General features: G+C 71.7%; 53 protein-coding genes and 1 other RNA gene (2 of these 54 only partly in view). 27 read left to right on the top strand and 27 right to left on the bottom strand.

Annotated elements, in window-relative coordinates:
* From G7063_RS09000 to G7063_RS08975, 6 genes are all read left to right on the top strand, one after another.
* Positions 1–1,113, top strand: partial view of an NTP transferase domain-containing protein gene (locus tag G7063_RS09000; protein WP_166414100.1) — the 3' portion only. Its footprint begins 1,080 nt before the window's first position; the window shows 1,113 of its 2,193 coding nt (coding positions 1,081–2,193); its start codon lies beyond the left edge, outside the window; it ends in the stop codon at positions 1,111–1,113.
* Between the two features lie 57 nt (positions 1,114–1,170).
* The gene (locus G7063_RS08995) at positions 1,171–3,585 is read left to right on the top strand and encodes a GH36-type glycosyl hydrolase domain-containing protein (RefSeq protein ID WP_166414099.1); all 2,415 of its coding nucleotides are present in this window, start codon (positions 1,171–1,173) and stop codon (positions 3,583–3,585) included.
* 130 nt (positions 3,586–3,715) lie between these two features.
* Positions 3,716–4,567, top strand: coding sequence for an SDR family oxidoreductase (locus G7063_RS08990; protein WP_166414098.1), 852 nt, complete (start codon positions 3,716–3,718; stop codon positions 4,565–4,567).
* A gap of 2 nt (positions 4,568–4,569) precedes the next feature.
* Positions 4,570–5,418 carry a Nif3-like dinuclear metal center hexameric protein gene (locus tag G7063_RS08985; protein ID WP_166414097.1) on the top strand — a complete coding sequence of 283 codons (849 nt, stop codon included), beginning with the start codon at positions 4,570–4,572 and terminating at the stop codon, positions 5,416–5,418.
* 187 nt (positions 5,419–5,605) lie between these two features.
* The gene (locus G7063_RS08980; RefSeq protein WP_166414096.1) at positions 5,606–6,346 is read left to right on the top strand and encodes a zinc ribbon domain-containing protein; all 741 of its coding nucleotides are present in this window, start codon (positions 5,606–5,608) and stop codon (positions 6,344–6,346) included.
* 2 nt (positions 6,347–6,348) lie between these two features.
* Entirely contained in the window at positions 6,349–7,056 is a 708-nt protein-coding gene (locus G7063_RS08975) for a histidine phosphatase family protein (RefSeq protein ID WP_240916016.1), read from the top strand.
* Between the two features lie 23 nt (positions 7,057–7,079).
* Here the strand turns inward: G7063_RS08975 and G7063_RS08970 are convergent, their stop codons facing one another.
* Entirely contained in the window at positions 7,080–7,850 is a 771-nt protein-coding gene (locus G7063_RS08970) for a YaaA family protein (RefSeq protein WP_166414095.1), read from the bottom strand.
* A gap of 91 nt (positions 7,851–7,941) precedes the next feature.
* On the opposite strand from G7063_RS08970, the gene rnpB reads away from it, so the two are divergent.
* Both rnpB and G7063_RS08960 read left to right on the top strand, forming a co-directional pair.
* Positions 7,942–8,313, top strand: an RNA gene (rnpB, locus tag G7063_RS08965) — RNase P RNA component class A.
* Positions 8,314–8,576: 263 nt separating this feature from the next.
* Positions 8,577–8,951 (top strand): STAS domain-containing protein, encoded by a 375-nt coding sequence (locus G7063_RS08960; protein ID WP_166414094.1) that lies wholly within the window; start codon positions 8,577–8,579, stop codon positions 8,949–8,951.
* A 127-nt stretch (positions 8,952–9,078) separates the two neighbouring features.
* Here the strand turns inward: G7063_RS08960 and ppgK are convergent, their stop codons facing one another.
* Both ppgK and map read right to left on the bottom strand, forming a co-directional pair.
* The gene (ppgK, locus tag G7063_RS08955; protein WP_166414093.1) at positions 9,079–9,849 is read right to left on the bottom strand and encodes a polyphosphate--glucose phosphotransferase; all 771 of its coding nucleotides are present in this window, start codon (positions 9,847–9,849) and stop codon (positions 9,079–9,081) included.
* Positions 9,846–10,718 carry a type I methionyl aminopeptidase gene (gene map / locus G7063_RS08950; protein WP_166414092.1) on the bottom strand — a complete coding sequence of 291 codons (873 nt, stop codon included), beginning with the start codon at positions 10,716–10,718 and terminating at the stop codon, positions 9,846–9,848. Before map ends, ppgK begins: the two co-directional genes overlap by 4 nt.
* A 166-nt stretch (positions 10,719–10,884) precedes the next feature.
* On the opposite strand from map, the gene G7063_RS08945 reads away from it, so the two are divergent.
* Entirely contained in the window at positions 10,885–11,103 is a 219-nt protein-coding gene (locus tag G7063_RS08945; RefSeq protein ID WP_166414091.1) for an SPOR domain-containing protein, read from the top strand.
* A complete protein-coding gene (locus tag G7063_RS08940; protein ID WP_166414090.1) occupies positions 11,096–12,046 on the top strand; it encodes a hypothetical protein in 951 nt (316 codons plus the stop codon). The genes G7063_RS08945 and G7063_RS08940 overlap by 8 nt, the downstream gene beginning before the upstream one ends.
* Positions 12,047–12,103: 57 nt before the next feature.
* On the opposite strand, the gene panB is transcribed toward G7063_RS08940, so the two are convergent.
* Positions 12,104–12,937, bottom strand: coding sequence for a 3-methyl-2-oxobutanoate hydroxymethyltransferase (gene panB / locus G7063_RS08935; protein WP_166414089.1), 834 nt, complete (start codon positions 12,935–12,937; stop codon positions 12,104–12,106).
* A complete protein-coding gene (locus G7063_RS08930; RefSeq protein WP_166414088.1) occupies positions 12,934–14,619 on the bottom strand; it encodes an NAD+ synthase in 1,686 nt (561 codons plus the stop codon). Before G7063_RS08930 ends, panB begins: the two co-directional genes overlap by 4 nt.
* A gap of 91 nt (positions 14,620–14,710) precedes the next feature.
* Between G7063_RS08930 and G7063_RS08925 the strand changes: the two genes are divergently transcribed.
* Positions 14,711–16,048, top strand: a complete 1,338-nt coding sequence (locus G7063_RS08925; protein ID WP_166414087.1) for a glutamine synthetase family protein — start codon at positions 14,711–14,713, stop codon at positions 16,046–16,048.
* Between the two features lie 16 nt (positions 16,049–16,064).
* A complete protein-coding gene (locus G7063_RS08920) occupies positions 16,065–19,157 on the top strand; it encodes a bifunctional [glutamine synthetase] adenylyltransferase/[glutamine synthetase]-adenylyl-L-tyrosine phosphorylase (protein WP_166414086.1) in 3,093 nt (1,030 codons plus the stop codon).
* 43 nt (positions 19,158–19,200) lie between these two features.
* Here the strand turns inward: G7063_RS08920 and G7063_RS08915 are convergent, their stop codons facing one another.
* Positions 19,201–20,421, bottom strand: a complete 1,221-nt coding sequence (locus G7063_RS08915; protein WP_240916015.1) for an AI-2E family transporter — start codon at positions 20,419–20,421, stop codon at positions 19,201–19,203.
* 108 nt (positions 20,422–20,529) lie between these two features.
* The gene (gene glnA, locus G7063_RS08910) at positions 20,530–21,954 is read right to left on the bottom strand and encodes a type I glutamate--ammonia ligase (protein WP_166414085.1); all 1,425 of its coding nucleotides are present in this window, start codon (positions 21,952–21,954) and stop codon (positions 20,530–20,532) included.
* 166 nt (positions 21,955–22,120) lie between these two features.
* Between glnA and G7063_RS08905 the strand changes: the two genes are divergently transcribed.
* Complete coding sequence (locus G7063_RS08905) at positions 22,121–22,555, top strand: RDD family protein (protein WP_166414084.1); 435 nt, start codon at positions 22,121–22,123, stop codon at positions 22,553–22,555.
* Positions 22,556–22,635: 80 nt separating this feature from the next.
* Here G7063_RS08905 and G7063_RS08900 read toward each other — a convergent pair whose 3' ends face one another.
* The 3 genes from G7063_RS08900 to lipB all read right to left on the bottom strand — a co-directional run bounded on the left by G7063_RS08900 (position 22,636) and on the right by lipB (position 25,194).
* Complete coding sequence (locus tag G7063_RS08900) at positions 22,636–23,370, bottom strand: DUF4191 domain-containing protein (RefSeq protein WP_166414083.1); 735 nt, start codon at positions 23,368–23,370, stop codon at positions 22,636–22,638.
* 35 nt (positions 23,371–23,405) lie between these two features.
* Entirely contained in the window at positions 23,406–24,419 is a 1,014-nt protein-coding gene (locus G7063_RS08895; protein ID WP_166414082.1) for a lipoyl synthase, read from the bottom strand.
* A gap of 94 nt (positions 24,420–24,513) precedes the next feature.
* Positions 24,514–25,194 carry a lipoyl(octanoyl) transferase LipB gene (gene lipB, locus G7063_RS08890; RefSeq protein ID WP_166414081.1) on the bottom strand — a complete coding sequence of 227 codons (681 nt, stop codon included), beginning with the start codon at positions 25,192–25,194 and terminating at the stop codon, positions 24,514–24,516.
* Positions 25,195–25,313: 119 nt separating this feature from the next.
* On the opposite strand from lipB, the gene G7063_RS08885 reads away from it, so the two are divergent.
* Positions 25,314–27,041, top strand: coding sequence for a hypothetical protein (locus G7063_RS08885; RefSeq protein ID WP_166414080.1), 1,728 nt, complete (start codon positions 25,314–25,316; stop codon positions 27,039–27,041).
* Between the two features lie 75 nt (positions 27,042–27,116).
* Here G7063_RS08885 and sucB read toward each other — a convergent pair whose 3' ends face one another.
* Together sucB and lpdA are read right to left on the bottom strand one after the other, a co-directional pair.
* The gene (sucB, locus tag G7063_RS08880) at positions 27,117–28,889 is read right to left on the bottom strand and encodes a 2-oxoglutarate dehydrogenase, E2 component, dihydrolipoamide succinyltransferase (protein WP_166414079.1); all 1,773 of its coding nucleotides are present in this window, start codon (positions 28,887–28,889) and stop codon (positions 27,117–27,119) included.
* Between the two features lie 32 nt (positions 28,890–28,921).
* Positions 28,922–30,304: a dihydrolipoyl dehydrogenase gene (gene lpdA, locus G7063_RS08875; RefSeq protein ID WP_166414078.1), complete on the bottom strand. Its 1,383-nt coding sequence runs from the start codon at positions 30,302–30,304 to the stop codon at positions 28,922–28,924.
* A gap of 151 nt (positions 30,305–30,455) precedes the next feature.
* Here lpdA and G7063_RS08870 point away from each other — a divergent pair, with 151 nt between their 5' ends.
* On the top strand, positions 30,456–30,800 hold the full coding sequence (locus G7063_RS08870; RefSeq protein ID WP_166414077.1) for an oxidoreductase: 345 nt from the start codon (positions 30,456–30,458) through the stop codon (positions 30,798–30,800).
* Between the two features lie 204 nt (positions 30,801–31,004).
* On the opposite strand, the gene G7063_RS08865 is transcribed toward G7063_RS08870, so the two are convergent.
* Positions 31,005–32,468, bottom strand: a complete 1,464-nt coding sequence (locus tag G7063_RS08865) for a leucyl aminopeptidase (RefSeq protein WP_166414076.1) — start codon at positions 32,466–32,468, stop codon at positions 31,005–31,007.
* 110 nt (positions 32,469–32,578) lie between these two features.
* Between G7063_RS08865 and G7063_RS08860 the strand changes: the two genes are divergently transcribed.
* From G7063_RS08860 to G7063_RS08845, 4 genes are read left to right on the top strand one after another with little or no spacing between them, the layout of a single operon-like run.
* Positions 32,579–32,938 (top strand): hypothetical protein, encoded by a 360-nt coding sequence (locus G7063_RS08860; RefSeq protein WP_166414075.1) that lies wholly within the window; start codon positions 32,579–32,581, stop codon positions 32,936–32,938.
* Positions 32,935–33,402, top strand: a complete 468-nt coding sequence (locus G7063_RS08855) for a hypothetical protein (RefSeq protein WP_166414074.1) — start codon at positions 32,935–32,937, stop codon at positions 33,400–33,402. Before G7063_RS08860 ends, G7063_RS08855 begins: the two co-directional genes overlap by 4 nt.
* A 30-nt stretch (positions 33,403–33,432) precedes the next feature.
* On the top strand, positions 33,433–34,449 hold the full coding sequence (locus tag G7063_RS08850) for a quinone-dependent dihydroorotate dehydrogenase (RefSeq protein WP_166414073.1): 1,017 nt from the start codon (positions 33,433–33,435) through the stop codon (positions 34,447–34,449).
* A complete protein-coding gene (locus G7063_RS08845) occupies positions 34,446–34,736 on the top strand; it encodes a hypothetical protein (RefSeq protein WP_166414072.1) in 291 nt (96 codons plus the stop codon). Before G7063_RS08850 ends, G7063_RS08845 begins: the two co-directional genes overlap by 4 nt.
* Before the next feature lie 77 nt (positions 34,737–34,813).
* On the opposite strand, the gene G7063_RS08840 is transcribed toward G7063_RS08845, so the two are convergent.
* The 3 genes from G7063_RS08840 to nadA form a co-directional block, all read right to left on the bottom strand.
* On the bottom strand, positions 34,814–35,428 hold the full coding sequence (locus G7063_RS08840; RefSeq protein ID WP_166414071.1) for a DUF3043 domain-containing protein: 615 nt from the start codon (positions 35,426–35,428) through the stop codon (positions 34,814–34,816).
* A gap of 83 nt (positions 35,429–35,511) precedes the next feature.
* Entirely contained in the window at positions 35,512–36,042 is a 531-nt protein-coding gene (locus tag G7063_RS08835) for an acyl-CoA thioesterase (RefSeq protein WP_166414070.1), read from the bottom strand.
* A 73-nt stretch (positions 36,043–36,115) separates the two neighbouring features.
* Positions 36,116–37,318, bottom strand: coding sequence for a quinolinate synthase NadA (gene nadA, locus G7063_RS08830; protein ID WP_240916269.1), 1,203 nt, complete (start codon positions 37,316–37,318; stop codon positions 36,116–36,118).
* 174 nt (positions 37,319–37,492) lie between these two features.
* On the opposite strand from nadA, the gene G7063_RS08825 reads away from it, so the two are divergent.
* Positions 37,493–38,539, top strand: a complete 1,047-nt coding sequence (locus G7063_RS08825; RefSeq protein ID WP_166414068.1) for a glycerate kinase — start codon at positions 37,493–37,495, stop codon at positions 38,537–38,539.
* A 141-nt stretch (positions 38,540–38,680) separates the two neighbouring features.
* Complete coding sequence (gene erpA, locus G7063_RS08820; protein WP_166414067.1) at positions 38,681–39,037, top strand: iron-sulfur cluster insertion protein ErpA; 357 nt, start codon at positions 38,681–38,683, stop codon at positions 39,035–39,037.
* An 85-nt stretch (positions 39,038–39,122) separates the two neighbouring features.
* Here erpA and G7063_RS08815 read toward each other — a convergent pair whose 3' ends face one another.
* Positions 39,123–40,286, bottom strand: coding sequence for a cysteine desulfurase family protein (locus tag G7063_RS08815; RefSeq protein ID WP_166414066.1), 1,164 nt, complete (start codon positions 40,284–40,286; stop codon positions 39,123–39,125).
* Positions 40,287–40,462: 176 nt separating this feature from the next.
* Between G7063_RS08815 and coxB the strand changes: the two genes are divergently transcribed.
* Genes coxB through G7063_RS08800 form a run of 3 tightly spaced genes read left to right on the top strand, consistent with a single transcriptional unit; the run spans position 40,463 to position 43,502 of the window.
* Positions 40,463–41,374, top strand: coding sequence for a cytochrome c oxidase subunit II (gene coxB, locus G7063_RS08810; RefSeq protein WP_240916014.1), 912 nt, complete (start codon positions 40,463–40,465; stop codon positions 41,372–41,374).
* A complete protein-coding gene (gene ctaD / locus G7063_RS08805) occupies positions 41,374–43,107 on the top strand; it encodes a cytochrome c oxidase subunit I (protein WP_240916013.1) in 1,734 nt (577 codons plus the stop codon). Before coxB ends, ctaD begins: the two co-directional genes overlap by 1 nt.
* A complete protein-coding gene (locus G7063_RS08800; RefSeq protein ID WP_166414064.1) occupies positions 43,104–43,502 on the top strand; it encodes a cytochrome c oxidase subunit 4 in 399 nt (132 codons plus the stop codon). The genes ctaD and G7063_RS08800 overlap by 4 nt, the downstream gene beginning before the upstream one ends.
* Positions 43,503–43,907: 405 nt before the next feature.
* On the opposite strand, the gene G7063_RS08795 is transcribed toward G7063_RS08800, so the two are convergent.
* The 6 genes from G7063_RS08795 to G7063_RS08770 form a co-directional block, all read right to left on the bottom strand.
* Complete coding sequence (locus G7063_RS08795) at positions 43,908–44,120, bottom strand: hypothetical protein (protein ID WP_166414063.1); 213 nt, start codon at positions 44,118–44,120, stop codon at positions 43,908–43,910.
* A 176-nt stretch (positions 44,121–44,296) separates the two neighbouring features.
* Positions 44,297–44,923, bottom strand: a complete 627-nt coding sequence (locus G7063_RS08790) for a superoxide dismutase (RefSeq protein WP_166414062.1) — start codon at positions 44,921–44,923, stop codon at positions 44,297–44,299.
* Positions 44,924–45,092: 169 nt separating this feature from the next.
* Complete coding sequence (locus G7063_RS08785) at positions 45,093–46,742, bottom strand: cytochrome bc complex cytochrome b subunit (RefSeq protein ID WP_166414061.1); 1,650 nt, start codon at positions 46,740–46,742, stop codon at positions 45,093–45,095.
* Complete coding sequence (locus G7063_RS08780) at positions 46,739–47,761, bottom strand: ubiquinol-cytochrome c reductase iron-sulfur subunit (protein WP_240916012.1); 1,023 nt, start codon at positions 47,759–47,761, stop codon at positions 46,739–46,741. The genes G7063_RS08785 and G7063_RS08780 overlap by 4 nt, the downstream gene beginning before the upstream one ends.
* Entirely contained in the window at positions 47,758–48,540 is a 783-nt protein-coding gene (locus tag G7063_RS08775) for a cytochrome c (protein WP_166414060.1), read from the bottom strand. The genes G7063_RS08780 and G7063_RS08775 overlap by 4 nt, the downstream gene beginning before the upstream one ends.
* A 70-nt stretch (positions 48,541–48,610) precedes the next feature.
* On the bottom strand, positions 48,611–49,258 hold the full coding sequence (locus G7063_RS08770) for a cytochrome c oxidase subunit 3 (protein ID WP_166414059.1): 648 nt from the start codon (positions 49,256–49,258) through the stop codon (positions 48,611–48,613).
* A gap of 246 nt (positions 49,259–49,504) precedes the next feature.
* Between G7063_RS08770 and G7063_RS08765 the strand changes: the two genes are divergently transcribed.
* Both G7063_RS08765 and trpD read left to right on the top strand, forming a co-directional pair.
* Entirely contained in the window at positions 49,505–49,936 is a 432-nt protein-coding gene (locus G7063_RS08765) for a response regulator transcription factor (RefSeq protein ID WP_166414058.1), read from the top strand.
* A 10-nt stretch (positions 49,937–49,946) separates the two neighbouring features.
* The gene (trpD, locus tag G7063_RS08760; protein WP_166414057.1) at positions 49,947–50,996 is read left to right on the top strand and encodes an anthranilate phosphoribosyltransferase; all 1,050 of its coding nucleotides are present in this window, start codon (positions 49,947–49,949) and stop codon (positions 50,994–50,996) included.
* A gap of 207 nt (positions 50,997–51,203) precedes the next feature.
* On the opposite strand, the gene G7063_RS08755 is transcribed toward trpD, so the two are convergent.
* The 3 genes from G7063_RS08755 to G7063_RS08745 form a co-directional block, all read right to left on the bottom strand.
* On the bottom strand, positions 51,204–51,485 hold the full coding sequence (locus G7063_RS08755; RefSeq protein WP_166414056.1) for an Lrp/AsnC family transcriptional regulator: 282 nt from the start codon (positions 51,483–51,485) through the stop codon (positions 51,204–51,206).
* A 74-nt stretch (positions 51,486–51,559) separates the two neighbouring features.
* On the bottom strand, positions 51,560–53,458 hold the full coding sequence (locus G7063_RS08750) for a DEDD exonuclease domain-containing protein (RefSeq protein ID WP_240916010.1): 1,899 nt from the start codon (positions 53,456–53,458) through the stop codon (positions 51,560–51,562).
* A 122-nt stretch (positions 53,459–53,580) separates the two neighbouring features.
* On the bottom strand, positions 53,581–55,398 hold the full coding sequence (locus tag G7063_RS08745; protein ID WP_166414054.1) for a long-chain fatty acid--CoA ligase: 1,818 nt from the start codon (positions 55,396–55,398) through the stop codon (positions 53,581–53,583).
* A gap of 275 nt (positions 55,399–55,673) precedes the next feature.
* Here G7063_RS08745 and G7063_RS08740 point away from each other — a divergent pair, with 275 nt between their 5' ends.
* Positions 55,674–56,618, top strand: a complete 945-nt coding sequence (locus G7063_RS08740; RefSeq protein WP_166414053.1) for an ROK family glucokinase — start codon at positions 55,674–55,676, stop codon at positions 56,616–56,618.
* Positions 56,619–56,682: 64 nt separating this feature from the next.
* Here the strand turns inward: G7063_RS08740 and G7063_RS08735 are convergent, their stop codons facing one another.
* A protein-coding gene (locus G7063_RS08735; RefSeq protein ID WP_166414052.1) for a hypothetical protein crosses the window boundary here: on the bottom strand, positions 56,683–56,967 show its 3' end. Its footprint extends 330 nt past the window's final position; the window shows 285 of its 615 coding nt (coding positions 331–615); its start codon lies beyond the right edge, outside the window; the stop codon is at positions 56,683–56,685.

Raw genomic sequence — 56,967 nt, 5'->3', positions numbered from 1 at the left:
AACCCGCCCGAGTGGAACGGCATGAAGGTCTTCCGCGCCGACGGCTCGCTGCCGCTCGACGACGAGACCGACCGCTTCCAGGACGAGGCCAACGAGCTGCGCGCAGCCGACGTCATCACCCTCGACCTCGCGCTCGCCCGCCGGACCGGCGTCGTCGTCGACCGGACGCTCACCGAGCCCTACGTCGACGCGATCGAGAAGATCATCGACGTCGACGCGGTGCGGGGCTCGGGCCTGCGCGTCGTCGTCGACCCCATGTACGGGACGTCGCAGCTGACGCTCGGCACGATCCTCACCGACATGCGCGTGCGCGCCGAGTTCATCCACGCGTCGCACAACCCGCTCTTCGGCGGCGTGGCCCCGGCCCCGGACCTCGAGCGGCTCTCGGCGCTCATCCAGATGATCAGGAACGGCGACGGTCGCTACGACCTCGGCATGGCGACCGACGGCGACTCCGACCGCATCGGTATCGTCGACGAGACCGGCGAGTACATCTCGACGAACGACCTCCTGCTGCTCCTCTACTGGTACCTCCACGAGGTCCGCGGGGAGAAGGGCGGCGTCGTGCGCAACATCGCGACGACGCACCTGCTCGACCGCCTCGCCGCGCACTTCGGCGAGGAGTCCGCCGAGTGCAAGGTCGGCTTCAAGCACGTCACCGCCGGCATGGAGAAGATCGGCGCCGTCCTCGGCGGCGAGTCCTCGGGCGGCCTCACCATCCGTGGCTGGATCCTCGGCAAGGACGGCATCTTCGCGTGCGCCCTCGTCGCCGAGATGCTCGCCCGCACGGGCAAGCGCATCTCCGAGCTGCGCGAGATGATCTACGAGATCACGGGCCGCCTCTACACCGCGGAGGCCGGCGTCCCGGCGACCCCCGACATGCGGATCGCGGTTCCGCGTCGCCTCGCGGCGACGCCCCTCACGCACGTCGGTCCGTACCCCGTCGTCGGGGTCGACCACACCGACGGCACCAAGATCCTCCTCGAGAACGACAACTGGGCCCTGCTCCGGTTCTCGGGGACCGAGCCCGTCCTGCGGATGTTCGTCGAGGCGGACACGCCCGAGAAGGCCACCGAGCTCATGGACTGGCTCAAGGGCTTCGTCACCGCCTGACCGGCACCCGTCCCACCCTGACCACAGACCACCCCTCACGAAGGACCAGCACCCACGATGAAGTACGGCCACTTCGACACCGCTGTCGACGAGTACGTGATCGAGCGTCCCGACGTCCCCGTCTCCTGGACGAACTACCTCGGTTCGAAGAACCTCTGCACGGTGCTCTCGCACAACGGCGGCGGCTACTCGTACTACAAGAGCTCGCAGCAGGGTCGCGTCACGCGCTTCCGCCCCAACGGCGTGCCGCTGGACCGCCCCGGCCACTACGTCTACCTGCGCGACGACGCGGACGGCGACTTCTGGACCGTCTCGTGGCAGCCCGTCGGCAAGCCGCTCGAGGGTGAGGGCGCGGCGCGCTACACGACGCGCCACGGTCTGGGCTACTCGACGTTCGAGGCGTCCTACAAGGGCATCGACGCGTCGCAGACGATCTTCATCCCCGTGGACGACGACGTCGAGATCTGGGACACGACGGTGACGAACACGTCCGACGTCGAGCGCACGCTCACCGTCGGCTCGTACGTGGAGTTCTCGTTCCACACGATCACGATCGACAACCAGAACCTCCAGATGTCGCTGTACTCCTCGGGCTCGTCGTACGACGACGGCATTATCGAGTACGACTTCTACTACGAGCCGTGGACGCACCACTTCTTCGCGTCCTCGGAGGAGCCCAGCTCGTACGACTCGCTGCGTGACAGCTTTATCGGCCCGTACCGCTCCGAGTCCAACCCCATCGCCATCGAGCGCGGCGAGGGCACCAACCAGAGCGCGACGACGCAGAACCACTGCGGCGCCCTGCTCCACAAGGTGACGCTCGCCCCGGGCGAGACCAAGCGCCTCGTCTTCATGCTCGGCTACGGCTCGCGCGACGCGGCCGGCCGCGCCATGAAGGCCAAGTACTCGATCCCCGCGAACGTCGACGCCGAGCGCGCGCGCCTGCGTGCCTTCTGGCGCGCCAAGCAGGACAAGCTGCAGATCCGCACGCCCCACGAGGGCATGAACACCATGATCAACTCCTGGACGCTGCTCCAGGCGGAGACGTGCGTGCAGTGGTCCCGCTTCGCGTCGTTCGTCGAGGTCGGCGGTCGTGCCGGGCTCGGCTACCGCGACACGGCGCAGGACGTCATGAGCGTCATCCACTCCAACCCGACGAAGACGCTCCAGCGCATCGTCGAGCTGCTCCGCGCGCAGGTGTCCTCGGGCTACGGCCTGCACCTGTTCGACCCCGAGGCGTTCAACCCGGACGCCGAGCCGCTTCCGGACGTCCCGTCGCCGACGATCGTCCCGCGCGGCAACGCGGCCGACCTCATCCACGGCCTCGAGGACACGTGCTCGGACGACCACCTGTGGCTCGTCCCGTCGGTCGTCGAGTACGTCAAGGAGACGGGTGACCTCGCGTTCCTCGACCGCGTCATCCCGTTCGCGGATGGCCCCGACGCCACCGTGTACGAGCACCTCGTCGCGGCGCTCGACTTCTCCGCGCAGCAGATCGGCGCGAACGGCGTCGCCCTCGGCCTGCGTGCCGACTGGAACGACTGCCTCAACCTCGGCGGCGGCGAGACGTCCCTCGTGACGTTCCTCCACGCGTGGGCGATCGGCGCGTTCCTCGAGATCGCCCGCCCGCTCGGCCGCACGGCCGACGTCGAGCGCTTCGAGGCCGAGCGCGACCGCATCGCTCAGGTCGCCGACACCCAGCTGTGGGACGGCGAGTGGTGGATCCGCGGCTACACGCGCGACGGCGTGAAGATCGGCTCGAAGGACAACGAGGAGGGCAAGATCTTCCTCGAGCACCAGGCGTGGCCCGTCATCGCCGGCATCACCTCCCAGGAGCGTGGCATCGCGTCGATGGACTCGGTGACCAAGCTCCTCGGCTCGGAGTACGGTTCGCACCTCAACTGGCCCGCGTTCACGAAGGTCGACGACACGGTCGGCTTCGTCACGCGCGTCTACCCGGGCATCAAGGAGAACGCCGCGATCTTCTCCCACCCGAACGCCTGGCCGATCATCGCCGAGGCGATGCTCGGGCGCGGTGACGAGGCGGTCGCGCTCTACGACGCGATCCTCCCGTACAACCAGAACGAGAACATCGAGGTCCGCGGCGCCGAGCCGTACGCGTACGTCCAGTTCATCTACGGCCGCGACCACGAGTGGTTCGGCAAGGCGCAGAACCCGTGGCTCACGGGTACGGCCGGCTGGATGTACACGGCGGCGACGAAGTACATCCTCGGTGTGCGCCTCGAGCTCGACGGCCTCGTCGTCTCCCCGTCGATCCCCAAGGACTGGGACGGCTTCGAGGTGACGCGCCAGTGGCGCGACGCGACGTACGAGATCGTCGTGACGAACCCGAACCACGTGAGCACGGGCGTCGCCTCGATCACCGTCGACGGTGTCGCGCACGACCCGGCGACGGCGATCCCGGCCGCCCCGGCCGGCTCGGTCGTCAAGGTCGAGGTCGTCCTCGGCTGATTACGCCCCGACGCCCGGTCCGGCGCGCCCCTCGCGGGTGCGGCGGGCCGGGCGTCGTCGTTCCCGCGACGCGACCGTTGCCGGAGTGCTCGTGTGCGCCGTACCGGCGCGCGTGGGGGAGGATGGCGCCATGAGACTCGACCTCACGGGCACGTCGGTGCTCGTCACCGGTGGCGCCCTCGGCATGGGCCGCCTGTACGCCGAGCGTGCGCTGCGCGAGGGCGCGACGCACGTCGACCTGTGGGACCGCGACGCGGAACGTCTCGCGTCGACGGCCGCGGAGCTCGCGGCGTCGGCGCCCGGCGCGCGCGTGTCGACGACCGTCGTCGACATGGGCGACGCGTCCGCCGTCGCGGCGGCCGCGGAGGCGCACCTCGCGGAGCACGGGGCGCCCCACGTCCTCATCAACAACGCGGGCGTCGTACGCGGCGCTCTGTTCTGGGAGCACGACGTCGAGCGTGACGTCGTCGGAACGATGGCGATCAACGCGATCGGCCCCATGGTGCTCGCCCGCACGCTCCTCCCGGCGATGCTCGCCGGCGGCGTCGAGCGCCGTATCCTCAACGTCGCGTCGGCCGCGGCCACCCTCTCGAACCCGCGCATGAGCGTGTACGCGGCCTCGAAGTGGGCCCTGCTCGGCTGGTCGGACTCGCTGCGGCTCGAGCTCGAGCGCACGGGCAACGGCCACGTGCGTGTGACGACGTTCTGCCCGTCGTACATCTCGACGGGCATGTTCGAGGGCGCCAGGGGGCCGCTGCTCACGCCTCTCATGACGCCCGAGGTCGCTGTCGACCGGGCGTGGCGCGCGATGCTCGCGGGACGCCCGCAGCGGCTCACACCGTGGACTGTCGGCCTCGGCAAGACGGTCCGCGGGATGCTGCCGCTCGCCGCGTGGGACGTCGTCGCGGACAAGATCTTCAAGGTCTACGGGTCGATGGACGACTTCCGCGGGCGCACGGGCGCCCCTGCGGGGAAGGACTGACGATGACGCAGCCGACGCTCGGCGAGGTCGTCGACCTCGTCCACACCTGGTACCCGCCGGCGACGGCGGAGGGCTGGGACGCCGTCGGGCTCGTCGCGGGCGATCCCGCGGAGCCGGTGCGACGGATCCTCGTCGCGCTCGACCCGGTCGCGGCCGTCGTCGACGAGGCGCTCGCGTGGGACGCGGACCTCGTGCTCACGCACCACCCGCTGCTGCTGCGTGGCGTGCACGCCGTGACGGCCGACGACCCCAAGGGCGCGATCGTCCACCGGCTCGTGCGGGGCGGCTGCGCGCTGCTCGCGTCGCACACCAACGCGGACGTCGCGGAGTCGGGCGTCGCGGAGGCCCTCGCTGAGCTGCTCGGGCTGCGCGACGTGCGGCCCGTCGTGCCGGACGCCGAGGGCGCCACGGGCGCCGGCCGCATGGGGGAGCTGCCCGCCCCGCTCACGTTGCGCGACCTTGCCGCCCACGCGGCGGCCGTCCTGCCGCCCACGCCGCAGGGCGTGCGCGTCGCGGGAGACCTCGACGCTCTCGTGCGGACCATCGCGGTGCTGCCCGGCTCGGACGACACGCGCTTCGCGGAGGCGGCTGCGGCGGGGGCCGACGTCTACGTCTCCTCGGACCTCAAGCACCACCCGGTCTCCGAGCAGCGCGAGCGCGCGCGCCTGGGCGACGGGCGCCCGTTCGTCCTCGACACGGCGCACTGGGCGAGCGAGTCGCCGTGGTTGCGCGTCGTCGCGGCGCGGCTCACGGCCGAGCTCGCCGCGCGCGGCCACGACGTCGAGGTGCGCGTGAGCGAGCAGCGCACGGACCCGTGGACGGCCCGCGTCGCCTCACCAGGCTTCCCCTGACACCCGCCCCCTCCCGCGCGGATCGACGGCTTCCCACCATCCGATGGTGGGAAGCCGTCAATCCGCGCAGTTGGCGTGGCGGTGGGTGGCGGTCCGTGGTGCGTGCCGGAGCCGATAGCGTGGACCCCAGCACGCAGCGGCGCAGGCCTCCCGGCCCGCGCCACCCCTCCGACCCGAGGAGAACCTCATGGCGACCGCTCCCGCCGCGGACCAGGCCCGGCTGCTCGACGTCCAGGCGCTCGACACGCGTCTCGACCAGATCGCGCACAAGCGGTCCCACCACCCGACGCTCGCGCGCCTCGCGGAGCTCGACGGTCAGCTCGGCGACCTCCACGCGTCGCTCGTCGCGTCGCGCACAGCGGTCGCGGACCTGCGCCGCGAGCTGACGAAGGCGGAGGACGACGTCACGCAGGTGCGCGAGCGCGCCGAGCGCAACCAGAAGCGCCTCGACTCGGGTGCGGTCTCCGCGAAGGACGCGACCGCGCTCCTCAGCGAGAACGAGTCCCTCGCGAAGCGCCAGGAGGTGCTCGAGGAGATCGAGATCGACGTCATGGAGCGCCTCGAGGCTCACGAGACCGCGCTGACCGGGGTCGAGCAGGCCCACGCTGCGCTCGTCGCCGCGCAGGAGGAGGTCGTCGCCGAGCGCGACGCCGCGTACGCCGAGCTCGACGGCCAGTCGCGCGACGTCGCCGGGCAGCGCGCAGGTGCTGTCGACGGGCTCGACGCGGGCCTCGTCGCAAACTACGAGAAGCTGCGCGCGCGCCTCGGCGGCATCGCGGTCGCCGCGCTGCGGCACGGCCGCTCGGAGGCGTCGGGCATGCCCGTGAGCCCCGTCGAGCTCTCACGCATCAAGGCTCTCGGCCCCGACGAGCTCGTCTACTGCGAGGACACGGGCCGCCTCCTCGTGCGCGGCGAGGACGCGTTCTGACCGTGAGCCCGTCGGAGCCCGCTCCGTCGCAGCACGCGGCGTCGGGCGGCATGCAGCGCGGTGCGTCGCGCGGTGAGCCCGCGACGTTCGTCGTCGTGCGCCACGGGCGCACCGAGGCGACCGAGGCGGGGCTCTGGACCGGTGGCACGCAGCCCGGACCCGGGCTGTCGTCGGGCGGTCGCATCGACGCGGCCCGCGCCGCGGACCTCGTCGCGCGCGTCGGCGGCGACCGCTGGGGCGACCTGCCCCGCGTGAGCGAGATCCTTGCCTCGCCGACGGTCCGGACGCAGGAGACCGCAGCTGCGCTCGGGCGTCGGCTCGGGCTGCACGTGCAGATCGAGCCGGACCTGCGCGAGGCCGACCTCGGAGCGTGGGACGGGCTCACGGGCGAGCAGATCGAGGCGCTCGCGCCCGGCTCCGTGCGGGAGTGGCACGCGACGGGGACGCTTGCGGCTCCCGAGGGGGAGTCGCCTGCGGACGTCGCGGCACGCGTCGACGCGCTTCTCGCGCGGCTCGTGCCAGGTCGCGAGGGACGTGCCGTGGCGCTCGTCGCGCACACGATCGTCGTGCGGTCGGTCGTCGCGTCGGCGCTCGCCCTGCCCGCGTCGTCGATCAGCCGCGTCCGGATCCCGCCGGGTGGCGTCGTCGTCGTACGGCGGTGGGCCGACGGCGTCGGGGAGCTCGTCGCGAGCGGGGTCGTCCCGGCCTGAGGCCGGGCGTCCTCGCGTCGCCGTCAGACGACGAGCTCGAGCGTCGACGCGCCCGCACGTCCGGGGACGAGCGTCGCCTCGCGCAGCTCGCCGCCGACCATCTCGGTCGCCGCGTCGAGCAGCTCGGCGGCCGTCGTCGGGGGCTCGCCCGCACGGCGCAGCAGGTGCCCCGTGAGCAGCCCGCGCGTGTGCTTGGCGTTGTGCGAGACGACGGAGCGACGCCCGTCGAGCTCGCGGAGCACCTTGACGGCGACGTGCTCGGCCCCGCGCGGCCTGTACGCGGCGGCGTAGGACGCGGAGCGGCAGTCGACGACGACGTCGCCCGCGGCACGTTCGTCGAGGACGCGCAGCGGCTCGCGCCAGAAGCGTGCGAGCGGGCCGACGCCCGGCAGGTCGGTGCCCATCGAGAGCCTGTAGGCGGGGATGACGTCGGTGGGCGCGACGACGCCCCAGAGCGCCGACACCGTGAGGACCGTGCCGAGTCGGGCCGCAGCGCGGGCGTCGTCGAGCGCGCCGCCGAGGTCCGCGGCCGCGTAGAGGACGCCCGAGTAGACGTGCGCGGCCTGCGCGGCGGCCGCGAGCTCGAGCTCGGTGTTCCGTCCGACCTCCGCGGCGAGGCTCGCGCCGACGCCGAGGACGTCGAGCGCGTCGGGCAGGGCCGAGACCGCCGCGAGCGCCTCGAGGACCTTGCGACGCTCGGGCGCGAGGTCCGGGAGCGTGAGGGAGTCGAGGTCGACGGGGGAGCCGGCCGCCGGGGCGGTCTTGCCCTCCGAGGGCGGCAGCAGGACGATCACGGCGTCCACCCTAGCCGGACGCCGTGCGGCGGACGTGCTGCACCCGGCGTGATCCGTGTCGCCGGTGACGCGGTAGGCTAGGCGGTGCAGACGAGCCGGCCGGGCGGCCGCGTGACGCCTTCGGGCGTCCCGAGGAACGTCCGGGCTCCATAGAGCAGGGTGGTGGGTAACGCCCACCCGGGGTGACCCGCGGGACAGTGCCACAGAGAACAGACCGCCCGTCCTCGGACGGGTAAGGGTGAAACGGTGGTGTAAGAGACCACCAGCGTGCCGGGTGACCGGCGCGGCTAGGTAAACCCCACCCGGAGCAAGACCAGACAGGATGTGTTCGAGGGCTGCTCGCCCGAGCATCCGGGTAGGTCGCTCGAGCCGTGCGGCAACGCACGGCCTAGATGGATGGCCGTCACCTGCACGAGGGCGACCTCGGCAGGAACAGAACCCGGCGTACAGGCCGGCTCGTCTGCATCACCCCCCGAGCGTCGTCTGTTCACTCGACGGCATTCCCGCCACGCCACGCTCGCCACGGTCGCCTGTGCGATCCTCGGTGCCCGACGGGTCGCTCGCCGGGTGGCGGTCTTCCACCGTGCGACGGTCGCGAGTGCGCACGTCGCCGCCGCTCCGTGCTGGATCGCCCCGCCGACACGTGAGGGTCATGTAACGGTCAAGGCGCGTTCTTGCTCGAGTCGTGATCGTGTGGCAGTGTCAAGGGCGGAGCAGGAGGTGGCCATGACATCCACGGGGTTCAACGTTGAGCACCACGGCACCATCGAGGTCCACGTCGACGACGACCGTTCGCGGGTCGTGCTGCACGGGGAGATCGACGGGGCACGACGCGACGAGGCGAGCGCAGCGCTCGCAGCGGTCGTCACCGCGGCCCTCCCGGTCGACATCGAGACTGCCGACGTCACGTTCATCGACTCGTCGGGCGTCGCCTTCCTCGTGCAGATCCATGCGATCGGCGCTGACGAGGGATTCGCGGTGCGGCTCGTCGAGCCGTCGGAGGTCGTCGTCGATGTCCTTACGATGATCGGCCTCGACGACCGCTTCGAGCTCGCGGCCCCGGGCCGCGGCGCGGCCGAGCTCACGACGCTTGTCGGCTGACGACCTCCGGCAGCTGTCCACAACCATCGGCTGACGCCGCTCGTCGATCGACGCGGCCCGTCGCACGTCTGAGGGCGGCCACTCGGATCGGGTGGCCGCCCTCAGACGTGCGTCGAGCTAGGCGTGGCTAGATCTGCGAGCCTCCGGCGAGCGCTGCCGCGCCGACGATCCCGGCGCGGTTGCGCAGCTGTGCGGGGACGATGGGCGCCTTGAGGTCGAGGAGCGGCAGGAACCGCTCGTGGTGCTTGGAGATGCCGCCGCCGACGACGAGCAGGTCGGGGGAGAAGAGCATCTCGAGCGTCTCGTAGTAGCGCTGGAGGCGCTCGGCCCACTGCGGGTAGGAGAGGTCCTCGCGCTCGCGCGCGGACTCGGCGGCACGCGACTCGGCGTCGAAGCCGTCGATCTCGAGGTGGCCGAGCTCCGTGTTGGGCACGAGCGTGCCGTCGACGATGATCGCGGAGCCGATCCCGGTGCCGAGCGTCGTGACGATGATCGTGCCCCGGGCGTCGCGCGCCGCGCCGAAGAGGGCCTCGCCGTAGCCGGCCGCGTCCGCGTCGTTCGCCGCGTGGACGGGACGTCCGAGGGCGTCGGAGAGCACGTCGGCGAGGTGGACACCGGTCCACGACTCGTCGAGGTTCGCGATGAACGAGATGCGGCCGTGGTGGATGGGGCCTGGGAAGGCGACGCCGACGGGTGTACCTGCGGGCAGGTCGAAGCTGTCGACGAGCTCGCGCACGACGGCGGCGACCGCGGCGGGCGTCGAGACGCCCGGCGTGGGGATGCGCAGGCGGTCGGCCGTGAACTCGCCGGTCGCGAGGTCGACGGGGGCACCCTTGATGCCCGAGCCGCCGATGTCGATGCCGAAGGCGATTCTGGGGGTGGTGTCGAGGTGGCTCATGGCAGCGTGAGGATCTCCGTCCCGGTCTCGGTGACGAGGACGGTGTGCTCGAACTGGGCCGTGCGCGAGCCGTCCTTCGTGAGGACGGTCCAGCCGTCCTCCCACTGCACCCATTCATGGGTGCCGAGGGTGAGCATCGGCTCGATCGTGAAGACCATGCCGGGCTCGATGACGTCCGCGTACGCGGGCGCCGAGTCGTAGTGCGGGATGATGAGTCCCGAGTGGAAGGACTCGCCGACGCCGTGGCCGGTGAAGTCCCGCACGACGCCGTAGCCGAAGCGGGCGGCGTACTTCTCGATGACGCGTCCGATGACGTTGACCTCGCGGCCCGGCCGGACGGCCTTGATGCCGCGCATCATGGCCTCGCGCGTGCGCTCGACGAGCAGCGCGTCGTCCTCGGAGATCTCGCCGACGGCGAAGGTGGCGTTGTTGTCGCCGTGGACGCCGCCGATGAACGCGGTGACGTCGATGTTGACGATGTAGCCCTCGACGAGCACGGTCGAGTCGGGGATGCCGTGGCAGATGACCTCGTTGACGGACGTGCACAGCGACTTGGGGTAGCCGCGGTAGCCGAGAGTCGACGGGTAGGCGCCGTTGTCGCAGAGGAACTCGTGACCGATGCGGTCGATCTCGTCGGTCGTCACGCCGGGCGCGACGGCCGCGCCCGCGATCTCGAGGGCCTGGGCTGCGAGGCGCGCAGCGACGCGGATGCGCTCGATCGTCTCGGGAGTCTTGATCTCGGAGCCCGTGAAGGGGCGCGGCGCGGGCCGGCCGACGTACTCGGGGCGCTCGATCGACGCGGGGACTGCCCGACGAGGGCTGACGGCCCCGGGTTCGAGCGGGCTGCGGGAGCGTCGGGAAGTCGTCATGCAGCCGATTCTACGTGGGTCGACGCCCGTGCGGCCCCGCGGCCCCGCGCGGTGACGTCGCGCACACGCAGGGGCTTCGAGGGAGTAGCCTGTGCCCCGCAAGGGGGCACGGCCCGGCGACCGCCGGCGCTGATCAACGGCGCTGCGCGCCACTGACGAAGAGGTCATGATCGTGCACGTGCCCGACGACGACGTCGCGTTCTTCTACAACCTCACGACGGGTGAGGTCGAGCAGGGTCGCCAGCACGCGGCCCAGCACCTCATGGGTCCCTATCCGACGCGCGCGGCCGCGGCCGCGGCGCTCGAGGGCGCCCGGGCCCGCGCGGAGGCGTGGGACGCCGCCGACGAGGCCGAGCGCGAGGCGTGGGGCGACGACGATGAGTGAGGTGCGGGACCTGCGCGGCGCAAGCCCGCTCGTCGTCATCGTCGCGGCGGCGACGGCGCTCGTCGTCCTCGTGTGCGCGATCGCGGCCGGAGCGATGCTGCTCGGCGGTGAGAGCCGCGCTGCGGGCCCGGGTGCGGCTGCGAGCGGAGCGCCCGTGACGCCTGCGGTGACGCCGGTGTCGCGCGACGAAGGCGCTGGGCGCCCCGCGCCAGACGAGGCGACGACGGGAGCTTCCGGGACGGCGCTCGAGCTCGCTGCGGCGGCCGTCACGGGCGTGTTCGGCTCGAGCACGTGCGAGGACGTCACGGCGGACGCTACGGCGGTCGCGGCCGCGATCACCGGACTCGGCGACCCGGGGACGTGGATCAGCCGCGGCGTGCTCGACGGCGCGATGGGCAGGCCGGTCGAGAAGTTCGCGGAGAGCTGCGGCTCGGTGCACGCGGCGGCGGTCGTCGCGGCGCTGGGCCTGCCGGATGACGTCACGGGTCCCCTCGCGGCGTACGTCGCGAACGGCGGGGCGCGCTCGAGCGTCGACGCGACGGACGCGCGCGACAAGCTGGCGGTCGGCGTCCCGGAGGACCTGCTCGTCGGGGCCTCGGCGACGCGTTCGGTGGGCCAGTTCATGCTGCCCTCGGGCAACATCGCGTGCGGGCTCGGCGGGGGCGGCGCCCGGTGCGAGATCGCGGACGCCGACTTCGGCACGGACCCCGCTGGTGCGTGTGCGGGCCGCTGGGGCGGGCTCATCTCGGTCGGTGCGGGCGTCGGAGAGCCGGGCTGCCTCGAGGGCTGGTCGGCTCTCGGTTCCGGCACGGTTCTGCGCTACGGCGAGTCCACCCGGGTCGACGGCTTCTCCTGCGCGGTGTCGACCGCGGGCGTCGCGTGCCGCAACGACGCGACGGGGCACGGCTTCTGGCTGCGGTCGAGCGAGTTCCGGGTCTTCTGACGGACGGACGGGGCCCCGGCACCCTCCGAGGAGGGTGCCGGGGCCCCGTGCGTGGTCTCAGCTCTCGTAGGAGTGCTCAGGGCCGGGGTACGTCCCGCCCGTCACCTCGGCGACGTAGTCGCGCGCGGCGGCGCTGAGCGCCGCGCCGACCTGCCCGAACTGCTTGGCGAAGCGGGGCGACCAGTCGCCCATGCCCGCCATGTCGAGCCAGACGAGCACCTGCCCGTCGCAGTCGGGCCCGGCGCCGATGCCGATCGTCGGGATGTGGAGGAACTCGGTGACGTCGCGTGCGACGGGTGCGGGGACCATCTCGAGGACGACCGCGACGGCACCCGCGTCCTGGAGGGCGAGCGCGTCGGCCTTGAGCCGGTCGGCGGCGTCGCCCCGGCCCTGGATGCGCTTGCCGCCGAGGAGGTTCTCGGACTGCGGCGTGAACCCGAGATGGCCGACGACGGGGATGCCGGACTGCGTGAGCAGCTCGACCTGCGCCGCGATGCGGTGCCCGCCCTCGATCTTCACGGCGTGGACGCCTGCCTCCTTCATCATGCGGACGGCGCTCGCGTGCGCCTGCGCGGGGGAGGCCTCGTACGTGCCGAAGGGAAGGTCCGCGACGACGAACGCGCGCCGTGCGCCGCGCGCGACGGCGCGTGCGGCGGGGATCATCTCGTCGAGCGTCACGGGCAACGTGTTCTCGTGGCCGAGCACGTTGTCGCCCATGGAGTCGCCGACGAGCAGCATGTCGACGCCTGCCGCGTCGAAGATCCGTGCGGTCGGCAGGTCGTAGGCGGTGAGCATCGTGAGGCGTCGCCCTGCCTTCTTCGCCTCCCGCAGGTGGTGGACGCGGACACGCTTGGGCGCTGCGCCTGCGTCGGAGGTGGTGGGCTGGCTCATGGCTGCTCCTTCGAGGTCGTCGTGGGGATCGGTGCCGACGCCTCCCGGCGGCGGCTCGTGACGGGCAGGCGGCGGTCGCGTCCGAACGCGACCGCGGTGACCTTGGGGCCCGGCGGGTACTGGCGTCGTTTCCACTCGGCGCGGTCGACGAGCCGCAGGACGAGCTCGATCGTCGCAGGGTCGTGGCCCGCCGCGAGGAGGGCGTCGTGGCCGAGGTTGCGGCCGACGTAGTCCTCGAGGACGGAGTCGAGCCGGTCGTAGGGCGGCAGGGAGTCCTGGTCGACCTGCCCGGGGCGGAGCTCGGCCGACGGCGGCTTCGTGATGGACGACTCGGGGATCGGCGGGATCTTGCCGTGGTCGAGCGCGTGGTCGTCGCGCCAGCGGGCGAGGGCCCACACGCGGGACTTCAGCACGTCCTTGAGGGGGGCGTATCCGCCGACGGCGTCGCCGTAGACGGTCGAGTAGCCGACGGCGAGCTCGGACTTGTTGCCGGTCGCGAGCGTGAGGTGGCCCTCGGCGTTCGAGAGCGACATGAGGATCATGCCGCGGACGCGTGCCTGGAGGTTCTCGGCGGCGACGCCGTCGAGCGGCAGGTCCCGCTCGAACGCGTCGACGGTCCCTCCGATGGGCTGCACGCGGTAGTCGGCGCCGATGCGACGCGCGAGGTCGGCGGCGTCGTCCTTGGAGTGCTGCGAGGAGTACGACGACGGCATGGAGATGCCGACGACGTTCTCGCCGCCGATCGCGTCGGCGGCCATGACGGCGACGAGCGCCGAGTCGATGCCGCCCGACAGCCCGAGGACGACCGAGCGGAAGCCGTTCTTGCGGACGTAGCCGGCGAGCCCGGCGACGCACGCGCGGTAGACCTCTTCGTCGGGGTGGAGCGGGGGAGCGACGCGCCCGCGCGCGAGCGTGCCGCCGCGTCGAGGGACGTCGTGAACGAGCAGGTCCGGTTCGAACTGCGGCGAGCGCGCGACGACCTGGCCCGAGACGTCGAGGACGAAGCTGCCGCCCTCGAGCACGAGGTCGTCCTGGCCGCCGACCTGGTTGACGTACGCGACGGGCGCGCCGACGGTCGCCGCCGCGCGCCGTGCATGCCCGAGGCGCTCGGGGTCCTTGCCCTCCTCGTACGGCGAGCCGTTGAGCACGAGCAGCAGGTCGAGGTCCGCGTCCGCGAGCTCGGCGACCGGCCCGTCGGCGCGCCACAGGTCCTCGCAGACGAGGAGCCCGACGCGGTGGCCGTCGACGTCGAGCACCGTCGTCGTCGTGCCGGGCTCGAAGATCCTGGCTTCGTCGAACACCCCGTACGTCGGCAGGTGCCGCTTGTCGTACGTCGCCACGACGCGGCCCTCGCGCAGCGCCACGGCGCGGTTCGTCGGTCGGGGACCGTCGGGCGTGTTCGTCGTGCCGATCGTCCCGACGACGACGGTGACGTCCCCGTGCCCTGCGTCAGCGAGGTCGCGTGCGAGGGCGTCGACCGCGGCCATGGCGTCGTCGCGGAACGCTGCGCGCAGCGCGAGGTCCTCGACGGGGTAGCCCGCGAGCGTCATCTCGGGAAGCGCCACGAGGCGCGCCCCGCCGGCCGCCGCCGCGGCGACCGCGTCGAGGACGAGGCGGGCGTTGCCCACGAGGTCGCCGACGCACGTGTCGGCCTGAGCGAGCGCGAGGCGCAGGTCTGGCATGCCTCCAGCCTAGGACGTGCGCGCGGCCGTCCGCGCAGATCGGGTGCGGTCGCGCAACGTGCTCGTAACACTTCTCAGGCAGGATGTGCTCATGGACAAGCAGCAGGAGTTCGTGCTTCGCACCGTCGAGGAGCGCGACATCCGTTTCATCCGCCTCTGGTTCACCGACGTCCTGGGCATGCTCAAGTCCGTCGCGATCGCGCCGGCCGAGCTCGAGGGGGCGTTCGCCGAGGGTATCGGGTTCGACGGCTCCGCGATCGAGGGCCTCACGCGCGTGTACGAGGCCGACATGGTCGCGCGCCCCGATCCGTCGACCTTCCAGACGCTTCCGTGGCGCGGCGACCGCAACGGGACCGCGCGCATGTTCTGCGACCTGCTCAACCCGGACGGCACGCACTCGCTCGCGGACTCCCGCCACGTGCTCAAGCGTGCGATGGACCGTGCGGCCGCGAAGGGCTTCACGTTCTACACGCACCCCGAGGTCGAGTTCTACCTCTTCAAGGCGCCGCTCCAGCCGGGTCAGCCGCTCGTGCCCGTCGACCAGGCGGGCTACTTCGACCACGTCGCGCGCGGCAACGCGCACGACTTCCGTCGTGCGGCGATCCAGATGCTCGAGACCATGGGCATCTCGGTCGAGTTCTCGCACCACGAGGCCGGGCCGGGCCAGAACGAGATCGACCTGCGCTACGCGGACGCGCTGACGACCGCGGACAACCTCATGACGTTCCGGACGGTCATCAAGGAGGTCGCGCTCGAGCAGGGCGTGTACGCGTCCTTCATGCCGAAGCCGATGGCGGAGCACCCGGGCTCGGGCATGCACACGCACCTGTCGCTCTTCGAGGGCGACCGCAACGCGTTCCACGAGCCGGGCGCGCAGCACGAGCTGAGCCGGACGGGTCGCGCGTTCATCGCGGGCCTGCTCACGCACGCCGCGGAGATCACGGCGATCACCAACCAGTACGTCAACTCCTACAAGCGGCTGTGGGGCGGCGCCGAGGCGCCGAGCTACATCTGCTGGGGCCACAACAACCGTTCGTCGCTCGTGCGCGTGCCGATGTACAAGCCGGGCAAGGGCAACTCCTCGCGCATCGAGTACCGCGCGCTCGACTCGGCGGCGAACCCGTACCTCGCGTTCGCGGTGCTGCTCGCGGCGGGGCTCAAGGGCATCGAGGAGGGCTACGAGCTGCCCGAGGGGTCTGCCGAGGACGTGTGGCTGCTCACGGACGCCGAGCGTCGGGCGGCGGGCATCGAGCCGCTTCCGCAGTCGCTCGACGAGGCCGTCCGGCTCATGGAGCGCTCCGAGCTCGTCGCCGAGACCCTCGGCGAGCACGTCTTCGACTTCGTGCTGCGCAACAAGCGTCAGGAGTGGGAGTCGTACCGCTCGCAGGTGACGCCCTACGAGCTCGAGCGCTTCCTGCCCGTCCTGTGACCGGGGCGGTCGGCCGATGAGCGTCCCGGGTCCCGTCGTCGGGGGCGGACGCCGCGAGTCGACGAGCACCCGGCTGCGCCGTGCAGGCTTCCTCGAGGTTGCGCGCGCCGAGACCTTTCTCGCCGACGCCGCGCTCGCGCGCGTGCTCGTCGACCAGGACGCGCTCCTCGTCGCGCTCGCGCCCGTCGCGGACCCGGATGCCGCTCTGCTCGCGCTCGTGCGCCTCGCGGAGGCCGTCGCGGGCCGCCCGGAGGAGGACGTGCTGCGGAGCGCTCTCGCCGCCGCCGACGACGCCCGCACGCGTCTGCTCGCGGTGCTCGGGGCCTCTGTCGCGCTCGGTGACGAGCTCGTCCGGCACCCGGACGTGCTCGCGGACGTGCTCTCCGACGAGAGCCCGTTCGGTGTCGCGCCGTCGTCCGTGCGGGCCGAGCTGCTGCGGGCAGCGGGCGCGGACCCGTCGGCCGCGGTGCCCGTCGCGTGCGGCATCGTGCTCGACGCGTCGTCCGACGAGGTGCAGGACGCGGCCGCGCCGGCCGACCTCGCCGATGCGACCGACGCCATGCGGCGCGCGTACCGGCGCCGGCTCGCGCACATCGCCGCGTGGGACCTTGCCTCGGCCGCGCCCGAGGACGTCCTGCCGGCCGTCGCCGCGGCGCTCTCGTACCTCGCTGCCGCCGCGCTCGAGGCTGCCCTCGCGATCGCTCGTGCCGGCCTCGCGGGCCACGGCGCCGGGACGCGTCTCGCGGTCGTCGCGATGGGCAAGTGCGGCGCGCGCGAGCTCAACTACGTCTCCGACGTCGACGTCGTCCACGTCGCCGAGCCCGTCGAGGGCGTCGACGAGACTGTGGCCCTCCAGGACGGTGCACGTCTCGCGGCGGCGCTCGCGCGCGTGTGCGCGCAGCCGGCCGGTGAGCCGCCGCTGTGGACCGTCGACGCGGCATTGCGGCCCGAGGGAAAGGACGGCCCGCTCGTCCGCACGGTCGCGTCGCACCGCGCGTACTACGAGCGCTGGGCCAAGACGTGGGAGTTCCAGGCGCTGCTCAAGGCGCGGCCCGTCGCGGGCGACGTGGAGCTCGGCGCGGCCTACCTCGAGGCCGTCTCTCCGTTCGTCTGGCAGGCGGTGACGCGGGAGAACTTCGTCGCGGACGCGCAGGCGATGCGCCGTCGTGTCGAGGACCACGTGCCGGCGGCGGAGGCCGACCGTCAGGTCAAGCTCGGCAAGGGTGGTCTGCGCGACGTCGAGTTCACGGTGCAGCTCCTCCAGCTCGTCCACGGCAGGGCCGACGCGTCGATCCGGGTCGCGACGACTCTCACGGCGCTCGACGCGCTCACCGCCGCGGGCTACGTCGGGCGTGACGACCGCGACGAGATGGCGCGCTGCTACCGCTTCCTGCGCGTGCTCGAGCACCGTCTCCAGCTCCACCGCCTGTTCCGTACGCACCTGCTGCCGACGGCCGAGCCGGACCTGCGTCGCCTCGCGCGGTCGGTCGGGCTGCGCACTGAGGGCGCCGAGGGGCTCCTCGCGGCGTGGCGGCTCACGCGGCAGACGGTCCGCGCGATGCACGAGCGTCTGTACTACCGGCCGCTGCTTCCCGCGGTCGCGCGGCTCTCGGCGTCCGAGGTCTCGCTGCGACCCGAGGACGCCCGGGCTCGGCTCTCGGCGATCGGCTACCGCGACCCTGCGGGCGCGGCGCGGCACATCGCGGCGCTCACAGAGGGTGTCTCGCGGCGCTCGGCGATCCAGCGTCAGCTGCTGCCCGTCATGCTCGGCTGGTTCGCGGAGGGAGCAGACCCTGACGCGGGGCTGCTCGCGTTCCGCGTGCTGTCCGAGGAGCTCGGCTCGAGCCACTGGTACCTCAAGCTGCTGCGCGACTCGGGGACGGCCGCGCACCGCCTCGCCCGGCTGCTCGCGGGTTCGCGCTACCTCGCCGACGCGCTCGCGCGCTCGCCCGAGTCGGTGTCGTGGCTCGGCGACGATGCCGAGCTCGAGCCGCCGGGCGCGGAGAGGCTCAGCAGCGAGATCGACTCGGTGCTCACGCGCGCCGACGAGGTCGCGTTCGCGACCCAGTCGGTCCGTGCCCTGCGGCGCCGGGAGCTTGCGCGGACGGCGGCGGCCGAGGCGCTCGGCCTCGTCGACGTCCTCGGCGCCGCTGACGCGGTCTCGGGCGTGACGGACGTCGTCCTTGCCTCGGCGTTGCGCATCGCGCACCACGTCGTCCGGACGGAGAAGCGCCTCGACGCGCCGCTCGCCGACGTCCTCGTCATCGGCATGGGCCGGCTCGGAGGACGCGAGTCGGGCTACGGCTCCGACGCGGATGTGCAGTTCGTCCACCGGGCCCGCGAGGGTGCGGCGGAGAGCGACGCCCACACGTACGCGACGGCTGTCGCCTCACGCCTGCGCACGCTGCTGGGTGAGGTCGGCTCCGAGCCGTCGCTCGAGGTCGATGCCGACCTGCGGCCCGAGGGCCGCAACGGGCCGCTCGTGCGGTCGGTCGCGTCGTTCGCCGAGTACCACGCGCGGTGGTCGCTCGTGTGGGAGGCGCAGGCGCTCCTGCGCGCCCGACGGGTCGCGGGGCCAGAGGATCTCTGGGACGAGGTCGCGGCGATCGTCGACCCCGTCCGCTACCCGTCGGACCTGCCGACGGACAAGGCCCGTGAGGTGCGCCGGACGAAGGCGCGCGTCGAGGCCGAGCGCATGCCGCGCGGCACCGATCCGGCACGCAACGTCAAGCTCGGGCGCGGCGGGCTCGCCGACGTCGAGTGGACCGTCCAGCTGCTTCAGCTCGAGCACGCGGGCCGAGTGCCCGCGCTCCGCACGACGTCGACGCTCGGCGCGCTCGACGTGCTTGCCGCCGAGGGGATCCTCGAGGGGGCCGATGCCGACGTCCTGCGGGAGGCGTGGCTCCTCGCGTCGTCCGTGCGCAACGCGAACGTCCTGTGGTCGGGTCGCGCCGACGGGTCGGCCGTCGACGCTCTGCCGTCGGCACGGCGGGATCTCGAGGGCGTCGCGCGGCTGCTCGGGCACGACGCGAACGACCTCGACGAGACGTACCTGAGAACCGCGCGGCGCTGCCGCGCGGTCGTCGACAGGGTGTTCTACGGCGCCTGAGCTTGCTAGGGCGCCCGAGTCGCCGTCGTGGTGACGAGAGCCGTCAGGCGCGGCCGTCCTCGGGCGCAGCGTCGGCCGGTGCGCCGTCGTCGGGCTCCTCGACCGCGGGGATCCGCACGACGCCCGTGTCGTCCGGATCGGCCGTGCCCTTCCAGCCGTCGGCCGGCTCGTGCTCACGCAGGAGCGCGGAGTCGACGAGCTCGTGCCGGCGCAGGTACGTCGAGGCGACCGCCTGGATCGTCGCCGCGACGGGCAGTGCGAGGAACGCGCCGAGCGCCCCGAAGACTGCGCCGAACGCGAGGACGACGACGAACGCGACGGCCGGGTTCATCTCGAGGGCCTTCTGCGAGATCTTCGGCGAGAAGATGTAGTTCTCGATCTGCTGGTAGACGACGATGAAGACGAGGACGGCGAGCGCCTTCATGGGGCTCTGCGCGAGCGCCAGGAGGATCGGCAGCGCGCCGCCGATGTACGTGCCGATCGTCGGGACGAACTGCGAGACGATCCCCGTGAACAGCGCGAGCGGCAGCGAGTAGGGGATGTCGAGGACGATGAGGAAGACGAGCGTGAACGCCGTCGAGAGGAACGCGAGCACGAGGCGCGAGTTGATGAACCCGGACACCTTGACCTGCGTGACCTCCCACAGGTGGAGGACCGTCACCTGGTTCTTCGGCGCGAGCCACGAGCAGATCGCGACCCGGAACTTCGGGCCGGCCGCGCACAGGTAGTAGACGACGAGGCCGATCGTCATGACGGCGAAGATGAAGCCGAGCAGCGAGCTGCCGATGCCGAGCGCCGACGACGCGATGTCGTCGCCCCAGCCGTCGATCGCCTGCCCGAGCAGCTTCTCCTTCTCGGGAAGCTCGGCGCCGAAGCTCTCCGACGCCCACGTCCGGATGTTCTCGTAGGTCTCGGGGACGGACTTGCCGAGCTCGATGACCTGCGTGACGAACATCGTGCCGAACATCGCGATCATCGCGACGATCGCGAGGAACGCGCCGCCCATGACGACGCCTGTCGCGGCCCCGCGCTTCCAGCGGTGGCGGACGAGCCACGCGATCATCGGCTCGAGCATGAGCGAGATGAAGAGCGCGATGACGAGGTTCGTGAAGAGGGCCGTGAGCATGCCCATCGCGCGCCACGCGAGCACGCCCACGATCGTCGCGACGACCGCCATGACGAAGGCCTTGGGCAGCCAGCGCGGCGGACGCGCGGCGGGGTCGACCTCGTCGAGGTAGCGCGGGCTGACGTCGGGAACGGTCACGGGGTCCTCCAACAGGACGCGGGGCGGGCAGAGCGAACCTACCGCAACGACGACGGGGCCCGCGCGCAGATCCTGCGCGAGGGCCCCGTCGGGAGCGGCTACCGGGTGTCAGCAGTCGTAGTAGAGCTCGAACTCGTGGGGAGTCGGGCGGAGCTGGACCGGGTCGATCTCGTGGGTGCGCTTGTAGTCGATCCACGTCTCGATGAGGTCGGGCGTGAAGACACCGCCGACCGTGAGGAAGTCGTGGTCGGCCTCGAGCGCCTTGAGCGCCTCGTTGAGCGACCCGGGGACCTGCTCGATGAGCGCGTGCTCCTCGGGCGGGAGCTCGTAGAGGTCCTTGTCGATCGGCTCCGGCGGCTCGATGCGGTTCTTGATGCCGTCGATGCCCGCGAGCAGCTGGGCCGCGAACGCGAGGTACGGGTTGGCCGACGGGTCCGGCACGCGGAACTCGACGCGCTTCGCCTTCGGGTTGGAGCCCGTCACGGGGATGCGGATGCACGCGGAACGGTTGCGGGCCGAGTACACGAGGTTGACCGGGGCCTCGTAGCCGGGCACGAGGCGGCGGTAGGAGTTCACCGACGGGTTCGTGAAGGCGAGCAGCGCGGGAGCGTGCTTGAGGAGACCGCCGATGTACCAGCGCGCCATGTCGGACAGGCCGCCGTAGCCGGCCTCGTCGTAGAAGAGCGGCTTGCCGTCCTTCCACAGCGACTGGTGGGAGTGCATGCCCGAGCCGTTGTCACCGAAGAGCGGCTTCGGCATGAAGGTCACGGACTTGCCGGCCTCCCACGCGACGTTCTTGATGACGTACTTGAACTTCATGAGGTCGTCGGCCGCTGCGGTGAGCGTCGAGAACTTGTAGTTGATCTCCTGCTGACCGGCCGTGCCGACCTCGTGGTGGGCACGCTCGACCTCGAGGCCGACCTCGGAGAGCACCGCGCACATGTCATCACGCAGGTCGGCCATCTGGTCGTTGGGGGAGACGGGGAAGTAGCCGCCCTTGTAGCGCGTCTTGTAGCCGAGGTTGCCACCCTCCTCCTCGCGGCCGGTGTTCCACGCGGCCTCCTTGGAGTCGAGGGAGTAGAACGCGGAGTGCTGCGTCGTCGCGAAGCGCACGTCGTCGAACACGTAGAACTCGGCCTCGGGGGCGAAGAACGCGGTGTCGGCGATGCCCGTCGAGCGCAGGTACGCCTCGGCCTTGAACGCGACGTTGCGGGGGTCGCGCGAGTACGCCTCGTCCGTGAACGGGTCGACGATCGAGAAGTTCACGATGAGCGTCTTGCGCTTGCGGAACGGGTCGATGTACGCCGTCGTGACGTCGGGGATGAGCTTCATGTCCGACTCGTGGATGGCCTGGAAGCCGCGGATCGAGGACCCGTCGAACATCATGCCGTCCGTGAAGGCGGACTCCTCGAACTGCGCGATCGGAATGTTGAAGTGCTGCATCACTCCGGGCAGGTCGCAGAAGCGCACGTCGACGAACTCGACGCCCTCGTTGCGCGTGAAGGCGATGGCCTCCTCGGCGGTGGTGAACATCCGTAGCTCCTTGGGGAGAGTGGGGCGCCCTCGTTCGGGCATGCCCCACGCTAGGAGACCGCGATTTCTCGACCGTGACCCTCGTGTTTCGGCCGTGTTACGCACGCGGCCCCCGTGTGAGATCTGTGTGAACGGCGGCCCGCCCAGGCCCACGTAGGGTGGAGCCGTGGTTTCGAGAGACGACATCGGTTCGTGGTTGGAGGGCGCCCCCGCGGGCGACGGCGCGGCAGGGGAGAGGCTCGGGCTCCCGCCCGAGGGCCCGGGGTCGCTCGCGACGCTCGGGCGGCGCATCCCTGCGCTGTTCGTCGACTGGTTCGCGTGCATGGGCGTGTCCGCCCTGCTGTTCGACGGCGACGCGGCGGCCACGCTCCTCGTGTTCCTCGTCGAGAACGTGCTGCTCGTCGCGTTCCTGGGCTTCACGCTCGGGCACAGGGTCCTCGGCATCGGGGTCCGACGCGTCGACGGCGCGACGTTCGTCGGGCCCCTGCGTGCGGCCGTGCGTGCGGTGCTGCTGTGCCTCGTCATCCCCGCGGTCGTGTGGGACGGCGACGGGCGGGGCCTTCACGACCGCGGCGCGGGCACGGTGCTCGTCCGGCGCTGAGCCGCCGAGAGCCACCGGAAACGACAGGAGGCGCCCACCCCGTCCGGGGTGGGCGCCTCCTTCGCGTGAAGCGGGGCGGCTCAGCGACCGCGCATGCCCTTGCGGTCGACGCGCATGCGCATGGGGTCGACGCCCTTGGGGATCGGCAGGCGTGCCGTGCCGAGCGACTGCAGGCGCTTGAGGACGACGGAGATCTCGTGCTTGTTGATCGACGGCTTGAGCTTCGTGACGTGACGGACGAGCTTGGGCAGCGGGACCTGACCGGCCTCGCGGCCGACCTGGACGACGGTGACGGGCACGTTGGGCAGGACGCGCGCGGTGCGCTTGCGCTCGGCCTCGCCGACGCGCGGGGCGCGGGCGGCAGGCGCCTCGACGAAGAGGACGACGCCCGGGCGGCCGACGCCGCGGAAGACGGCGTCACGCGTGCGGGGGTCGATGAAGACCGGCTCCTGGTCGAAGGTCCAGCCGCGACGGATCGTTCCGAGCGCCGCGAGCGAGGCGCCGGGCTGTCCCTCGATGCGGGCGTACGCGGCACGCTCGGCGCGCCGAGCGAGCACGAACATGGCGCCGAGGACCGCGGTCGGCAGACCGAGGATCACCCAGAACCAGAGGCCCTTGAGGACGATGCCGAGGATGACGGCGACGGCAAGGATGCCGACGAACGTCCCGAGGATCCACCAGCGAACCGCCGGATCCTGCGCGACCGTCATCTTGTAGGCGTCCCACACCTGGTGGTACCACCGGCGCTTCTTCACCTTGGTCTTCTTCGTGGCCGCCTGCGCGGGCGCAGCGGCGTCGTCCTTCTTGCGGGCCATGGTCGTCAGTCTAGTGCCGTTCTCGGGTGGCTCGGTCAGGACGTCGGGAGCTGGGCGAGCAGGTGGGTGGCCTCCTGGCGCGACGTCGTCGGCTCGGCGAGGTGTGCGAGCTCTGCGGGGATCTCGAGGCCCCGACGCGTCATGGCCTGACCCCACAGTCGACCGGCGCGGTACGAGGAGCGCACGAGCGGGCCCGACATGACGCCGAGGAAGCCGGTCGCCTCGGCGACGTCGGAGAGGTGGACGAACTCTTCGGGCTTGACCCAACGGTCGACGGGGTGGTGCCGCGGGCTCGGGCGCAGGTACTGCGTGATCGTCAGGAGGTCGGTGCCGGCCTCGTGGAGCGCGACGATCGCCTCCTCGGCCTCTTCCGTCGTCTCGCCCATGCCGAGGATGAGGTTCGACTTCGTGACGAAGCCCGCGTCGCGCGCCTGCGTGAGCACGGAGAGCGAACGGTCGTAGCGGAAGCCGGGGCGGATCTGCTTGAAGATGCGCGGCACGGTCTCGAGGTTGTGCGCGAGGACCTCGGGGCGCGAGGAGAAGACCTCGGCGAGGAGCTCGGGGACCGCGTTGAAGTCGGGGATGAGCAGCTCGACGCCCGTGCCGGGGTTGAGCGCGTGGATCTGGCGGACCGTCTCGGCGTAGAGCCAGGCACCGCCGTCGGGCAGGTCGTCGCGGGCGACGCCGGTGATCGTCGAGTACTTGAGACCCATCTGGCGGACCGACTCGGCGACGCGGCGCGGCTCGTCGCGGTCGAGCGCCGCGGGCTTGCCCGTGTCGATCTGGCAGAAGTCGCAGCGGCGCGTGCACTCGGAGCCGCCGATGAGGAACGTGGCTTCGCGGTCCTCCCAGCACTCGTAGATGTTGGGGCAGCCCGCCTCCTCGCACACCGTGTGGAGGCCGCCCGAGCGGACGAGGTCCTTGAGCTCGGTGTACTCGGGCCCCATCGTCGCGCGCGTCTTGATCCAGCCCGGCTTCTTCTCGATCGGGACGGCTGCGTTGCGTGCCTCGACCCGCAGCATGCGGCGGCCCTCGGGTGCGATCGTCACGTGCTCTCCTGGGGTGTGAAGGACGGAGGTCCCACAGTACGTCGGCCGGGTGCTCCTCACCCGAGGGATCCGGGTGCCGGACCGCCGCTGCAGGTCAGACAGCGATGTGCTCGAGGTCCCGCCGGGTCACCGTGGTGGGTCCGGAGGCGCGCAACGACGCGAGTTCCCTCACGAGGTGCTCGACGAGGCCGTCGGCGACGGTCGCCGGCGCGAGCGGCGTGCTCGTCGAGCGCGTGAGTGACGTCACGTCCGCGTCGTCGATCCCGCACGGGACGATGCGGTCGAACGCGGTGAGGTCGGGGTCGACGTTGAGCGCGAGCCCGTGCATCGTCACCCCCTTGGCGACGCGGCAGCCGATCGCCGCGACCTTTGCCTCGGGGGTCCCTGGCACCCACACACCGCTGCGCCCGTCGACGCGGACCGTCGTGAGGCCGTGGTCCGCGCACAGCGCGATGATCGCCGACTCGAGCGCGCGCACGTACGCGACGACGTCGACGGGCTCGGCGAGCCGGAGGATTGGGTAGACGACGAGCTGTCCGGGGCCGTGCCACGTGATGCGGCCACCGCGGTCGATGTCGACGACGCGCGTGCCGTCGGTCGGCAGGTCGCTGCGCCGCGTGCGACGCCCAGCCGTGTAGACGTCGGCGTGCTCGAGCAGCAGGAGCGTGTCGGGACGCCGTCCCTCGAGGACGTCGGCGTGGAGGCGACGCTGGAGCTCCCACGTCTCCTCGAAGTCGCGCAGCTGCGTCCCGAGACCGAGATCGACGACATCCATGACGTCACGGTAGCCCCGTGACGTGCGTCGTGCCGGGTCGTCCAGCCCGCGGCGGCACCGTGGGCGCCGCAGCCTGTGGACGACGCCCGTGCGCGCCGCCGACGCGCTTGGATGCAGGGATGGACGACGAGGAGACGTGCGGCCGTGAGTCCGACGAGCGGGCGGCAGACGTGCGCGAGGGGCTCACGAGGCTCGGGCTGAACGCGGTCGGGACTACGGACGGTGCCCTCCCGTGGACCGCGGTGAGTGCCGACGGGGCTGAGCACGAGGTCACTGTGTTGACCGTCGGTGCGGCCTCCCGCTGGGAGCTGCTGCGCACCCGGACGACTGCGCTCCTCGGGCTCGAGCACGAGAACGTCGTCCCTCTCGTCGGGGCGATGCCCGTCGGCGATCGCGCGGCACCGGCGCCGCGCACGCTCGTGCTGGTCTGGCTCGCGGCGAGCGCGCGCCGCACTGGCGGGCCGCAGGTCTCGGACGCCGGCGCCGGGCTGCCGGGAGCGCGCATGCTCGACGTCCTCGTCGCCGCCTGCCGCGGCGCCGTCGCGCTGCGCGCGTGCGGCGTCTCCGTCCCTGCCGCTGCCGTCGACGCGCTCGTCGCGGACGCTGCGCGTGACCCCGGAGCCGACTCGCCCCTGCAGCTCCACCCGTGGCCCTGGGCCCTCGAGGTCGCCAGGACGCGTCCCGCTGCCGCCGGGGACGCGGGAGCGTCCGCCGTGCCCTACGACGACGAGCCGTACGGCGACGAGCCCCACGACCTCACGCGTGGGGTCGCGCAGCGGCTCGTCCGGCACCTCGAGCGAACGGGCGCGGGTGCGCCTCGTGCGGTCCGCGACCTGCTCGCCGCCGCGACGGGTACGTCGGCACCCGCTCCCGGCGACCTCGCGATGCGGGCGCTCGCTCTGAGGGCCGCGATCGACGCGGACCCCGAGGGCTACCCCGACGTGCAGGCGAGGTCCGAGGAAACTCTGGTCGACCGACCGACCGTTGATCGGAACCCCGACGTGCAGGCAGGGCCCGAGGCGTCCGGTTCGCCTGTGCTCACCGCGACGACCGCCGACTGGCGTGCCATCGTCCGGGACGGCGAGGCGTTCGCCGTCGCCCCGCCGCCCCAGGCGCGCAGGACGGCGCGGGGTTCGGCGCGGGTCTCGGCGCGCCCCGGCGTCGGCCCGGTCGGCACCCGCACCTCCCTGGCCGCACCCACCCCGGCGAACTCCGACCTCCGGCGTGCGAGCTCCCTGCCCGGACGTGCCGCTTCGCGCCCGCTCCCACGCTCGCGCACGGTGCGACGGCCTCCGCGCGCCGCCGTCACGGCGGGGATCGTGCTCGTCGTCGTGGCGGGCACCGCGGCGCTCCTGCACCTCAAGGGCGGCCGCCTCGGTCCGCAACAGCCGGCATCCGCCGCCTCCGTGCCCACGACGTCCGGAGCAGGCACCTCCGCATCGCCGACGCCAGGTCAGGACGGCCCTGCCGAGGCCGCCCGGCGCGCGACCGTCGGACGGGTCGACGTCCTCGCCGGGCTCGCGCCCGTCCCTGCGGAGGACCTCGCGTCGACGACTGCCTCGGTCGAGGCGCGTCTCGCGACGATCGTCGGGCCGGGTCCCGTGCGCGACGCAGATCTCTCACTCGTCTCGCGCGTGCTGCGCGGCGAGGAGACACCGCCCCGGGTACGTGCCGAGGTGAGCTCCGTCGAGGTCCTCGCGCAGGACGCGACGGCTGCGTCCGTCGCCGTGACCTACGCGCTCGTCCCGGGCGGCAGCGAGCTGCACCACACCTTGCGTCTGACCCACGCTGACGGCGCGTGGAAGGTTGTCTCGGTCGAGGTGACAGACCTGGTGCCCACCCCCTGAGGACGCGAGGTCCGGACAAGCACGGAGCCCGCCGCGCCGCAGGTGCGGCACGACGGGCTCCGGGTCACGCAGGTGTCAGAGACCGACCTCGGCCTCGAACGCGCCCTCCTCGATGCGGCGCTTGATCGCCGTGAGGTAGCGCGACGCGTCCGCGCCGTCGACCAGACGGTGGTCGTACGACAGGGAGAGGTAGCAGATCTGACGGATCGCGATGACGTCCTGACCGTCCTCGTCCTGGATGACCGCGGGACGCTTGACGATCGTGCCGGTGCCGAGGATCGCCGACGTGCCGCCGGGAACGATCGGCGTGTCGATGAGCGCGCCGCCCGAGCCGGTGTTCGTGATCGTGAACGTCGCGCCGCCGAGCTCGTCCGGGGTCACCTTGTTGTCACGCGTGCGCGTGGCGAGGTCGGCGATCTTCCGAGAGAGGCCCGCGAGGTTGAGGTCGCCCGCGTCGTGGATGACGGGGACGAGCAGACCGCGCTCGGTGTCGACGGCGATGCCGACGTTCTCCTGGCCGTGGTACGTGATGACGTCGTCCGCGAGCACGCCGTTGACCTTCGGGAAGGCCTTGAGAGCCTCGACCGCAGCGAGCGTGAAGAACGGCAGGAACGTGAGGTTGGCACCCTCGCGAGCCTTGAAGCCGTCCTTCGCCTTGGCGCGCAGGCGCGCGACCTTCGTGACGTCGACCTCGACGACCGTCGTCAGCTGGGCCTGCGTCTGCAGGGCCTCGACCATGCGCGTCGCGATGATCTTGCGCAGACGGCTCGCCTTCTCGGTCGTGCCGCGCAGCGGCGAGACCTCGAGCTTGGTCGACGCCTTGGCCGGGGCAGCCGCGGGAGCGGCGGCCGGGGCCGGCGCTGCCTGGGCTGCTGCAGCCTTGGCGGCCGCCTCGAGGACGTCCTCCTTGCGGATGCGGCCACCGACGCCCGTGCCCGTGAGCGACGCGACGTCGACACCCTTCTCGGCCGCGAGCTTGCGGACGAGCGGGGTGAGGTAGCCCGAGGCCTGCTGCGCTGCGGCCGACGGCGCCGGGGCGGCGGGAGCCGCGGGGGCGACGTGCTGACCGACCGGAGCGGCCGGCGCTGCCGGAGCGGCGGGAGCTGCGACGGGGGCCGGAGTGGCCACCGGTGCCGGGGCGGCGACGGGTGCGGGAGCCGCGACCGGGGCCGGCGCAGCGGCCGGGGCGGGAGCGGCGGCGGGCGCGGGAGCAGCGGCAGGCGCGACGCCCGAGCCGACGACGGCGAGCGCCGTTCCGACCTCGACCGTCTCGTCCTCCTGGACGAGGATCTGCTGGAGCGTGCCCGCGACGGGCGACGGGATCTCGGTGTCGACCTTGTCGGTCGAGACCTCGAGCAGCGGCTCGTCGATCTCGACGGCGTCGCCGACCTGCTTGAGCCAGCGGGTGACGGTGCCCTCGGTGACGGACTCGCCGAGCGCGGGCATGACGACCTGCTCGCCTTCGCCGGCGGGGGCCGCAGCGGGAGCAGGAGCCTCGGCGACGGGCGCGGGCGCGGGAGCGGCCTCGACGACCGGGGCCGGGGCGGCCACGGGGGCGGGGGCGGCCTCGGCGGCCGGAGCGGCGGCCGCAGGGGCCTCGCCAGCGCCCGAGCCGTCGCCGACGAACGCGAGGTCGGTGCCGACCTCGACCGTCTCGTCCTCCTCGACGAGGATCTTCTCGAGCACGCCCGCGACGGGCGAGGGGATCTCGGTGTCGACCTTGTCGGTCGAGACCTCGAGCAGCGGCTCGTCGATCTCGACGCGCTCACCGACCTGCTTGAGCCAACGGGTGACGGTGCCCTCGGTGACGGACTCGCCCAGCGCGGGCATCTTGACGGCTTCAGACATCTTTCTGTCTCTCCTCAGTATTCCGGCCGGGATCAGTTGTGGGCGTGCAGCGGCTTGCCCGCGAGAGCGAGGAACGCCTCGCCGAGGGCCTCGTTCTGCGTCGGGTGGGCGTGGACGAGGTTCGCGACGTCCTCCGGGTAGGCCTCCCAGTTGACGATGAGCTGGCCCTCGCCGATGAGCTCGCCGACGCGCGCGCCGATCATGTGGACGCCGACGACGGGACCGTCCTTGCGGCGGACGAGCTTGATGAAGCCCTGCGTCGCGAGGATCTGGCTCTTGCCGTTACCGCCGAGGTTGTACTCGATCGACTCGACCTGGTCGTCGCCGTAGAGCTCCTTGGCCTTCGCCTCGGTCACGCCGACCGAGCCGACCTCGGGCTCGCAGTAGGTGACGCGCGGGATGCCGGACTCGTCGATCTGCTGGGGGTTGAGGCCCGCGATCTGCTCGGCGACGAAGATGCCCTGTGCGAAGCCACGGTGCGCGAGCTGCAGGCCGGGGACGATGTCGCCCGCGGCGTAGATGTTGCCGACGCCCGTGTGGAGGCGCTCGTCGACGATGACGAAGCCGCGGTCGAGCGTGATGCCCTGGGCCTCGTAGCCGAGGTCCGCGGTGCGCGGGCCGCGGCCGACGGCGACGAGAAGGATCTCGGCGTCGAAGGTCTTGCCGGACTCGAGCGTGACGTGCACGCCGTTGTCGTCCTGCGTCACGCCGGAGAAGCGGTCGCCGACGGAGAAGTTGATGCCGCGCTTGCGGAACTGGCGCTCGAGCGCCTTGGAGATCGCCTCGTCCTCGGCGGGGACGAGGTGGGGCAGGCCCTCGACGACCGTGACGTCGGCGCCGAAGGACTTCCAGACGGAGGCGAACTCGACACCGATGACGCCGCCGCCGAGCACGATGGCCGAGCCGGGGACGAAGTCGAGGTGGAGCGCCTGGTCGGACGTCATGACACGCCCGCCGATCTCGAGGCCGGGCAGCGAACGGGCGTAGGAGCCGGTCGCGAGGACGATGTTGCGGCCCTTGATGACCTGGCCGTCGACCTCGACCGCGTCGGGACCCACGAGCTTGCCGTGGCCCTCGATGAGGGTCACCTGGCGCGACTTCACGAGGCCCTGGAGGCCCTTGTAGAGGCGCGAGATGACGCCCTCCTTGTAGGAGTTCACCCCTGCCATGTCGATGCCCTTGAGCTCGGTGTTGACGCCGAACTTCGAGCCCTCACGCGCGTTGTCGGCGAGCTCGGCGGCGTGGAGGAGCGCCTTGGTGGGGATGCAGCCGTTGTGGAGGCACGTGCCGCCCAGCTTGTTCTCCTCGACGAGCGCGACGGTGAGGCCCAGCTGGGCCCCGCGCAGGGCCGTGGCGTAGCCGCCGCTCCCTCCGCCGAGAACGACGATGTCGAAAGTGCCGTTGGTGTCGGCCACGTGCAGCTCCTTAGATGCGAACGGTCGGCGATCACGCCGACTTCATCTTGTCATCACTAGGACTCTCGACCCAACCGGTTCCGCCGTGGGCTGCTGTGATGCCGCTGACATCGCCACCGTCTGCGCGGGGGACGCTCGGTACGATCGTGGGATGAGTCTCTTTCGACGTCGTGCGCGCGACGGTGGAACGCCCCGGCCCGGCAGGGAGGGGCGTGCGGCGGTCGCGCACCTGTCCGAGTTCGTCGCGTCGCGCACGGGGGTTGAGGCCTACGTCGAGCCGCCGACGCGCGACACGCCCGCGACGGTCCTGCTCGTCGCGACGACGGGGGAGTGGACGCGTCGTGCGACGCCGGACGAGCGCACGGCCTTCGACGTCGCAGGCTCGCTCGGTGTCCCGGTCTACAACGTGCGTTTCACCGGGTACCCGCAGCGCTACCGCGACTGGGGGACCAAGCAGAAGGGTCGGCGTCTCACGCAGGATCCGCCGGCGGTCTGATCCGTCGCTCGGGCAGTCCCGGTGCGTCGAGGCCGTGGGTCCGAAGGCGCACTGGCAGAGACCGTCGACGCGAAGCGGACGGCGCCGGACCCGTTCGACGAGCCGTGATGTACGACGAGCGGTGATGCACGACGAAGCCGCTGTACGACGAAGGCGTGCCCCCGCACGGAGCGGGGGCACGCCTTCGCTGCGTGTCGGGGAGGCTCAGGCCTTCGCGGAGCGACCCTCGACGAACGCGAGGAGCGTGCGGACGCCGACGCCGGTGCCGCCGACGGGCGTGTAGCCGTATGCAGAGCCCTCGTTGAACGCGGGCCCCGCGATGTCGAGGTGCGCCCACGGCGTGCCGTCGGTGAACTCCTGGAGGAACAGGCCGGCCGTGAGCATGCCACCTGCGCGGCCGCCGATGTTCGCGATGTCGGCGACCTTCGAGTCGAGCGACGGGCGCAGCTCGGCGGGCAGCGGCATGGGCCAGAACTGCTCGCCCGCGACCTCGGCCGCCGTGACGACCTCGCCGCGGACGTCGTCGGTGCCCATGACGCCGGAGACGCGGTCGCCGAGCGCGATGATCTGCGCACCGGTGAGCGTCGCGATGTCGAGGACGACGTCGGTGCCGTCCTCGACCGCGGTCACGAGACCGTCGGCCATGACGAGGCGGCCCTCGGCGTCCGTGTTGAGGACCTCGACGGTCGTGCCGCCGCGGATCGTGATGACGTCGGCGGGACGCTGCGCGCCGCCACCCGGCATGTTCTCGGCGAGGCAGAGGTAGCCGGTGACGGCGACGTCGCCGCCGAGGCGTGCAGCGGCGACGACGGTCGACAGGACCGCGGCGGCGCCGGCCATGTCGGACTTCATGGCCTCCATGCCCTTGGCGGGCTTGATCGAGATGCCGCCCGTGTCGAACGTGATGCCCTTGCCGACGAGCGCGACGCGCGCGGCCGGGCGGCTCGGGACGTAGGCGACCTTGACGAGGCGCGGGCCACGCGTGGAGCCCTGGCCGACGCCCATGATGCCGCCGTAGCCGCCCGCGAGGAGGGCCTTCTCCTCGAGAACGGTGACCTTGACGCTCGTGCCCTTCGCGGCGGCCTTGGCCGCGTCCGCGAATGCCGCGGGGAAGAGGTCGTTGGGCGCTGCGTTGACGAGGTCACGGGTCGCGTTGATCGCGGTCGTGACGATCTCGGCGCGCTCGACGGCGTCCTTGGCGGCGCGGGTGCGGGCCGCGGGCGACGCGAGCTCGAGGACCGTCGGGCGCGCGGCCTCGTCGGCCGAGCGGTAGCGGTCGAACGCGTACGCACCGAGGAGCGCGCCCTCGGCGATCGCCGCGACGGACGCGGCGTCGTCGGCCGGGAGCGCGAGGACCGTGCGACCGCCGCCGAGCGTGCGGACGGCGGCGCCGGCGGCCCGGCGAAGCGCCTCGGCGTCGGGCGTGCCGGAGCCGACGCCCGCGAGGACGAGCACGGCGGCCTCGACCCCTGCGGGGGCGGGGACGCGCACGACCTCGTCGAGGGAGCCCGAGACGCCGAGCGTCAGCGCGTGCTCCGCGACGGCGCGCACAGCGTCGGGGACGTCGCCGAGGACGACGACCGCGTCGTCGACGTTCGCCGTCGCGACGACGAGCGCGTCGGCGGCGAGGGAGAAGGGATTCTTGCCGGTGAGAGTCAGGTCAGCCACCCCCTGATGCTAGCCCGACCGTCCGACATCCGGACAGGACCCTTCTACGTGCGCGCGCCGTGGCCGGACGTCCGACCCCGCGCGCCGCACGGACCGGTACGCTCGGAGCCGTGCTCCTGCCCCTCATGATCGTCGTGCTCGTGCTGTGCGCGCTCCTCGGCGCATGGGCCACGTGGTTTGCCGTGCGCGACCGTGCGGTCATCCTCAAGCAGCTGTGGGGAGCCGCCGTCGTCGAGGGCGTGCTCGTCGTCCAGCTCGTCGTCGCCGTCGTCCTGCTCCTTCACGGATGGCAGGGCGAGCCCATCATGCTCTGGGGCTACCTCATCGTCATCCTGCTCATCCTGCCGGGTGCTGCGCTCGTAGCGTTCGCCGAGCGCACCCGGTGGAGCTCGGTCGTCCTGCTCGTCGCTGCGGTCACCGTCGCGTTCCTCGAGCTGCGCCTCTGGCAGATCTGGGAGGTCGGCGCATGAGAGAGCTCGCTCCCGAGTCCCGGACGGACCGGCCCGCGACGCGCTCTGGCATGGGCATGCTCATGATCGCGCTCTACGGCATCTTCGCGCTCGCCTCGACCGCGCGCGCCGGCTACCAGATCGGCACCAAGCTCGACGAGGCACCCGTCGCCTACCTGCTCTCCGGGTTCGCCGCAGTCCTCTACGTCGTCGCGACGGTCGCGCTGCTGCGCGCGACGCCTCGCTCGCGCGCGGTCGCCTGGACGAGCGTGACGATCGAGCTCGTCGGTGTCGTGAGCGTCGGTCTGCTGTCCTTCGCCCGACCCGAGCTCTTCCCCGAGGCGACGGTGTGGTCGCACCTCGGCGAGGGCTACGGCTACGTCCCCCTCGTCCTGCCTGTGCTCGGCCTGTGGTGGCTCGCACGCACGCGGCCGCGCACCGGGACCGACGCGCCGAAGCCCGCACCACCGACCGCGACCGCCTGAGCCCACCGCCCGACCCGAGGAGCCCTCCGCGTGTATCACCTGCTGTTCGACCACGTCTTCAGGAAGTTGGACCCCGAGCGGATCCACCACCTCGCGCACGGGGCGATCCGGCTCGCCGGCCGGACCCCGGGGGTCCGTGACGTGCTCGCCGCGCGGTTCCGCGCACGCCCCGTGGTGCGTGCGTTCGGCCGGACGCTCGCGGGCCCCCTCGGGCTCGCGGGCGGCTTCGACAAGAACTGCACGGCGGTCGAGGGGCTCACCGCGCTCGGCTTCTCGTTCATCGAGGTCGGCACGATCACCGCGCACGCGCAGCCGGGCAACGAGGCTCCGCGCCTGTGGCGACACACCGACATGAGGGCCCTGCGCAACCGCATGGGCTTCAACAACCTCGGCGCCCAGGCGGCCGCCACGGAGCTGGCGCGCCTGCGCTCGACGCGGAACGGCCGCCGTGCCGTCGTCGGCGTCAACATCGGCAAGACGAAGGTCACGCCGGCCGACGAGGCCGCGGGGGACTACGCCATGAGCGCGCGGCTCCTCGCGCCCTACGCCGACTACCTCGTCGTCAACGTCTCCTCGCCCAACACTCCTGGTCTGCGCGACCTGCAGTCGGTCGACTCGCTGCGCCCCATCCTCGTCGCGGTGCGCGAGGCCGCGGACGCGGCGGTGACGGCGCGCACGGTGCCGCTGCTCGTGAAGATCGCCCCGGACCTCGCGGACGAGGACGTCGACGCGGTCGCGGACCTTGCCCTCGAGCTCGGGCTCGACGGCGTCGTCGCGGTCAACACGACGATCGCGCACGACCTCGGCCCCGGCGGCCTCTCGGGCCCGCCCGAGCTCGAGCGCGGCATCGAGGTCGTCGCCCGCCTGCGCGAGCGTCTTGGCGAGCGCCCGACCATCATCGGCGTCGGAGGGATCTCGAGCCCGCAGGACGCCCGTCGCTACCTGGCGGCCGGGGCGAACCTCGTCCAGGCGTACACGGCCTTCATCTACGAGGGCCCGTTCTGGGCGTCGCGCGTCAACCGCGCGCTCGTCGCGGCCTCGGCGTGACGTCCGAGGCGTCCGCCCCCGGGCCGGGGGTGCCCGTCGTCGGCGCCGGGTCCGTCACCGACCGTGCCGCGGCATGGTCGTGGCGCCTCGAGGACGCTGACGGTCGCGACCTCGTCGCCGCGCGGACGCTCGGGGAGCCGCCGGCGTTCGCCCGCCGTTTCGATGCCGAGGTGTGGCTCGGTGCGCGCTGGCGCGGTCTTGCCCGGGGCGGCGTCGCGCGGGCGGGTCTGCGCAGGGGCGACCACCCGGTCGGTGAGCCTCTCGAGCTGCCGCTCGAGAGGCTCTGAGCCACCGGATCCCTCACGACGACGCGAGCCCCCGACCTGATGGGTCGGGGGCTCGCGTCGTCGAGCTGGTGCGTCCGTCAGGACGGGTACTGGCCGTGCTTGACCTGCGGCTTGGGCAGGCGTGCCCGACGGATCTGGTATGCACGCGTCACGGCGTACCAGCGCTGGGCCTTGAGGTCGACGTCCTCGCCGAACTTCGCGACGAGCGCCTTGCGGAGCTTGCGCCACAGGAGGAAGCCGTCGGCGATCGTCACGAGGACCACGCCGTAGAGGAAGGTCATGAGGATGATCGTGATGGCGTCCGACGCGATGAGCGGCGTGACGAAGAGGATGACCATCATCGCGAGCGCGAAGAAGAGGAACACCTCGCCGAGGTTGCGTCGCGCGTCGACCCAGTCGCGCACGAAACGCTTGACCGGCCCCTTGTCGCGGTAGGGCAGGTGGCGCTCGTCGCCCGAGAGCATCGCCTGGTACTCGACGTCGCGCTGCTTGCGCATCTCGGCGCGCTGCGCCTTCGCGGCGGCCCGGCGGTCGTCGGTGACGAGGGGCACCTTGTTGCTGGCCACGACGTCGCTGCGCCGAGGGGTGGGCCCCGACTTACGGCGCGCGTCGGTCGAGTGGTCGAGCTCCGGCGCGACCTCGGGCACGGACTGTGGGGTCACGTCCGCGGCGGGACGGTTCTTCTTGAACACCGTGCCAGCCTAGTCGACGGGCAGGGGTGCCCCGGGACCAACAGGTCCCTGGGCGCGATGCTGGTGCTCGGCGAGGCTGGCGTTCAGCGGGGCCGGTGGACGATGTCGAACGCGTCGGCCCACGCGGCGACGTCCGCCGGGAGCACGGGGGAGGCCTCGGTGTGGCCGGCCGCCGCGGCGACGTCGGAGCCGGCGACGCGGCTGTGGTCGCGCGAGAGGAAGCGCCCGGCGACGACGCCACGGACGATCTGCTCGTCGCCGCGGTGGAAGGTCTGCTCGAGGAAGACGCAGCGGTCGTCCCAGCCGAGGGTGCGCGTGCGGATCTCGAACCGTTGGCCGAGCGTGAGGGAGCGTCGGTAGTACATCGTCGAGTTCGCGACGACCGGGTACCAGCCGCGCCGCCCGAGCTCGGGCATGAGACCGAGGTCGGCGATGTAGTTGATGCGCGCGACGTCCATCATCTGCAGGTAGATGCCGTTGTTGACGTGGCGGTAGAGGTCGAGGTCGCCGATGTTGACGCGCATGCGTGTGACGGACGTGCCGAGGAGGTCGAGCCCTGGCACGGGTCGACGTGGGCGAGAGGTTGCGAGCGCGAGCTGAATCGTTCGGAACACCCGAGCAGGGTAACCCCGCCCGGGAGGTACCCGCTACGCCGGGTATCGGGTTCTGTGACGCGCGCGCGTTCCGTCAGACCCCGGGCAGCGCGAGCATCTGGTCGAGCGCGACACGCGCCCAGTGGGCGTCGTCAGCGTCGACGACGATGCGGTTGGGCACCGTCCCCGCGACGAGCTGCTCGAGCGACCACACCAGGTGCGGCAGGTCGATGCGGTTCATCGTCGAGCAGAAGCACACGGTCGAGTCGAGGTAGTGCACCTGCTTGTCCGGGTGGGCCTTCGCGAGCCGGCGCACGAGGTTGAGCTCCGTGCCGATCGCCCACGACGAACCGGGCTCGGCCGCGTCGAGCGCCTTGATGATGAACTCCGTCGAGCCGACCTTGTCGGCGAGCGCGACGACCTCGTTGCGACACTCGGGGTGGACCATGACCGTGACGTCCGGGACCGCCGCGCGCACGTCGACGACGTTCTGCGGGGAGAAGCGGCCGTGCACCGAGCAGTGCCCGCGCCACAGAATCATCCGCGCGTCACGGAGCTGCTGCGCCGTGAGGCCGCCGTCCGGCTTGCGGGGGTCGAACACGACGCAGTCCTCAGGCGCCATGCCGAGCGCGCCGAGCGCGGTGTTGCGGCCCAGGTGCTGGTCCGGCATGAAGAGGACCTTGCCCGTGCCGTCGACGCCGCCGACCTTGTCGAAGGCCCATCGCAGCGCGACGTGCGCGTTCGACGACGTGCAGACGGTGCCGCCGTGGCGCCCGGTGAACGCCTTGATCGCCGCGGTCGAGTTCATGTACGTCACCGGGACGGTGAGGTCCGCGACCCCAGCCTCGACGAGCACGTCCCAGGCGTCCTCGACCTGGTCGATCGTCGCCATGTCAGCCATCGAGCAGCCGGCAGCGAGGTCCGGGAGGACGACCTGCTGGTCGGCGGTCGTGAGGATGTCCGCGGACTCCGCCATGAAGTGCACGCCGCAGAAGACGATGAACTCGGCCTCGGGCCGCGCCGCGGCCTCCCGCGCCAGCTTGAACGAGTCTCCCGTGACGTCGGCGAACTCGATGACCTCGTCGCGCTGGTAGTGGTGACCGAGGACGAAGACGCGATCGCCGAGCGCGGCCTTCGCCGCACGCGCGCGCTCCACGAGGTCGGGGCTGCTCGCGGGCGGGAGGTCGCCCGTGCACTCGACCCCGCGCTCGGACGCGAGGTCGGTCCCCTGCCCGAGGAGCAGGAGCGCGGAGGGGGCGGGCTCGGAGAAGGTCGCGTTCGTCGTCACGCCCGGTATCGTCCCACATCCGGCCGCCCCGCCCCAGGGTTGTCCGGGCGTGCGGGACCGACCGGGCGAGGGTGCGACCATGGGTGGGTGCGTGTCGTCGTCGTGAGCTCAGGTGGATGGGGCCCCCGTGGCCCCCAGGTGGCGGAAGGGGTCGCGGACGCCTGGCGCCGGACCGTCGAGGACGTGGTCGTCGACGTCGTCCCGCTCGCCGACGGGCGTCCGGGCACCGCCGAGGCGCTCGGTGGCATGACCGACGTCGTCGTCCTCTCGGACGCGTCCCTCGCCGCGCCCGGGACCGACCCTGCCGAGGCCGCGTCACGCGGCTCGTCGCGGGCTCTCGGAACGCTCCTCGCGTCCGCGCTCGGGACCGAGGCGCGCACGGTGCTCCTTGCTCTCGGCCGCGCGCCGGCGACGACGGTCCCGTGGGCCGACGGCGGTGCCGGGCTGCTGGTCGGGCTCGCCGAGGGCCTCGGGACTCCCGTACCGGACGCGGCGCGGCTCGATCGGGGCGGCCCGGCGCTGCGCGGAGTGTCCTCCGCCGACCTGCCCGACCTCGGCGCGCTGCGTCGTGCCCTCGCGGGGCGCGACGTCCGCGTCGCCCACCTCGCGCCCGACGCGCTCCTCGGCCTCGGCGGCCTGGCAGGCAGCCTCACCCCCGACGTCCTCGATGCCGCGTCGTCGCAGGAGCTCGAGCGCTCCCTCGGCGACCTCGTCCATGCGATCGCCGCCGCACGTGCGGGCACGCTCGTCGGACGCGACCTGCTCGGCGGGGCGGCGGCACCGACGACGAGCGCGCGCGCCGTCGCCGACCATGCCCGGGAGCTCGGGGCGCTCAGGGGCGGCGCGGCCGGCGGGGGAGCGGCGCTCGCTCTCGCCGCGCTCGGCGTGCCGCTCGTCCCGGCGGCGACCCTCGTCGCCGACCTTGCGGGCGTCGCGGGGCGCGTGGCGGCAGCTGACCTCGTCGTCGTGCTCGTCCCCCTGCTCGACGGCGACGAGTCGCACGACGGCGTGCTTCCCGTCGTCGCGGAGGCGGCGCTCGACGCCGCGGTCCCCGTCGTCGTCCTCGCGGGGACGTCACTGTCCGGGCGTCGTGAGTGGTCCGCGCTCGGCGTCGCGGCGGTCCACGAGACCGGCTGGCGCTCCGCCGACGACGTAGTCGGTCCCGACGGCACGACGCTCGACGACGCCTCGGACAGGGTCGCGCGCGTCGCCCGGACCTGGCGGCTCTGATCCCTGCCGACGTGGGCGTGTGGTGAACGTCTCCGGCCTCCGCCTGCGAGGCGGCGTACGCTGGCCGGGAACATCGCGGGGACCGAGGGTGTTGCACCCGATGGACACCCGTCCCTGCCGCCATCACGTCCGGAGACCTACATGAGCGAGACTTCGCAGACCACCGAGACCACGCACGGCGTGGACCTCACCGACGTCGCCGCGGACAAGGTCCGCAGCCTCCTCGAGCAGGAGGGGCGCGACGACCTCCGCCTCCGTGTCGCGGTGCAGCCGGGCGGCTGCTCCGGACTCATCTACCAGCTCTACTTCGACGAGCGTCTGCTCGACGGCGACGCGACGCGCGACTTCGGCGGCGTCGAGGTCGTCGTCGACAAGATGTCCGTCCCGTACCTCGAGGGCGCGTCGATCGACTTCGCCGACACGATCGAGAAGCAGGGCTTCACGATCGACAACCCCAACGCGGGCAGCTCGTGCGCGTGCGGTGACTCCTTCAGCTGATCCGCTGACAGCCTGACCGAGGCCCGGGACCCCGATGGGGTTCCGGGCCTCGTGCGTCGCGGGGAAGCGCTCGGGAGGGGCCCGCTCAGGGCAGGTCGGCGCCGAGCCGTGCGCGCACGCGGGCGACGGCGCCGGGCAGGACGGCGCAGAAGCGCTCGACGTCGTCCTCCGAGACGCCCGGGTGGAGCGTGATTCGCACGTTGCCCTGCGTGAGCGCGCCCATCGCGGCGAGCACATGGCTCGGCCGGAGCGTGAGGGACGTGCACGCAGAACCCGAGCCGACCGCGAAGCCGGCCGCGTCGAGCTCGCCGAGGATCGCCTCGCCGTCGACGTAGAGGCACGAGAAAGTCAGGACGTGGGGGAGCCGGTCCGTCGGGTCGCCCACGACGTCGACGTCGGGCACGAGCGTCGGGACGCGCTCCCGGATGCGTGCGACGAGCGCGCGCAGCCGTGCGTCCTCGGCCGCCTGCCGCGAGCGGGCCGCGGCGAGCGAGACCGCGGCGGCGAACGCGACCGCCGTGCTCGCGCCGCCGGGGAACCACGGGTCCGGGTCCTCAGGGGTGAGGACCCGGGCGCGGACCCCGGCACGGACGACGAGGACGCCCACGCCGTCGGGGCCGCCCCAGTCCGCAGGGTCCGCGATGAGGACGTCCCACGACGGACCGACGTCGACGTGGCCGAGCGACGCGCCGGCGTCGACGAGCAGCGGCACGCCTGCCGTGCGCGCAGCGGCATGGACCGCCGAGACGGGCTGCAGCGTGCCGACCTCGGCGTTGGCGTGCTGGAGGCACGCGAGCCCGACGCCCTCGCCTGCGACCGCCGTCCCGAAGGCGTCCGCGTCGACTCGTCCCAGACTGTCGACCGGGACCAGGGTCACCTCGTCGGGCGACGTGTGCTCGGCCGCGGCGAGGACGGCGGAACGCTCGACGGCGCTCGCGACGATGCGCCGACCGATACGCCGTCGCGCGGGAGCGATCGCCCCGACGGCCGCGTGGAGCGCCGCCGTGTGCGACGGCGCGAAGCGCACCTCCTCGGTGCGTGCCCCGACGGCGGCCGCGACGGTCTCGCGTGCCGCACCGAGGAGGAGGTTCGCGCGCCGCCCCTCGGAGTGCAGCCGTCGGGGACCCGACCAGGCCTCGAGGCGAGCGGCGTAGAGCGCCTCGAGCGTCTCCGGCAGAAGCGGTGCGGCGCCCCCGGCGTCGAGGACGACGCGGGGGGAGGCGGGGGCTGATGGGGTGGTCGGGGTCACACCCGAACGCTATCCGAGCGCCCGCGGGGTTCTTGGTGACACAACCTCGGGAAGTGACGTGACCTGCGTGCGCAACCTGGGGAGAAGAGGTGGTGGGAAGCGATAGGCTCGGACCGATGAGGACCAAGGTCCCAGTGGCGTGCCCGCCACCAGGACGTGACGTGAAAGGCCCACCCTTGCACTCGCAGACTCCCCCCAGCCGCAGCCGGCGCACGAGGATCGGAGCGATCTCGCTCTCGGTCCTCGTCGTGCTCGCGCTGTCCGGATGCTCCGAGGAGGCCCAGCGCGGCTTCCTTCCCGGGTACTCCGACGGGCCGGTGACGAACCACACCGACCGCATCACCAACATGTGGGTCGGCTCGTGGGCCGCTCTTCTCGTCGTGGGCCTCATCACGTGGGGCCTCATGCTCTGGTGCGTGGTCGCCTACCGCAAGCGCAAGGACGACCACCAGCTGCCCGTCCAGACGCGGTACCACATCCCGCTCGAGATGATGTACACGGCCATCCCGATCATCATGATCGGCGTGCTGTTCTACTTCACGCAGCGCGACATGGCCGAGATCCGCGACACCTCCGACACCCCGGACGTGACCATCCAGGTCGTCGGCAAGCAGTGGAGCTGGGACTTCAACTACCTTGACGACGACGTCTACGAGTCCGGCGTCCACGCGAGCGACGTCTCCAAGCTCGGCGGCACGACGAGCCTCGACGGCGCGGTGGGCACCGACGAGTCCCTGCCGACCCTCTACCTGCCTGTCGGCGAGAAGGTCGAGCTCATCCTCGACTCCCGCGACGTCATCCACTCGTTCTGGGTGCCCGCGTTCCTCGACAAGCTCGACATGATCCCGCACCGCACGAACAAGATGCACGTCACCCCCGAGCGCATCGGCTTCTACGCCGGCAAGTGCGCCGAGCTCTGTGGCGAGCACCACTCGGGCATGCTCTTCAACGTCGCGATCGTCCCGCGCGCCGAGTACGACGCCGCGATGGAGGCCCTCCGCGCCAAGGGCCAGACCGGCGCCCTCGGCATGGACCTGGTCCGCCAGCAGGACGACGCCAACCTCTCGTCCACGGAAGGTGAGAAGTGATGTCCGCCGCCACCCAGACCGCGGTCCCGGGCCTCGCGCCCGCGCGCAAGAACATGGGGCGCACGATCGTCAAGTGGATCACCTCCACCGACCACAAGACGATCGGCTACATGTACCTCATCACGTCGTTCATCTTCTTCTGCATCGCAGGAGTGATGGCGCTCGTGATCCGTGCCGAGCTCTTCGAGCCCGGCATCCAGATCGTGCAGAGCAAGGAGCAGTACAACCAGCTCTTCACGATGCACGGCACGATCATGCTGCTGCTCTTCGCGACGCCGCTCTTCGCAGGCTTCGCGAACGTCATCACGCCGCTGCAGATCGGTGCCCCCGACGTCGCGTTCCCGCGGCTCAACATGTTCGCGTACTGGCTCTACCTCTTCGGTGGCCTCATCGCGTGCTCAGGCTTCTTCACGCGTCAGGGCGCCGCGTCGTTCGGCTGGTTCGGCTATGCACCGCTGTCGAACGCGACCTTCAGCCCGGGGCTCGGTGGTGACCTCTGGGTCTTCGGCCTCGCCATGGGTGGTTTCGGCACGATCCTCGGTGCCGTCAACTTCATCACGACGATCATCACGATGCGCGTCCCCGGCATGACGATGTTCCGCATGCCCGTCTTCACGTGGGGAACGCTCGTCACGTCGATCCTCATCCTCATGGCGTTCCCGCCGCTCGCCGCCGCGCTCTTCGCGCTCGGTGCCGACCGCCGCCTCGGCGCGCAGATCTTCAACCCGGAGAACGGCGGCGCCATCCTCTGGCAGCACCTCTTCTGGTTCTTCGGCCACCCCGAGGTCTACATCATCGCGCTGCCGTTCTTCGGCATCATCACCGAGATCATCCCGGTCTTCAGCCGCAAGCCGCTCTTCGGCTACAAGGGCATGGTGTACGCGATCATCGCGATCGCCGCGCTCTCCGTCACCGTGTGGGCCCACCACATGTATGTCACGGGCGCCGTGCTCCTGCCGTTCTTCTCGCTCATGACGATGGCGATCGCCGTCCCGACAGGCGTGAAGTTCTTCAACTGGATCGGCACGATGTGGCGAGGGAAGCTCACCTTCGACACCCCCATGCTCTGGGCGCTCGGCTTCCTCGTGACGTTCCTCTTCGGTGGCCTCACGGGTGTCATCCTCTCGACGCCGGTGCTCGACTTCCACCTGTCGGACTCCTACTTCGTCGTCGCGCACTTCCACTACGTCGTCTTCGGCACCGTGGTCTTCGCGATGTTCGCCGGCTTCTACTTCTGGTGGCCCAAGTTCACGGGCCGCATGCTCAACGAGAAGCTCGGCAAGGTCCACTTCTGGATGCTCTTCGTCGGCTTCCACGCGACCTTCCTCGTCCAGCACTGGCTCGGCGTCGCGGGCATGCCGCGCCGCTACCCGGACTACATGCCGGAGGAGGGCTTCACCTGGATGAACCAGGTCTCGACCTACGGCTCGTTCCTCCTGGCCGCCTCGACGCTGCCGTTCCTCTGGAACGTCTACATCACCTGGCGCCGAGCGCCCAAGGTCGAGATCGACGACCCGTGGGGCTTCGGCGGCTCGCTCGAGTGGGCGACCTCCTGCCCGCCTCCGCGCCACAACTTCACCTCGGTGCCGCGCATCCGCTCGGAGCGCCCGGCCTTCGACCTCCACCACCCGGAGGTCGCCGCGATGGACTACGTCCACGGCGAGGTGTCCGCACCGCAGGCCCAGCCGAACGCGCTCGGAGCCACCGACGACCCGAAGGGTGACGACAAGTGAAGATCGAGACCCGGCTCTTCGCGGCCCTCGTGCCGTTCTTCCTCATCGTTGCGCTCGCCTACGGCCTGACGAGCAGCTTCGAGCCCGTGGGCACCGCTGCGCTGTTCCTGCTCGCGGGGCTTGTCGGCATGATCGCCGGCTATCTCTGGCTCACCGCGCGTCACATCGACGCACGCCCCGAGGACGACCCGGAAGGTGAGATCGCGGAGGGTGCCGGCGAGCTCGGCACCTTTGCCCCGTGGAGCTGGTGGCCGCTGGTTCTCGCGATCGCCGCGTCGATCTGCTTCCTCGGCCTCGCGGCCGGCTGGTGGGTCTTCTACATCGGCGCCGGATTCTCCGTCATCGCGGTGACCGGCTGGGTCATGGAGTACTCGCGCGGCATCCACGCGCACTGATCGATCCCTGGCGGCCTCACGGCCACCGCGGAGACAGCGAGGGCCGCACCCCACGGGGTGCGGCCCTCGCTGTCTCCGGAGCACGACGCTCGATGCTGTGGGGCCTCGTCCGTCTTCAGGCGAGCACCCGCGGTGCATCACCGGGCCCAAGAGGACTGCCGGTGGGGCCCACTGTGCCTCAGGTCGGACCTCGTGAGGTCTCGCCAGGCCTGCGGCATCACCCGCGGGGCAGGCCGGTCCTTCTGATACCCCCGAGGGGCAGTGGGGGAGCGACCGCGGCCGAGGGAGGGTCCTCCGGGCGACGGCGGGGCTTCCGGGCGACCGGGGGTCTCGGGGGAGGCCGGACGTGCGAACGCCCGCACCTGCGCCGTCTGGCGCTGGTGCGGGCGTTCGTCGTGTGTGTGCTCAGCCCTCGTCGGGTCGTGTGTCGACGAGATGGACCGTGCCGTCGGGTGCTACGACCCGGCGGAAGCGGCTCCTCAGCTCCTTCTCGCGCGCCCGTTCCTCGGCGTTGACCGGGCGGATCGGGGCTGCGTAGTCGCCGACCTGCGGCGGTCCGAGAACGTGAGCGAGCGTGTCCGTGAATGCGCGCCCTGCGGTGCGCTCCTGCGGCTTCATGTCGACTCCTTGGTCCGCGGCGGGGCCTTGCGCCCCGCTTCTCATGATCGTAGCCCGGGGCCCGGGCGGTGATACGGCGCCGCAGGTCAGCGGACCTGAGAGGCCCGCGACAGTGGTGCAGGTACACCGCAGGGCGACCACCCGGTGGGTGGCCGCCCTGCGGGACGTCCGGGGTGTCAGAGGGCGACGATGAGGCCCTGACCCTGCGAACGGGCGCGCTCGAGGCGAGCGGCGACGTCCGACCAGCTGACGATGTTCCAGAACGCCTTGACGTAGTCAGCCTTGACGTTGACGTAGTCGAGGTAGAAGGCGTGCTCCCACATGTCGAGCATGAGCAGCGGCACGACGCCGATGGGCAGGTTGCCCTGCTGGTCGTAGAGCTGGACGATGATGAGCTTCTGGCCGAGGGTGTCCCACGCGAGGATGGACCAGCCGGAGCCCTGGATGCCGAGGGCGTTCGCGGTGAAGTGAGCGACGAAGGCGTCGAACGAGCCGAAGAACTCGTCGATCGCGGCGGCGAGCTCACCCTCGGGACGGTCGCCGCCCTCGGGGGAGAGGTTCTGCCAGAAGACCGAGTGGTTGACGTGACCACCGAGGTTGAACGCGAGGTTCTTCTCGAGCATGTTGACGGCGCCGAGGTTGCCCGTCGAGCGGGCCTCCGCGAGGGCGTCGAGCGCGGCGTTGGCGCCGGCGACGTACGCGGCGTGGTGCTTCGAGTGGTGAAGCTCCATGATGCGGCCGGAGATGTGCGGGTCCAGTGCGCCGTAGTCGTAGGAGAGGTCGGGAAGGGTGTACTCGGCCATGCCGTGCTGCCTCCATCGTCGTGGGCGACTTGCGCCCTCGGGTGTCGACGCTGCCGTCTCGTGCGGCGGCGTCCTTGCACGTGAGCCCCGCGGCCGTCTCCGGCCGCGGGGCTCACGTCCTGCTAGGTGAACACAGGTTCAGTCTCTGGCATTCCAGGCTGCGCGTCGATCAGTGACCGATCTGCGGCGCGTCCTCGGAGCCCTCGACCTCGTGGTGGGACCCGTGCGCGTTCGCGATCTCCGCGGGCGTGACGGGCTGGATGCGGTCCTCGTAGAAGAACCGGGAGAGCGCCTGCCAGCGCTTGTCGGCGGCGTATCCCTTGCGACGGACACCACGGGCGTCCTCGCCGGGCTCGATGACGAGCGGGGCGTGCGCCGTGTAGTTGACGCGGAGCCAACGCTCCTGGTCCGTGAGCGGCTTGTGGACCTCGATGACCTCGCCGGACTCGAAGCGCACGAGACGCGCAGCCTCGTGGCCGTGGAGCACGAGCTCGCGGTCCTTGCGCTGGAGCGCGAGGCAGAGGCGCTTCGTCACCATGAAGGCGAACACCGGGGCGACGAAGATGCCGACGCGGAAGATCCACGTGATCGTGTTGATCGACATCTCGAAGTGCGTCGCGATGAGGTCGTTCGAGCCGGCGAGCACGAGGATGATGAACGCCGTGAGGAACGCGACGCCGAGACCCGTGCGGACCGGGACGTTCCGCGGTCGGTCGAGGATGTGGTGGTCGGACTTGTCCTGCGTGACACGGGCCTCGATGAACGGGTAGACCGCGAGGAACGTGAACAGCAGACCAGGGATGACGACGCCGGGCACGAGGATGTTGATCGGGATCGTGAAGCCAGCGATCACCCACTCCCAGCCGGGCATGAGTCGCAGGCCGCCCTCGAGGAACAGCATGTACCAGTCAGGCTGGGCACCGGCCGAGACGGGGGACGGGTCGTAGGGACCGTAGTTCCACACGTTGTTGATCGCGAGCGTCGCACCCATGACGGCGAGCACGCCGAACACGATGAAGAAGAAGCCGCCGGCCTTGGCTGCGTACACCGGGAATACCGGGAAGCCCACGACGTTCTTGCTCGTGCGGCCGCCACCCGGGTACTGCGTGTGCTTGTGGAGCACGACCATGAGCAGGTGGATGCCCACGAACGCGAGGATGAGCGCCGGCACGAGCAGGATGTGCACCGTGAAGAGGCGCGGGATGATGTGCTCGCCCGGGAACTCTCCCCCGAAGAGCATGTAGGAGGCGAACGCACCGATGATCGGGATCGACTTCGCGACGCCGTCGGCGATGCGCAGACCGTTGCCGGAGAGCACGTCGTCGGGGAGCGAGTAGCCGGAGAACCCGGCGAGGAGGCCGAGGATCATGAGCGTGAAGCCGACGAGCCAGTTGAGCTCACGCGGCTTGCGGAACGCCCCGGTGAAGAAGACGCGCATCATGTGCGTGACGATCGACGCCATGAAGAGCAGCGCGGCCCAGTGGTGGATCTGCCGCATGAGCAGACCGCCGCGGACCTCGAAGGACATGTGGAGCGTCGAGGCGAACGCCTCCGACATCTCCACGCCCTGCATCGACACGGGGAGCGAGTCCGACGGGTACGTCGTGAAGCCCATGGACGGCACGAAGAACATCGTGAGGAACCCGCCCGAGATGAGCAGGACGACGAACGAGTACAGGGCGATCTCGCCGAGGAGGAACGACCAGTGGTCGGGGAAGATCTTGCGGGCGAACTCCTTGACCACCGAACCGATGCCGGTGCGCTGGTCGAGGTAGTCGGCGGCCGCGCCGATCGCGGTCTCGGGCTGGGTCGTGGTCACTTGAGACGCTCCCAGAAGCTCGGGCCGATGGGCTCGGCGAAGTCGTCCTGCGCGACGAGGTAGCCCTCGGCGTCGACGGTGATCGGCAGCTGCGGCAGGGGCCGGTTCGCCGGGCCGAAGACGACCTTGGCGCCGTCGGCGATGTCGAACGTCGACTGGTGGCAGGGGCACAGCAGGTGGTGCGTCTGCTGCTCGTACAGCGCCACGGGGCAGCCGACGTGCGTGCAGATCTTCGAGTACGCCACGATGCCGTCGTACGACCAGGTCTCGCCCGAGGGGGACTGGTCGCCCTTGAGGTCACGCTCGTCGAGCCGCACGAGGAGGACGACGGACTTGGCCTTCTCCTCCATCCAGTGCTCCTCGTCGCGGAGACCGTCGGGGATGACGTGGAAGACCGAGCCGATCGTCACGTCGGACGCCTTGATGGGGCGGCCGCTCGGGTCGATCGCGAGGCGGCGACCCTTGCGCCAGATGGTGTGCCGGAACTTCGAGATGTTCCAGTCGCCACCGACCGAGCCGATGAGCGGCACTGCGATCGTCAGGGGGAAGATCGCGAGGGCCGAGAGGACCGCACCCTTGAGGACACCGCGGCGGGCGATCGCCGACTCGCGCGCACCGTCGAGGAGAGCCTGGACGGCCGCGTCGCGCGTCGCCTGGTCCGACGCGATGGGCTTGCGCTTCTCCGTGAGCTCGTGGTCGGACATGAGCGTCTTGGCCCAGTGGACCGCACCGGTGCCGATGCCGAGGAGGCTCAGACCGATACCGAGACCCAGCAGGAGGTGCGACTGCTTGACCGATGCCGGGTCCGAGGTCAGCGGGAGAGCGAAGTAGGCGACGAGGGCGCCGATGCCACCGAGGATGGAGATCGTGAAGAGGATGACGACCTGACGCTCGGACCGCTTGTTGGCGGCCGGGTCGGTGTCGCCCATGCGATACCGGTGCTCGTGGAGGCCCGGGTCGTCGAACGTCGCGGGGACGTCCGTGCGTTCGAGCTCGGTGTTGTTGTCGTTCGTGCTCACGAGGACTTCGCTCCGATCCAGACGGCGAAACCGATGAGGACGCCCATGCCGATGACGAAGACCCAGAGGCCCTCGGAGACGGGGCCGAGCGAGCCGAGGGTCAGACCGCCGACGGACGGCTGACGCTGCTCGACGAGGAACGAGATGACGTCCCGCTTCTCCTCGGGCGTGATGTTCGCGTCGTTGAAGACGGGCATCGACTGCGGGCCGGTGAGCATCGCCTGGTAGAGGTTCGTGGGCGTGGTGTCCCACAGCGGCGGGGCCCACTTGCCCTCGGAGAGCGCGCCGCCCGCGCCGACGGCGTTGTGGCACATCGCGCAGTTGGTGCGGAAGATCGCCGCGCCGTTCGCGGCGTTGCCGAGCGCAGGGTCGACCATCTCTGCGGTGGGGACCGACGGGCCCGCTCCGAGGGACGCGACGTAGGCCGCGAGCTGGTCGACCTGCTCGTCCGTGAACTGGGCGGGCTTGACCGGGGCCTGCGGGCCGCTGGCCTGCATGGGCATGCGGCCCGTGCTCACCTGGAAGTTGACTGACGCAGCGCCGACGCCGATGAGCGACGGCACGCCGTCGCGGCCGCCGGCGTCGACGCCGTGGCAGGTGGCGCAGTTGGCCTGGAAGAGCTGCTTGCCGGACTCGATGTCCTCCGCGCTCGCCGTGGTGTCGGCGTTGGCGGTGGTCGGGGTCATCACGGCGTATAGCGCGCCGGTGGCGAGCAGCGCCAGCAGCATGAGCACGACCGGCGCGAACCGGTGGTGCCTGCGGGCGGCGAGTGCCTTCACGGGAGTCCTCGTCTCGACGTGGGGGGTGGGTAGGTCAGGTGCGCGGTGTGACGTCCGCGCGGGTACGGGCTCAGCGAAGGACGTAGATCACGAAGAAGAGCGCGATCCACACGACGTCGACGAAGTGCCAGTAGTAGGAGGTGACGATGGCGGTCGTGGCCTCGTGGTGCCCGAAGCGCTTGGCGGCGTGCGACCGAGCGAGCACGAAGAGGAAGGCGATGAGCCCGCCGACGACGTGGAGGCCGTGGAAGCCGGTCGTCATGAAGAAGACGGAGCCGTAGGGGCTCGACGAGATCGTCACGCCGTGCTGCACGAGCTCTGCGTACTCGAACACCTGGCCGGCCACGAAGACCGAGCCCATGATGAACGTCAGCACGAGCCACTCGTTCATGCCCCAGCGGCCCACCTGCAGGAGCGACCCCGAGCGGCGCGGCTGGAACCGCTCGGCGGCCCACACTGCCATCTGGCAGGTCACCGACGAGGCGACGAGGATGAGCGTGTTGCCGAGGGCGAACGGGAACGCGAGGTTCGAGGCGTGCGCCTCCCACTCCTGCGTCGGCATGACCGAGCGGTGGGAGAAGTACATCGCGAAGAGACCCGCGAAGAACATGAGCTCGCTGGCGAGCCACACGATGGTGCCGACCGAGACAGGGTTCGGCCGGTTGACGCCGACGTGGGCGCTCGGGGCATGGGGGGTTGCAGTCGTCACGGGAGCCATTATGGCCGAACAGGCGGCCGTCTGGGACCATTGGACCTCCCCCGGGCCCTCACGGGTGCCGCACAATGGGCGCGCACCCGGTTCGAGAGCCGCGCAACCATGCGGAATCCCCGGGATTTCAACGGTTTTGATGACGGCTCGATGACTTTTGTCATGCCGCGCACCCGGCGTGTTTCAGCACTCAGCGGGGGCCGTGACAAGATGCGTGGAGCACGACCACAGCCCCTGCCCAGCAAAGCGAAGGCGATGACGATGTCGACCCAGCCGGCCACCTCCTCCACGTCCACCCGTGCGCCGCGGATCCTCCTGCACAGCGACGACCTCACGGTGCGTGACCAGGTCCGCACCGCCGTCGGCCCTCGGCTCCGCGCCGGTGCGCCGGACATCGAGTGGCTCGAGGTCGCGACGGCTGACGCGCTTCTGGACAGGAAGGACATCGCGTCCTTCGACCTGGTTATCCTCGACGGCGAGGCTGACAAGGTCGGCGGGATGGGCCTGTGCCGTCAGCTCAAGAACGAGATCTACCTCTGCCCGCGGGTCCTCGTCCTCGTCGGACGCCCGCAGGACGCGTGGCTCGCGTCGTGGTCCCTCGCGGACGCGACGGTGTCGCGTCCTCTTGACCCGTTCGAGGTGCAGCGGACGATCGCCGAGCAGGTGGGTGCCGCACAGGCACGGTGAGGACGACTTCATGAGCACGACGTGGCCCCAGATCCTCCGTCGGCTCGTCGCCCGTGACGATCTTCCTCGTGAGGACGTCGTCTGGGCCATGGACCAGGTGATGGCCGGACAGGTGCCGCCGGCGCGGCTCGCCGGTCTTCTCGTCGCGCTGCGTGCGAAGGGCGAGACGGTCGAGGAGCTCACTGCCCTCGCCGACGTCATGCTCGAGCATGCCGTGCCCTACGCCGCCCACGTGGGTCGCGCGGTCGACATCGTCGGCACGGGCGGCGACATGGCCGACACTGTGAACATCTCGTCGATGGCTGCGATCGTCACGGCCGGAACAGGGCTCACGGTCGTCAAGCACGGCAACCGCTCCGCGTCCTCGACGACGGGCTCCGCCGACGTCCTCGAGGCCCTCGGCATCGACCTCGACCACTCGCCCGAGCGGGTCGCCCGCATCGGAGTCGAGGCCGGCATCACGTTCTGCTTCGCCAAGACTTTCCACCCGGCGATGCGGCACGCGGGGGCCGTGCGCAGCGAGCTCGGCATCCCGACCGCGTTCAACTTCCTCGGTCCGTTGACGAACCCAGCGCGTCCCGGAGCGATCGCTGTCGGCTGCGCCGACCTGCGGATGGCGCCTCTCATGGCTGGGGTTTTCGCGACGCGGGGCACGCACGCGCTCGTTTTCCGCGGGGCCGACGGCCTCGACGAGCTCGCGGCCAACGGTCCGGCCGACGTGTGGGAGGTGCGTGGCGGAGACGTCGTCCGGTCGACCCTCGACGCCGTGGCCGACCTCGGGCTCGCACCCGTCACGGTCGCCGACCTCCGGGGCGGCGAGGCCCGGCACAACGCGGCCGTCGTGCGTCGGGTGCTCGACGGTGAGCCCGGGCTCGTCCGCGAGACCGTCCTCCTCAACGCGGCAGCCGCGATCGTCGCGGACGGCTCGCTCGCGGGCACGGCGGAGGGCTCGCTCGTCGAGCGGCTCCACGCGGGCCTCGCGCACGCGGCGGCGTCGGTCGACTCCGGTGCCGCGCGCGAGTCGCTCGCGGCCTGGGCGCTCGCGAGCGCGTCAGCCTGACGGTGCACCGTGACGGCTAGGCGTCGGAATGTGTCGGCCGTGCGCCGGACCGCGCAAGCCTGACCGCGGCGCGCGGCCGACACCGCTGAGGGCGGTCGATCGTGAGCGCGAACGCCGGCGAGGCACTGACGCGCCGGGGACGCCGTGAACGGGTAGGGGAGGCCCTCACAGTGTCGGCAAGGCCCTGACCGTGCCGGGCCCGAGGGCCTAGTCGCCGAGACCGAGGTCGAACGCCCGGTCGAGTTCGTTCGACGAGTACGTGCGGAACGCGAGGTGCGTCTGCGTGCGCTGCACGCCGTCGACCTTGTTGATGCCGTCGGCGATGACGCCCGCGAGGTCGTCGTGGTTCTTTACGCGCACGATCGCGATGAGGTCGTTGTCACCCGTCACCGAGTAGACCTCGTCGACGCCGCTGATCGCCGTGATCGTCTCTGCGACCTCCGGGATGCGGGCGGGGATCGCGTCGATCATGACGATGGCGGTGAGCATGAGGACTCCTTCGTGGGGTTCCGGCGGTGCTCGTCCCATCCTGCCATCGTGCGGGCGCGCGGTGCAGGAGCGACTCAGTCCGGGAGAACCTCGCCCGTGGCGCGGGCGCGCCGCGCCTGCGTCGCGAGGGCCTCGTAGGCGCCCGGACCGCGGACCGCGCACGAGAACGGGTGCGTCGTCCGGACGAGCCGCACGCCGGGGGAGTCGAGCCAGTCGAGGAGCAGCAGCGTCTCCTCGGGATGTGCCGCGGTCGCCGGGGCGACGGGTGGCTGCACAGCCTCGGCCGTGGCGGCCGCTGCCTCGATCGTCAGGTACGGGTCCGTGCCGACGGGCGCGACCGCGGTCGTCGCGAGGCGCCCGTGCCGCACGACGACGATCTCCCATGCGCCGTCGTCGCGTGCCCGGGCCGCGACGAGCTCGGCGCACTCGGACATCTGCGCGAACCGTTCGCGCCGCGCGGAGCCGTCGAGGAGCGCCGCAAGGCGGTCGCGCTCGACGGCGGCCTGCTCGTAGCGCTCCTCTGTCGCATACCGCGTGATGCGGGCGACCGCACGCTCGACGACCGACGAGGGGTCGTCACCCATCGCGAGCCGCGCTCCCACGACCTCGGCGTCGTGCGCCGCGCGCGCCGCACGGCCGGCGTCGTCGTCGCCCGCGACGCACGGTCCGGCGCAGCGGCCGAGATCGAGCAGCGGGCACGCCGCCGCGCCTGTACGGGCGACGAGCGGCAGCCTGCGTGTGCAGCGACGCAGGTCGAGCACGGACTGGAGGCCCTCGAGCGCCGCCTGCGCGGTGCGCCGGGAGAGGAACGGCCCGATGTGCCACGCGCCTGCGCCGATGCGTACGTCGTCGTCGGCGGGCTCGCTCGGCCGAGCCGGGTCGCCGGCGTGCCCGCGACCGGCGGATGCGCCTGCGTCGTGCTCGGCGACGACCTGCGTGACGATGCTCAGCCGCGGGTGGGGCTCGTCGGTGAGCCTCACCCAGGGCATTCGCTCGGGGAAGCGGGACCGGCGGTTGTAGCGAGGGGAGTGCTCGGCGATGAGCCGGAGCTCGCGCACCTGCGCCTCGAGCCGCGTCGCGCACGGCACCGCCGAGACGCGTTCGGCGATCGTCACCATCTCGGCCATGCGACGGCGCGTCTCCGCCCGGGTGAAGTAGCTGCGCACCCGCGTGCGGACGTCGACCGACGTGCCCACGTAGAGCACCTCGCCGTCAGGCGCGTGGAACATGTAGACGCCCGGGCCGCGCGGCGTGCCGTCGGCGAGGTGCCGCTTGGCGCGCACCGCGGGCGGCACCGGGTCGACGGCCGAGGCGAGGTCCTCCAGATGCGTGATGCCCCACGGGGCCAGACGCCCGAGCAGCGCATGGAGGACGTCGACCGTCGCGCGCGCGTCCGAGAGCGCCCGGTGGTCGGGCACGGTCGTCGCGCCGAAGAGCGCCGCGAGGGTTCCGAGCCGGTGGTTGCGGACCTCGTCCTTGGGCACGACCCTGCGCGCGAGCGCGACGGTGTCGACGACCTCGAAGCCGGGCCACGGTGTGTCCGTCGCGCGGGCTGCGGCCTTGAGGAAGCCCACGTCGAAGCGTGCGTTGTGCGCGACGAGCACAGAGCCGCGCGCGAACTCGAGGAACGAGGGCAGAACGCTCTGGATGCGGGGGGCGTCGATGACCATCGCTGTCGTGATGCCCGTGAGGACGGTGATCTGCGGGGGCACGGGGCCACCCGGGTTGACGAGCGTCTGGAACTCCCCGAGGATCTCGCCGCCGCGGACCTTCACCGCCCCGATCTCCGTGATCGCGTCGGTCGAGGCGGCTGTCCCCGTGGTCTCGAGGTCGACGACGACGAACGTCACGTCGCGCAGGTCCGTGCCGAGGTCGTCGAGCGAGCCCTGCACCCCGACCGCGTCCGGGGCGACGACGGGACGCCGCAGCCGGGTGCCCGGGTGGTGCGTCGCGTGCGAGGCCGAGGTGCTCATGGACGTGACCGTACGCCGACCCACCGACATCCTCGCGACGCCCTCGGCGACGACACCCCGACCTGCGCGGACGACGACGGCGGCACACCCGGGAAGGGCGGCCGCCGTCGTCGTCGTGCGTGTCAGACCGTGCCGGGCGACGCGACCCCGTCGTAGAGGGCCTCGACCTCCGCACCGAAGTCCTCGAGGACGAGGGACCGCTTCACCTTGAGCGACGGGGTGAGGTACCCGTTCTCGATCGTGAAGTCCGTCGGCAGGATGCGGAACTTGCGGATCGACTCGGCGCGTGAGACCGCCTTGTTCGCGCGCGTCACGGCCTTGTCGAGCGCCGCGAGGACGTCGGGGTCCTCCATCGCCTGCTCGAGCGTGAGCTTGGGCTTGCCGCGCGCCGTGAGCCACGTGGGCAGCGACTCGAGGTCGAGCGTGATCATCGCCGCGATGAACGGCTTCGCGTCGCCGACGACGACGCACTGCGAGACGAGCGCGTGCGCGCGCACGCGGTCCTCGAGGATCGCTGGCGCGACGTTCTTGCCGCCCGCGGTGACGATGAGCTCCTTCTTGCGGCCCGTGATGCGGATGTAGCCGTCCGCGTCGAGCGAGCCGAGGTCGCCCGTGCGGAACCAGCCGTCCTCGAACGCGTCCGCCGTCGCCTCGGGGTTGTTGTGGTACCCCCGGAAGACCTGGGGACCCTTGGTGAGCAGCTCGCCGTCCTCGGCGACACGGATCGAGGCACCGGGGAGAGGAGGGCCGACGGTGCCGATCTTCGCGAGCGCCGGGAGGTTGACCGAGATCGGTGCCGTCGTCTCCGTGAGCCCGTAGCCCTCGAGGACGGTCAGCCCGACGCCGCGGTAGAAGTGACCGAGCCGCTCACCGAGCGCCGCGCCGCCGGAGATCGCGTAGCTCGCGTTGCCGCCGAGCGCCGCACGGATCTTCTTGAGCACGAGCGCGTCGGCGACCTTGTGGCGCGCGGCGAGCATGAACGGGACCTTGCCCTCGTCCTGTGCGCGCGACCACGCGATCGCCGTCGCGGCGGCCCAGTAGAAGATCTTCCCCTTGCCGCCCGCGATCGCCTTCTGCTCGGAGGAGTTGTAGACCTTCTCGAAGACGCGGGGGACCGAGAGGATGAACGTCGGTCTGAACGCCGCGAGGTCCGGCAGCAGGGTGCCGACGTCCGGGGTGTGACCGAGGACGACGTTCGCGGGGACCGTGAGCACCCCGATGAACCGTGCGAAGACGTGAGCGAGCGGCATGAAGAGCAGCGTGCGCCGCCCGGGCTCGCCGACGACCTCGGTGAGCTTCTCGATCGCGTTAAGGCTCAGGGTGACGAAGTTCTCGTGCGTGAGCTCGGCGCCCTTGGGGCGGCCGGTCGTGCCCGACGTGTAGATGATCGTCGCGAGCGAGTCGAGGGTCGCGAGCGACCGTCGGCGTGCGATCTCCTCGTCCGGGACGTCGGTGCCGCGCGCCACGATCGCGTCGATGCCGCCGTCGTCGATGACGACGACGTCGCCGAGGGTCGGGCACTTGCGCCGCACCTGCTCGACGGTGTCCGCGTGGGCGGAGGTCTCGACGACGACGTGCTTGACGTCGGCGTCCGTGAGGATCCACTGGACCTGCTTGGTGCTCGACGTCTCGTAGAGGGGGACCGGGACCGCTCCGGCCGCCCAGGCGGCCCAGTCGAGGAGCGACCACTCGTAGCGCGTACGGGACATGATCCCGACGCGGTCGCCGGGCTCGAGCCCCATGCCGACGAGGCCCTTGGCGACCGCGACGACCTGCTTCTCGAACTCCCGTGCCGTGATGGTGCGCCAGGGCACGCCGTCGGCGACCTTGACCTCGATGATGGCCATCTCCGGGAAGCGCTCGAGGCGACCCGCAAGAAGGCTGTTGATGTTCTCGGACCGGGGCGGGTCGACGAGGATCGGCGTGCTGTGCTCGCTCATTCTGACTCCAGTGGCAGTGGGCGTGTGCCCACAGGTTAGCGGCCTGCGGAGCGGGCCGTGACCGCCGTCGCATTATCACGGGCGGTCGTCACCGATCCGTGACCTAGGTCCCTGATTCACGGGACGGACGGCGAGGTCCGGCGGCGCGCGCAGCCCGCCGCGCCGCGCATCGAGATCTGGGACGTCCGGTGCTGGAAGCGATCCCGTGCTGTGGCACGCTTGGGGGTTGTGAGCGACGCTGACGGGCGCCGCCGGACGACAGGAGCTGGATCAGGATGCACGCGCTCGGAGTGGACATCGGCGGGACGAAGATCGCGGCCGGAGTGGTCGACGAGAACGGCGCCATCCTCGCGCAGGTGCGGCGCCCCACGGACCCCACCGACGCCCCGAGCATCGACCGCGCCATCGCGGCCGCGTACCACGAGCTCGCGGCCGAGCACGAGATCGGTGCGATCGGACTCGCCGCCGCCGGCTTCTGCAGCCCCGACCGCCGCAGCGTCGCCTTCGGCCCCAACATCGCCGCATGGCGCGACTACCCGCTCGCCGAGCGCGTCGCGGAGCTCACCGACCCCTCGATCCCCGTCGTCGTCGAGAACGACGCGAACGCCGCCGGCTGGGCCGAGTACCGCTACGGCGTCGGCGCGGGTACGAACGACTTCCTCATGCTCACCGTCGGCACGGGTCTGGGCGGGGCCGCTGTCGTCAACGGCGAGCTCGTGCGCGGCGCGTATGGCGTCGCGACCGAGGTCGGGCACATGCGCGTCGTCCCGGACGGTCGCCTGTGCGGCTGCGGCCACTTCGGCTGCTGGGAGCAGTACGCGTCGGGCTCGGCCCTCGTGCGGACAGCACGCGCCGCGCTCGTCGCGCACCCCGACCGTGCGGTGCGGCTGCGCGAGCTCGCCGAGGGCGGCGAGCTCGTCGGCCCCCACGTGACGGCCGCGGCCCAGGAGGGCGACGCCCTCGCGATCGAGCTCTTCGCGGAGCTCGGCCGCTGGCTCGGCGAGGGCGCAGCGACCGTCACCGCTTTCATGGACCCCTCCGTCATCGCGATCGGTGGCGGCGTCGGCGACGCGGGCGACCTGCTGCTCCTGCCGACCCAGGCGGCGTACGAGAGCGTCCTGCCGGCCCGCACCCACCGCTCGCGGCTCGCGACGATCGCGATCGCGACGCTCGGCAACGACGCGGGCATGGTCGGCGCGGCCGACCTCGCGCGCCACTGATCGCACGCCCGACGACGAGGCGCGCGGACCGTGACGGTCCGCGCCCCTCGTCGTCGTCCTGTTCCTACACCCAGGGCTCGTCGTCGCCGCGGGAGTCCCCCCGCTCGTGGGGGAGGCGCCAGAGGAGGACCCCGGCGCCCCCTGCGAGGAGTCCTGCGCCGATCCACGCGACGACGGACGGCATGACGCGGACGAGCAGTGCCGAGGCCACGAGCGCGAGGATGCCCGCGGCCACCGCGAACCATGCCGTCGTGAGGACGGGGTCCCCGCCTAGGATCGGACCCGGGTCCGGCGGGACGAAGTGGCTCTGCTCGTCCTCGAGCGCGATCTCCTCCTCCGAGGCTGCATG

The organism is Sanguibacter sp. HDW7 (assembly GCF_011300875.1).
Taxonomy (GTDB): Bacteria; Actinomycetota; Actinomycetes; order Actinomycetales; family Cellulomonadaceae; genus Flavimobilis.
The sequence above is the reverse complement of the archived record's forward strand: the minus strand, read 5'-3'. Positions and strand labels throughout refer to the sequence as shown.

Excerpts from the sequence above, each read along its gene's own strand:
- ctaD (WP_240916013.1), top strand. The coding sequence starts at position 41,374 with ATGTCCGCCGCCACCCAGACCGCGGTCCCGGGCCTCGCGCCCGCGCGC.
- G7063_RS08925 (WP_166414087.1), top strand. The coding sequence starts at position 14,711 with ATGGACAAGCAGCAGGAGTTCGTGCTTCGCACCGTCGAGGAGCGCGAC.
- G7063_RS08940 (WP_166414090.1), top strand. The coding sequence starts at position 11,096 with ATGAGTGAGGTGCGGGACCTGCGCGGCGCAAGCCCGCTCGTCGTCATC.
- G7063_RS08870 (WP_166414077.1), top strand. The coding sequence starts at position 30,456 with ATGAGTCTCTTTCGACGTCGTGCGCGCGACGGTGGAACGCCCCGGCCC.
- G7063_RS08755 (WP_166414056.1), bottom strand. The coding sequence starts at position 51,485 with ATGCTCACCGCCATCGTCATGATCGACGCGATCCCCGCCCGCATCCCG.
- erpA (WP_166414067.1), top strand. The coding sequence starts at position 38,681 with ATGAGCGAGACTTCGCAGACCACCGAGACCACGCACGGCGTGGACCTC.
- G7063_RS08885 (WP_166414080.1), top strand. The coding sequence starts at position 25,314 with ATGGACGACGAGGAGACGTGCGGCCGTGAGTCCGACGAGCGGGCGGCA.
- G7063_RS08995 (WP_166414099.1), top strand. The coding sequence starts at position 1,171 with ATGAAGTACGGCCACTTCGACACCGCTGTCGACGAGTACGTGATCGAG.
- G7063_RS08790 (WP_166414062.1), bottom strand. The coding sequence starts at position 44,923 with ATGGCCGAGTACACCCTTCCCGACCTCTCCTACGACTACGGCGCACTG.
- G7063_RS08740 (WP_166414053.1), top strand. The coding sequence starts at position 55,674 with ATGCACGCGCTCGGAGTGGACATCGGCGGGACGAAGATCGCGGCCGGA.
- map (WP_166414092.1), bottom strand. The coding sequence starts at position 10,718 with ATGACGACTTCCCGACGCTCCCGCAGCCCGCTCGAACCCGGGGCCGTC.
- G7063_RS08750 (WP_240916010.1), bottom strand. The coding sequence starts at position 53,458 with ATGAGCACCTCGGCCTCGCACGCGACGCACCACCCGGGCACCCGGCTG.
- G7063_RS08920 (WP_166414086.1), top strand. The coding sequence starts at position 16,065 with ATGAGCGTCCCGGGTCCCGTCGTCGGGGGCGGACGCCGCGAGTCGACG.
- G7063_RS08980 (WP_166414096.1), top strand. The coding sequence starts at position 5,606 with ATGGCGACCGCTCCCGCCGCGGACCAGGCCCGGCTGCTCGACGTCCAG.
- G7063_RS08855 (WP_166414074.1), top strand. The coding sequence starts at position 32,935 with ATGAGAGAGCTCGCTCCCGAGTCCCGGACGGACCGGCCCGCGACGCGC.
- sucB (WP_166414079.1), bottom strand. The coding sequence starts at position 28,889 with ATGTCTGAAGCCGTCAAGATGCCCGCGCTGGGCGAGTCCGTCACCGAG.
- G7063_RS08945 (WP_166414091.1), top strand. The coding sequence starts at position 10,885 with ATGATCGTGCACGTGCCCGACGACGACGTCGCGTTCTTCTACAACCTC.
- lipB (WP_166414081.1), bottom strand. The coding sequence starts at position 25,194 with ATGGATGTCGTCGATCTCGGTCTCGGGACGCAGCTGCGCGACTTCGAG.
- G7063_RS08745 (WP_166414054.1), bottom strand. The coding sequence starts at position 55,398 with ATGAGCGAGCACAGCACGCCGATCCTCGTCGACCCGCCCCGGTCCGAG.
- G7063_RS08930 (WP_166414088.1), bottom strand. The coding sequence starts at position 14,619 with ATGCCAGACCTGCGCCTCGCGCTCGCTCAGGCCGACACGTGCGTCGGC.
- trpD (WP_166414057.1), top strand. The coding sequence starts at position 49,947 with ATGAGCACGACGTGGCCCCAGATCCTCCGTCGGCTCGTCGCCCGTGAC.
- G7063_RS08770 (WP_166414059.1), bottom strand. The coding sequence starts at position 49,258 with ATGGCTCCCGTGACGACTGCAACCCCCCATGCCCCGAGCGCCCACGTC.
- G7063_RS08985 (WP_166414097.1), top strand. The coding sequence starts at position 4,570 with ATGACGCAGCCGACGCTCGGCGAGGTCGTCGACCTCGTCCACACCTGG.
- panB (WP_166414089.1), bottom strand. The coding sequence starts at position 12,937 with ATGAGCCAGCCCACCACCTCCGACGCAGGCGCAGCGCCCAAGCGTGTC.
- G7063_RS08765 (WP_166414058.1), top strand. The coding sequence starts at position 49,505 with ATGACGATGTCGACCCAGCCGGCCACCTCCTCCACGTCCACCCGTGCG.
- G7063_RS08900 (WP_166414083.1), bottom strand. The coding sequence starts at position 23,370 with ATGGCCCGCAAGAAGGACGACGCCGCTGCGCCCGCGCAGGCGGCCACG.
- G7063_RS08960 (WP_166414094.1), top strand. The coding sequence starts at position 8,577 with ATGACATCCACGGGGTTCAACGTTGAGCACCACGGCACCATCGAGGTC.
- glnA (WP_166414085.1), bottom strand. The coding sequence starts at position 21,954 with ATGTTCACCACCGCCGAGGAGGCCATCGCCTTCACGCGCAACGAGGGC.
- G7063_RS08795 (WP_166414063.1), bottom strand. The coding sequence starts at position 44,120 with ATGAAGCCGCAGGAGCGCACCGCAGGGCGCGCATTCACGGACACGCTC.
- ppgK (WP_166414093.1), bottom strand. The coding sequence starts at position 9,849 with ATGAGCCACCTCGACACCACCCCCAGAATCGCCTTCGGCATCGACATC.
- G7063_RS08990 (WP_166414098.1), top strand. The coding sequence starts at position 3,716 with ATGAGACTCGACCTCACGGGCACGTCGGTGCTCGTCACCGGTGGCGCC.